Here is a 57,671-nt window from a genome sequence, read left to right as displayed (position 1 = left end):
CTTCCCCGTCCGCGCTCAACTGGGTCGGTTGTGCGCCCGGCACAAAGAGTTTGGTGCCGAGCGTCTCCTCCATTTCGATGACCGTCGCGCTCAACCGCTGCCGTGAAATGCCGAGGCCGCGCGCCGCCCGGGCGAAATGCAATTCCTCGGCAACCGCGACGAACCAGCGCAGACTCGTGACGTCGATGGACTCCAACCGGCTCATGCCTGCCAGGTTATTGCACCGGCCAGCAGCTTCGCCGCGCCCGCCCGATACCCTGGAGTGGTGAGCCCGGACAAGAACCCCCAGACCATGAAGCCGCTGACCGCGGCCGACAAACTCGGCATCTACCTCCCGGCAACCCCCGAGGAATTCCGGAACTCACCCGTCACCCGCGCCCAGCTCGAGGAATTGCGCACCAATCCGCCGCAGTGGCTGACCGAACTGCGCCAGAACGGCCCGTTCCCGCGTGACGTGGTGGCCCGCAAGCTGGGCATCTCCAACTCCGGTCTGGCCCGCAACAACGTCTCCGACTCCCTCACGGCCGAGGAGATCGCCGCGCTGCTCGCCGACCCGCCCGCCTGGCTCGAACAGGAACGCGCCAACCTGGTCGAGGTCCGCAAGGAAGCCGAACGCGTCAAGGAGAAGGAAGCCGCGCGCCGCGCCGCCTCCAACCGGCCCGCCAAGAACCGCTTCGGCAAGTAGCACGCCCGGGCCGGACCACCTCGGGTCCGGCCCTCGTTTCACTATGCTCGGATCATGGGACTGGACACCGAGATCAGCCGCGGCCGGTTGCCGCGCGGCATGCACGGGCTGGATCCCGCCGATGTCGTCCACTCCCAGCGCATGCGCATGTACTTCGGGGTGCTTGAGGCCGTCTCCGAACGCGGCTACACCGCCACCACGGTCGCGGATATCGTGGCTCGCGCCAATGTCTCCCGGCGCACCTTCTACCAGCAATTCAAGGGCCGCGACGACTGCTTCGCCGGAGCCTTCGACTCCGCGGTCGAACTCGTCCTGGGCTACCTCGACGAGAGCATTCGCGACACCCCGCACACCGACTGGCGCGCGCTCATCCACACCACCCTGCGCGAATACCTGCATCACCTCACGGCGAACGGGTTCTGCGCCCGCGCGCTACATATCGAGGCCCTGGTCGCCGGGCCGGTGGTGGCCGAACAGCGTCGGCACATGAAAACCCTGCTGGCACAGCGCATGCGGGGCGCCTTCCTGATCGGACGTGGAGTCGGGGATATCCCCGTGGCGATCCCCGACGAGGCGTTCGAAACGCTCATCGGGGCCATCGACGATCGCATCCGCGACTGCCTGCAGATCCAGGGGCCCGAGGCGCTGCCGACGCTGCTGCCGCATCTGCACCAGATCACGCTGGCGCTGTTCGGGACTCCCGCATGGGAGCCCGAAACTGTCCGCGGCACAGCGTGATCAATCGGCCACGCGGCTCCCGATCAATCCGCCAGGCGGCGCAGCACCCGATCCACCAGGTCCGGTGCGGCACCCAGATAGTTCTCCGGCCGCAACAGCTCGGTCAGCTCCGGTTTGGTGAGATGCAGTGCGATATCCGGGGATTCGGACAGCACATCGGCCAGCGCCCGGGTGGACGACTGCGCCTCGTAGGCGGCCGACTGCAGCGCCTTCTTCGCAATCGGCTTGCCCAGCAACGGCGCCAGGCGGATCGAGAGCCGCTCGGAGACGATCTGCCCCTCGGTGAGCGAGAGGTTCTCGGTCATCCGATCGGCATCCGCCATCAGCCCCGACGCCAACTCCACCGCCGTATGCGCGGCACCGCCGACCAGCAGCAGGCACTCCCGCAGCGGCTGCCACTCCGCGTGCCACGCCCCGGCCGGACGCTCGTCCTCGGCCAGCAGCGCGCCGAACAGGGTCGAGGCGAGTGCGGGCACCTGCAGGGCCGCCGCGCGAATCATGGTGCTCAGCACCGGGTTTCGCTTCTGCGGCATGGCGGAGGATTCGCCGCGGCCGACCGCGGCGGGCTCGAACAGCTCGGCGGTCTCGGTGCGGGCCTGGGAGATGACATCCACCGCCAGCTTGCCCAGCGTGCCGGAAGTCAGCGCCAGCGCCGACGCCAGATCCGCGATCGGGGTGCGCACCGTGTGCCAAGGCGTGGCGCGCACCGCGAGCCCGAGCTCCGCGGCGAACTCGCGGGTCAGGCGCTCCACGATCTCCCCGGCGGGCGCCCGGGACAGCTCCGAATCCGCGCAGCGCGCGCACTCGATGTAGGAGGCCAAGGTGCCTGCCGCACCGCCCAATTGGACCGGCAGCGTCTCCCGCACCCGGGTCAACCGCTCCCGGGCGTCCAGCAGGCCCTGAATCCAGACCGCGACCCGCGCCCCGAAGGTCGTCGGCACCGCGTGCATGGCCAGGGTGCGGCCCGCGATCGGGGTGCTGCGGTGCCGCCGCGCCAACTCGGCCAGCGCGGCCACGATGGTGTCGACATCGGCGATCACCACACCCAGCACCCGGGCGGCGATCACCATGGTCGCGGTATCCAGAATGTCCTGGCTGGTCGACCCGTAGTGCACATAGTTGGCGCTGACCGGATCCACATCCGCGACCGCGTCGTGCAGGCGCTCCACGAACGTCACCACCGGATTGGCCGCCCCACGCGAGGCCTGCGCGATCTCCCGCGCGTCGAACTCGTGCTCGCGCACCGCGATCGCCAGATGACCGGCCACCGAATCCGGCACCATGCCCAGCGTGGTCTGCGCGCGCACCAGCGCCTGCTCGACCTCCACCATGGCCTCGATCCAGGCGTCGTCACCGAGCAGGGACTCCACCGGCGTGCCCACCCCGACCGGGGCCAACAGCCCGCACTCCACCGTCATTTCGTGCCTTTCGCACTCGTCTTCGAGTTCGGAATGTCGCTGCACCCCCGCATGATTCGGCGCCGGTCCTTCGTAGCGATGGGCGGTGAGGAGTTCGCGGGCGATGGCGTCACCGTCGGCCAGGGTCACCGAGTTGACGCCGGGACGCGGGCCGGCCGCCGTCACCCAGCGCACCGCCTCGGTCGGAACGCCGAATACATAGCGGCGCTGATGGATTCGGCCGAGCGTGTCCACCGGATGGTGCGTGCCCTCCGCGATCGCCAGGCCGCCGGTGCGATAGCGGCTGCCGTCCGGCGAACCGATCACATAGCCGCGTACCTCCTCACGCCGCAACAGGTTGCGCAGCAAGGGATCCGCGGTGCGATGCAGGTCCGGTGCGGGCATCCAGGCATCGATGAGGGATCGTGCCGTCAGCACCGAATCACCGACCAGAGGTGAATCGGCGACGAAGCACTCGCGCCTGGTGTCCGCCCGGACCCGCATGCCGGGACCGGCGACTCGCACCACACCCGCGCGAATCAGTGCCGCCAGTTCCGAGATCCGGTGCGCGGGTGGGCCGATGGACAGGAAGGCGTTCATCGGCGTGTACCAGCGGTCCAGGTCGTCACGGTAGGAGGAGCCCGCGATGCCGCCGTGATCGACCACCAGCCGCACCTCGTTGCGCAGGTCGCGCAGGACGTCCAGGGCCGACTTCACCGGGCCGTGCAGGTTGCCCAGGCGGGCCTGGTGGACGTCGGCGTCGAGGTAGGCCAGCAGCCAGGCGTGGAAATCGTCGGGATCGGTGAAGCAGCGGCCCCCGGTCGGGTCGGCCAGGGCATTCCAGTCCCAGCGGTCCCGCGGCGGAATACCGAAGCGGTTCAACAGCTCTTGGGTGTCCTCGGGGGTCTGCGCGATCAGATAGCGATCCCGAAAGGAGGCCAGGCGATGCGGGCTCACCCGATCCGCGAGCAATCGGGTGTAGTAGACCGACTCGACCTCGCGCGCGATACAGGGCCAGACATCGCGGCGGAAGGAGACATCACCGAACTTCTTGGCGCGCCAGCGCAATCGGGCGATGCGGTCGGCGTTCAGCAGCAGCGGCTCGTAGCGGCCGTCGACACCCTTCTGATGCTCGCCGCGCGCATGATGCGGGACGCCGCGGCGGCACCCGGCGATGATCAACGGCTCGCGGCCCGAGGCGATGTACTCCAGACCGCAGTCGGATTCCTTGAACCGGCCGCCGCGGCCCGCGGTCAACATGGCCAGGTAGTCGAAGAAGGTGAGGCCCAGCCCGCGGATGATGACCGGCTCACGCTCCGGGATCAGGTCCGGATCGATGTCGGCGGCATTGCCGGGCGGAAAGTAGCTCAGGCCCAGGCGGTCCGCGTCCTGCGCCAGCGAGCCGGATGCGGCGGGCGCGACCTCGCCCAGGTGGCCCTGGGTGAGGACGACCGCGTGCAGGCCGCGCAGGCGCTCACCGGTGCTGAGATCCAATTCCTGCAATCCGCCGGGGCCGTCGCGCAAATCCAGGGCGGTTGCCACTATTTCGCGCACGCGCACCCATTCGGCGTACCTGTCGCGAGTGCGTTCGAATGCCCAGCGCAGGTAATGGCCGTAGTAGGCCCGGGGCGGATAGGTTTCGGGGGCGATCCGTAATGCCTGACGAAATGCCGGTGCGGGCAGGCCAGCGAAATTGCCTATTTTCGCCAGGAAGTTGGACCATTCGTAGAGACTGGGCCCGCGCTCCACCGGGCCCGCCATCTCGACGGTGTCGTCGGTGAATATGGTGACCTGCTCCGCGACCGTATTCATGAGCAGGTGCCGAGACTGGTCCGTCCGCCAGACCGCGCCGGTCCCTGGACGTTTCGAGTCGATGACCACCAACTCGACACCGGCGGAGAAACCTAGCTGCCTGGCATTGGCGCAAATCCGTTCGAAGACATTGAGACCTCGCGGCCCCATTCCAACTATGGCGATCCGCAAAACATTGTCGAGCATGCAAACTCACCGATCGCGCTCGATTAGCCGTGACCGAATCCGGACACTCCGCCGACATTAGACCCGGCAGGTCAAGCGCTCAAGAATGAGCGGTATGCTACGTCTGTTTGGCGAGATTTGTCGAAATATAGTTTGCTGGACCAAGATTCACAGCAAACCTCTTCGCGCGCCGGTCGAGCGCCTCGGCCACCACGGCCAGCAACAACGCCGACCCGGCCAGCCCCGCACCCACCCAATTCGGTGCCGTATAACCGAATCCCGCACACCATCGCATTACCCAAAGTCAGCTGCCTCGCCAGGGACTGAACAAGGCTTGCAGTACGGCCACCACTGGCTGTGATGGTGCGTCCACGTCCAGCACCCTACACGGGTGCAGGGGCGTGTGACTCCGCCCCGCTTCTCCACAACTCCCACGCGCGAGCGCGGATATTGCGGGAAGCATTGCGGTCGGCATGATCAACGAATCCGCACGACCTGCACAAGAATCGAGCCTGTGAGACGCGGTTCGCCTTGTCGATATGCCCGCACTTCGCGCACATGCGAGAGGTGTTGGCAGGATCGACGAAGACGACAGGCACACCGGCTCGCCGCGCCTTGTATCCGATGAACTGTCCAAGCTGAGCAAAGGCCCAGGAGTGCAGTGTGACCCGTTGGGGCTTCCTCAGCCGTACCCGCTGGCGAATACCGGCAAGGTCTTCCATGCCGATCCCGCGTCCGGTGCGTTCAGCCTCGGTCACGATGGCCTTCGAGATGATGTGGTTGATCTCGGCAACTTTCCGGGATTCTTTGCGTCGCTGCCGCTTCAGCACACGTTTGGTTGACTTCGTGCCCTTCTTCTGGAGCTTGCGACGTAACTCGGACTGCCGCTTGCGGTAGCGATTCAGCCTGCGTCCGGCATAGATCGTTCCGTCGGAAGTGGTGGCGATATTCACGATGCCGAGGTCCACACCGAGAAAGTCGGTCGGCGCCATCTGCGCGGCTTCGGGCACCTCACAGGTAGCGTGGAGGAACCACATGCCGTCACGATGCACAAGGTCGGTTTCGCCCTTGCGATGCTCAGCGAGGAGTTCGAGGGCCCGTTCTGAGCAGGCGAATTTCACTCCGCGCATTCGGCCTGAGGTGGTCCAGATACTCACCGTCCGATCGTCAAGCTGCCAGGAAAGGCAGCGGTCATCGAACGGCTGCGCCGCGTTCTCCCTGAAAGTGACGGCTTCGGATTCAGCCTTGTCGCGGCGTTTCGACCCCAGCTTGCCGAGGTTGCCCGCCCGAATATTCGCCTGCAGGGCGGTGTACGAGTCGGCGACCTTGCGGATCACATGCAGCGCGGGTTGCGCAGACAGTCCCCGGTCCTTCAGATCATGGTAAGCGAATTGTTGCAACAACTTACGAGAGGTTTCCCCCCGTTCATGGGCACGACCGGAGAGCCAGTTCGCAGCGTCGTTACAAGCGTGCAGAGTTTCCGAGAGTGCGGATGCCACCTCCGGTAGCGGCATGAGCTTGACCTGCACGACGAGCTTCATAGCCTCACAGGCATAACGAGTATGCCCGGCTACTTCGCTGTGAACGAAAGCCCAAGTATCAGTGGGCACCTCAGCGTCCGCGAGTACTCGCTGCTCGACGTCCTGTCCCGCCAACACGACGGCGACGGCGGCATGCTCCAGATGAAACAGGTGGCCGACGCGATCGTGCTCTCCCAATCCGCCACCACCCGCCTGGTGACCCGGATGGAACACCGCAACCTGCTGTCCCGCTACCTCTGCCCCAACGACCGCCGCGGCATCTACACCAAGGTCACCGACACCGGCCACGCCCTGCTCGAACAGGCACGCCCCACCAACGCCACCGCCCTCCGCGAGGCACTGACCCAGGCCGCGAAAAACCCCGAACTCGCACCCCTGGTCCACACCCTCGAAAACCTCCACGCCCCCGCCTGACCACCCTCGAATCGTTCCGGATCCCGTTGGCAGCCAGTAGGTTCGAAGAATGCCACTGGGACATCTCGGGATCAATGTCAGCGATCTGGTGGGCGCGCGGAAGTACTACGACGAGCTCATGCCGCTCCTGGACTACGAGCCGCTGCTCGCGGACGATACGCAATTCGCGTACTGGCCTGCGGCGCGCAAGATGGGGACGTATCTGTTCTTCTACCCGGCGGAATCGGGCGAGTACGCGCGGACGCGGCCGGGGCTGCAGCATCTCGCGTTCATGGTGCCCACCCGCGCGGCGGTCGATCGAGTGCACGCGTGGGCGGCGGGGCGCGGGGACGAGATCCTGCACGCGCCACGGGAATTCCCGCAGTATCCGCCGCCGTACTACGCGACGTTCTGCACCGGCTTCGACGGGCTCATGATCGAAGCCGTGTGCCACAAGGACGCGTGAGGCTCAGCAGTAGTAGCAGACGCCGTTCGCGGGGAGCTCGGTGAAACAGGAAGCGCAGGTGGCCTTGCGGGCCTCCGGGTCCGGCTTCGACGCGACGACCGGACCGGCCGCGGTGACGCGACGGGGAGCGCCGCCGTTGCGCGGGATCAGGGGCGGGATGCCGCCGTCCGAAGGGATCTCCGCGCCGTAGGCGGCGTAGCACTGCCAGCGGGCGTAGGCGGCATGCACCTCGAGGTCCGCGGGGATCGGCAGATGCGCCAATTCCAGCACGTACTTGTAGCTTTCGGTGACCTTGTGGTTCTGCTTGACGCAAAGCGCGGTCAGCGGCGGCTCGCCCGCATTGTGACTGCGCCGCGCCACCTTGCGCAGGATGGCGTCCATCCAGGTGCGGGTGGGAGCGTCGGTCCGGATGCCGGACATCTCCTGGATCTGCTCGGCGAGTTCATTGACGGTGACGAAATGCCCGTAGCCGGTGGCGGTTTCGGCCAGCACTTCGTGAGCGGCCAGTGCCCACGCGACCGAAGCGTCGCGGAAGGTCACCGCCTCGTGGTCGTTGGTCCGCCAAGCACCCGAAGTCATCGCAACATCCCTCATAGCGAAGACCAAATTAGCGCCCGCAGCCGCGACACGCCAATTCCCTTTGGCCATATCGCGTTTCAGTTTGGTCACACTCGCGCCGAGTGAGGTATCGACACTCTCGAGCTCTCAGGGGCTCCGCCCCCGAACCCCGGAAGATACGCGGGGGCAAGCCCCCGCACCCCCAGGAAAGGGGAAGTGTGGGGGCTGAGCCCCCACACCCCCGAACCCGACGGGGGCAAGCCCCCGAACCCCCAAAAGACTCTGGCCCGCTTCCCATTTGGGAAGCGGGCCAGAGTTCTATGACTTGATCAAGTCACGGAGCAGGCTTACTTGGCCTTCTCCAGGACCTCGACCAGACGCCACCGCTTGGTGGCGGACAGCGGACGGGTCTCCATCAGCTGCACGCGGTCGCCGACGCCGGCGATCTCGTTCTCGTCGTGGGCCTTCACCTTCGAGGTGGTGCGGATGATCTTGCCGTAAAGCTTGTGCTTCACGCGATCTTCCAGCTCGACCACGATGGTCTTGGTCATCTTGTCGGAGACGACGTAGCCGATGCGCACCTTGCGCGAGCCACGCTCCTCCTGCTTGGCCGGCGTCTTGGCCGGGCCCTTTACGTCGCTCATGCGGCGTCTCCCTTGCCTTCAGGACCGGAGGCCAGGCCGAGCTCGCGCTCGCGCATGACCGTGTAGATACGCGCGATCTCGTGGCGGACCACACGCAGGCGACGGTTGTTGGTCATCTGACCGGTCGCCATCTGGAAGCGCAGGTTGAACAGCTCTTCCTTGGATTCGCGCAGCTTGGCGACGAGCGCCTCGTTGTCGAGCTCGCGGAGCTCTGCGGCCGGGTTAGCGGTAGCCATCAGAACTGCTCCTCTCGGGTCACGATCCGGCACTTCATCGGGAGCTTGTGCATCGCGCGGCGCAGGGCCTCACGAGCGATCTCCTCGGTGGGGTACGAGATCTCGAACATGACCCGGCCGGGCTTGACGTTCGCGATCCACCACTCGGGCGAACCCTTACCGGAACCCATGCGGGTTTCGGCAGGCTTCTTGGTGATCGGGCGGTCCGGGTAGATGTTGATCCAGACCTTGCCGCCACGCTTGATGTGGCGGGTCATCGCGATACGAGCCGACTCGATCTGACGGTTGGTGACGTAGGCGGGCTCGAGAGCCTGGATGCCGTACTCACCGAACGTCACCGCGGTGCCGCCCTTCGCCATGCCGGAACGGCCGGGGTGGTGCTGCTTGCGGTGCTTGACCTTGCGGGGCATCAACATAGGTCAGCCCTCCTGGTTCTCTACCGGAGCCTCCGCGACTGCAGTCGCGGCACGCCCGGCCTCGGTGCTGGTCGCCGTGGTGCCCTGGGCACCGCTGCGACGGGGACGGCTCGGACGCTCGCGACGCGGGCGATCGTCACGATCGCGGTCGCCACGGCCGGACGGGGCCACAGCGGTGACCTCGCGCTTGCCGCCGACGATGTCGCCCTTGTAGATCCAGACCTTCACGCCGATGCGGCCGAAGGTGGTCTTCGCCTCGTACAGGCCGTAGTCGATGTCGGCGCGCAGCGTGTGCAGCGGCACGCGACCCTCACGGTAGAACTCCGAGCGCGACATTTCCGCGCCGCCGAGGCGGCCGGAGCACTGCACACGGATGCCCTTGACGTTCGGCGAACGCATGGCCGACTGAATGGCCTTACGCATCGCACGACGGAACGCCACACGGTTCGAAAGCTGCTCGGCCACACCCTGAGCAACCAGCTGCGCATCCGACTCGGGGTTCTTGACCTCGAGGATGTTCAGCTGAACCTGCTTCTTGGTGAGCTTCTCCAGCTCGGCGCGAATGCGGTCGGCCTCGGCGCCACGACGGCCGATCACGATGCCCGGACGCGCGGTGTGGATATCCACACGGACGCGATCACGGGTGCGCTCGATCTCGACCTTCGAGATGCCGGCCCGCTCCATGCCCGTGGCGAGGAGCTTGCGGATCGCGACGTCTTCCTTCACGTAGTCCGCGTACTGCTTGTCCGCGTACCAACGCGACTTCCAGTCGGTGGTGATACCGAGGCGGAAGCCATGGGGGTTGATTTTCTGTCCCATTTACTTTGCCCCTCCCTTCCGGCGGCTACGAGTGGCAGCGCCGGCGGTGGGCACGCTCTCGACCTCGATGGTGATGTGGCTGGTGCGCTTGCGGATCCGGAACGCACGGCCCTGGGCCCGCGGCTGGAAACGCTTCATGGTGGCGCCCTCGTCGACGAAAGCCGTCGAGATCACCAGGGTGGCCGGGTTGAGGCCGAGGTTGTTCTCGGCGTTGGCGGCCGCCGAAGCGACAACCTTCGCAACCGGCTCGCTCGCTGCCTGCGGAGCGAACTTGAGGATGTTCAGCGCGTCCTCGACACGACGGCCACGGACCATGTCCACGACGCGACGAGCCTTCATCGGCGTCACGCGGACGTGCTTGGCGGTCGCGCGCGCGGTCGGGTTCTGAGTTTCAGTGCTCATCGCCGCTTGCTCTTCCGATCTTCCTTGACGTGGCTCTTGAACGTGCGAGTCGGCGCGAATTCACCGAGCTTGTGTCCAACCATGTTCTCCGACACGAACACCGGCACGTGCTTGCGGCCATCGTGGACCGAGAACGTGTGACCGATGAAGTCGGGGATGATGGTGGAACGACGCGACCAGGTCTTGATGACCTGCTTCGTGCCCTTCTCGTTCTGAACGTCCACCTTCTTGAGGAGGTGTCCGTCGACGAACGGGCCCTTCTTCAGGCTACGTGGCATCTTTAACCTCCTCCTTAACGCTTCTTGCCGCGGCGGCGGACGATGAGCTTGTCACTGGGACGGTTGGGCTTGCGGGTGCGGCCCTCGGGCTTGCCCCACGGGGAGACCGGGTGGCGACCACCGGAGGTCTTACCCTCACCACCACCGTGCGGGTGGTCGACCGGGTTCATGACGACACCACGGACGGTCGGGCGAACGCCCTTCCACCGCATACGGCCGGCCTTGCCCCAGTTGATGTTCGACTGCTCGGCGTTGCCGACCTCGCCGATGGTGGCGCGGCAGCGCACATCGACGCGACGGATTTCACCCGACGGCATACGCAGGACGGCGTAGGCGCCTTCCTTACCCAGCAGCTGGATGCTCATGCCCGCGGCGCGAGCCAGCTTGGCGCCGCCACCCGGACGCAGCTCCACCGCGTGAATGGTGGTACCGGTCGGGATCGAGCGCAGCGGCAGGTTGTTGCCAGGCTTGATGTCGGCGCCGGGGCCGGACTCGATCTTCGTGCCCTGGGCAATGCCCTTGGGCGCGATGATGTAGCGCTTCTCGCCGTCCGCGAAGTGCAGCAGGGCGATGTTCGCGGTGCGGTTCGGGTCGTACTCGATGTGAGCGACCTTGGCCGGCACGCCGTCCTTGTCCAGGCGACGGAAGTCGATCAGACGGTAGGCACGCTTGTGGCCACCACCCTTGTGACGGGTGGTGATGCGACCCTGCGCGTTACGGCCACCGGTCTTGGTGAGCGGACGCAGCAGCGACTTCTCGGGGGTCGAGCGGGTGATCTCGGCAAAGTCCGAGACCGAGGCACCGCGGCGACCCGGGGTTGTCGGCTTGTACTTACGAATTGCCATGAGTTCTTCTGCCTTTCTGAAGTCCCCGCCGCTTACGCGACCGGGCCTCCGAAGATCTCGATGGGCTTGCTGTCGGCCGAGATGGTCACGAGCGCGCGCTTGGTGTCCTTGCGCTTGCCGTAACCGAAGCGGGTCCGCTTGCGCTTGCCCTGACGGTTGGCGGTGTTGACGCTCGTGACCTTGACACCGAAAACCTTCTCAACGGCAATCTTGATCTGCGTCTTGTTCGAATCCGGGTGCACCAGGAAGGTGTAGGTGCCGTCCTCGATCAGTCCGTAGGACTTCTCGGAGATCACCGGCGCGAGCAGAATGTCGCGGGGGTCGGCGATGGTGGTCACTTGCTCTCCTCCTGTGCAGCTTCGGCGGGGCCGTGCACGAAGGCGTTGAGCGCCTCGACCGAGAACACGATCTCGTCCGACTTCAGGACGTCGTAGGTGTTCAGCTGGTCCGGGGCGATCGGGTGCACGCCCGGCAGGTTCGCCACGCTCTTCCACGCGGTGACATCTTCCCGGCCGACGACGACCAGGATGTTCTTCCGCTCCGAGATCTCGGCGAGGAAGGACTTGGCCGACTTGGTCGACGGGGTCTGACCCGCGACCAGCTCGGTGATGACGTGGATGCGCTCGTTGCGAGCCCGGTCCGACAGAGCGCCACGCAGCGCGGCGACCTTCATCTTCTTGGGCAGACGCTGGGTGTAGTCACGCGGCTGCGGGCCGTGGACGGTGCCACCGCCGGCGAACTGCGGCGCACGGGTCGAACCCTGGCGCGCACGGCCGGTGCCCTTCTGGCGGTACGGCTTCTTGCCACCGCCGCGGACCATGCCGCGGGTCTTGGTGGCGTGCGTGCCCTGGCGAGCCGCGGCCTGCTGGGCCACGACGACCTGGTGCATCAGCGCGATGTTCGCGGTCACGTCGAAGATCTCCGCGGGGAGCTCGACGGTGCCCTCGGTCTTGCCGCCAGCGGCCTTGACCGTGAGCGTCAGGTTGGTCTTGGTCTCGGTGCTCATGCCCGGGCACCACCCTTCACTGCACTCTTGACGATCACGACGTGGCCACGACGGCCCGGGATCGCACCCTTGATCAGCAGCAGACCGTTCTCGGCATCCACCTTGTGGACCGTGAGGTTCTGCGTGGTGACGCGGTCGTTACCCATGCGGCCCGACATGCGCATGCCCTTGAAGACACGGCCCGGGGTGGAGCAACCACCGATGGAACCCGGACGACGGTGCACCGCCTGCGCACCGTGCGAGGCACCCTGGCCCTTGAAGCCGTGACGCTTCATGGTGCCGGCGAAGCCCTTGCCCTTGGAGGTGCCGGTCACGTCGACGTAGCTGCCCTCGGCGAAGGCCTCCGCGTTGATCTCCTGGCCGACCTCGAAGGCGGCGGCGTCGGCGACGCGCAGCTCGGCGATGTGGCGGCGAGGGGTGACACCGGCCTTGGAGAACTGGCCGGAGACCGGCTTGTTCACCTTGCGCGGGTCGATCGACCCGTAGGCGACCTGGATGGCGGCGTAGCCGTCACGCTCCACGGTGCGGATCTGGGTAACGACGTTCGGGCCCGCCTTGACGACGGTCACGGGAACGACGCGGTTCTTTTCGTCGAAGACCTGGGTCATGCCGAGCTTGGTGCCCAGGATGCCCGCGGCCGGACGAGTCTTGTTGTCAGTCATATTCGAAGTCCCCGTCACTGAATGTTGACGTCGACGCTGGCCGGCAGGTCGATGCGCATCAGGGCATCAACCGTCTTCGGCGTCGGGTCGAGGATGTCGATAAGCCGCTTGTGGGTACGCATCTCGAAGTGCTCGCGCGAGTCCTTGTACTTGTGCGGCGACCGGATGACGCAGTAGATGTTCTTCTCGGTGGGCAACGGCACCGGGCCGACGACACGGGCACCGGTACGGGTCACCGTCTCGACGATCTTGCGCGCAGACGCGTCGATCGCCTCATGGTCGTAGGCCTTGAGCCTGATGCGGATCTTCTGTCCCGCCACGCTGAGTGTCCTTTTCTCCGCTTACGTTGTGGCCCAGGGGCTTTCGCTCCCGTACCACCCTCATTTGCACTGCCCGAACACACGAAGACGCATCAGCCACCACACGACCGGCCCACCTGGGGCCCGATCCATCGCCGCTGTTCATCTGTCATGGTTCATCCGGTCCACGCGGTCGGGCGTGTCGCTCCGCCGCTCATTCCTCGGCCCGGACCAAAATCCTGTAAGCCTCGGAACATTGTTCCGGACGCACCCACGCCGTACTCCAGCGGGGTGCAAAATTGGGTCTTGCTCGCCCACCACCAGCGCCGATCCAACGGAAAAGACGCAACCCGGAGTGGGCAACCCGAACAGTATGCCTCGAGCCATGGGGGCAGTTCAAATCGCCCCCTCCCCCGGACGAAAACCCGATGGCGCTGGTCACACCGGGTCGAGAAAGTGAGACGGCGGGTCGCAGAGCGACCCGCCGTCAGTAGCTCCCTACCGGATCAGGGAAAGATCGGAGCCTGGGAGACGGGCGTGGGCAGCGCCTGTACGACGCGGAACAAGCAACCGTCATTGCGGGCCGGGTCGTAGATGCCGAAGGCGACGACGCCGTGCCGGATGGCGGCCTCGGTGACGATCTCGTCGATGTCGGCGTAGACGAATTGGCCGTCGTAGGGCAGGACCGAATCCTTGTCGAGGACGAAGTACTGCTGATCCCACGGCAGGACATTGTCGAGAATGCCCGGGATGGGGCTGTTGGCGAGGGCGGCCGTCTCGCTCTGGTTCAGAATGACGGCGACATAGATGCCCTTGCCCGGATCGATGATCGGCGTGATGGCCGAGGCCGAACCGGCTGTCGCCGCGGTACCGGAAGTGACCGCCGCGAGCGCGATGCCAACCGTGGCCACCGCAGTGCGAATACGCATGATTTCGAAAACTCCTGAATTTTCCCCGACCGCCGACCCGTGTGGCGTCGGCTCCCAGCCGCGCCCCCGGCGCGACCCGACAAGCTAACAACCAACCGCTCGGTTCCGCTCGACGAGCTGGGGCACTTACCGATTCGATGACCTATTCACGCGACGCGCGCGAATCCGGCGCACGAAGCGGTAGGCGATCCAGATCAAGAGCGCGAAAGCGGCGCAACCGATTCCGAAGTCCAGCGGCCAGCGCAGCGAGTCGGTGATCGCGATATCGGGGGTCGCGCGGACGGCCAACTCCGCGCCCGCCGGATAACTCTCGGTGACGCCGTGCAACAGACCCGAGCCATGCGCGCCGTCGCGGAGCTGCCAGGTGCCGTTGCAGTAGAAGGTGGAATTGCCGCGATAGGAGGTGCTCCAGCAGTCGCGAACCCGCGCGGTGACACGGTCCCCGGTGAAATAGACCACCACCTTGCCGAAGTACCCGGGGATCAGCAGGCTCACGGCGGCCAGCGCGAACACGCCGACCATCCGGAACCGGGTTCGATACGGCTCGGCGATCCGCCACGGCTGCCTGCCACGTTTCGCGTGCTTGGCCACGTTTCGAACTGTGCCATCCACATTCGGCGGGCATCGGCACCGCCGCACCCGCACAGAACTTACTTTCAAGTAAGATAGCCGCCATGGGTAAAGAAACCGCTACTTATCGCGGGTGGAAGAAGCTTCCCGACAACCGGATCGGGCACACGTTGTTCTCCCTCGGGATGGTGGCCCGGGTCCCCTATTTCGGGACCGTGCTGCCGAGCGTGGTGCGCCTGGAGCCGGGCCTGTGCGAGGTGACCGCCCCCAAGTGGTTCGGCATCCACAACCACCTCGGCACCTTCCACGCCATCGCCGCGTGCAATCTGGCCGAGGTAGCGATGGGCATGCTCTCCGAGGCCACCGTCCCGGATACCCACCGCTGGATCCCCAAGGCCATGAACGTCCAGTACCTGGCCAAGGCCAACTCGAGCCTGCGAGCCCTCGCCGAACTCCCCGAAGTCCCCGACTTCACCACCATCACCGAAGGCCAGAACCTGGTGGTCCCGGTCTCCATCTACGACAAGTCCGGCGTCGAGGTCGTCCACGCCGACATCACCACCTGGGTGACCCCCAAGTAGCAGCAACCAACAGACTGGTGAGTCACACGAACCGTGGAGTGACTCACCAGCGGACGCGTAGGGACCTCACAGCTACCGTCAATAGCGTTGCGGGCATGACATCTTCAACACACGCAAGTGATGGTTCCGAGCCTCTTTCTGGGCGGCGGCGGCCGGGGGTACTTCTTCGGACCGTTGCCGGGGTGACGGTGGCCTTGGCGGCGACGCTCGGGTTGGCGGCCTGCGGGTCGAGTGATCATTCGAGTCAGGGTGGGAATCAGCAGCAGGGGCCGGGGGATCACAAGGGCGCCGGTGGGGGCGGGAGAGGGGTCGGGGGGAAGATCACCAGTGAGGGGTCGGGGTCCTGGATGATCACGAAGCAGGACGGGAGTACGGAGACCGTCACCATTTCGCCGACGACGGAATTCGGGTCGAAGAAGCAGAGTGAGACGGCGGCTCAGTTCGCGGTCGGCGATCAGATCATGGTGCAGGGGCAGGAGTCCAACGGCAGTATCGCGGCCACTCGGATCATTCATGCGCGGGAGCGTGGGAATGGGACGCCGTCGGGTACGCCGGGCGCTACACCGCCGAGTTCGGGGAGTGCGGCGCCGTCGGCTACGCCGACCAAGTGAGTTCGGAATTAGCTTCGATAGTTATTTCGGTCGGCAAGTCTGTTGTCGCACAACGGACTTGCCGACATTGCTTACCTACCGGCATTACTGACCGACCGGCGTGCTCAGGAACATGACGACGGCGGCGATGCCGAGGCCGATGGGCAGGATCGCGAGCGCGATACGCAGCGCCCACGGGGACCAGTAGGCGGGGAGCCATTGCGCTACCGCCGCGATCACGCAGAACAGCATCAGGTTCGTCGCGATGTCGATGTGGTGGAAGGTGTTCGGGCAGGAGTCGCGGCCGTTGCAGGAATCCGTTGCGAAAGCGCTGAGCACCATCGCACCGAAGCAAATCACCAGCAACACCGCCGACAGGCCGGTGGAGACGGTGGCGGGCACCCACCACAGGCGCCGTGGGTCGCGGGGCGTGCCGGCGGGAATGTGCATGGGCCGCATGGGCGGTGGCATGGGAGCTCCGAATTGATTCATCGATGCCTCCTACCGGGTCGCCACCATCGATGGTTCCGACCGAGTGGCCTGCGGACTTTCCGGAATCCTACTGGCCGGGGTGCGAAGTCGGAGTCGGCCTGGCGCGGTGCGGGTCAGGCTGTTTGAATGCGGGTATGAGTGGCCGAGAGGTCGGCAGAGCGGCCGACGTGTGTGTGGTGGGGCTCGGTCCCACGGGGCGGGCTTTGGCGCATCGCGCGATGGCGGCGGGCCTGCGGGTGGTGGCGATCGATCCGCGGCCGACGCGGTTGTGGGCGCCCACGTATTCGTGCTGGGTGGATGAACTGCCGGAGTGGCTGGGGCACAACGCGATTGCCAGCCGCATCGACGCGCCGGTGGTGTGGACGACCGCCGAGCATCGGATTCCACGCCCCTACTGCGTGCTGTCCAAGCAGGGCCTGTTCGACGCGCTGCCGCTGGATGACGCGACGGTGGTCACCGGCCGCGCCCGCATCGTGGAGGCGCACCGGGTGGAGTTGGCCGATGGCACCGAGGTGCGGGCGGCGACCGTGTTCGACACCCGCGGCCAGGCCGCCCCGGCCGCCCGCCGGACCGCCAGCGCGCACGGCATTTTCGTGGACGAGGATATTGCCGCGCCGATGGTGCGCGAGGGCGAGGGCCTGCTGCTGGACTGGCGCGACGAGAACGGCGCGGGCCCGGACGAGCCGCCGTCGTTCCTGTATTCGGTGCCGCTCGGGGACGGCACGGTGATCTTCGAGGAGACCAGTCTCGGCCTGCGCGGCGGTATGCCCCAGCACGAGCTGCGGCGACGCACCCTGAATCGGCTGGCCGCGCACGGGATTCGGTTGCGCGGCGACGAACCCACCGAGGCCGCGCACTATCCGCTGGACGCACACCCGCCGCAGGCCGGGCGCGGCGAGGTGATCCCGTTCGGTTCGCGCGGCGGCATGATGCACCCGATCACCGGGTACTGCGTGGCGGATTCGCTGTCGCTGGTGGACACGGCGATCGATGCGGTGCAGCGCGGCACCGATCCGGTCGAGGCGCTGTGGCCGCGGCAGGCCCGGCTGGTGCATTGGATGCGCATGCGCGGCGTGTACGGACTGGGCCGTCTGACGACCGCCCAGTCCAAGGCCATGTTCGACGCCTTCTTCACCCGCCCGCCTCGCCAGCAGCGCGCCTTGCTGTCCGCGCACGCCGACTACACCGCGCTGGGTACCGCCCTGTTCATGACGGTCGCCACCACCTACCCGTTCCGCTGGCGCTACGACCTGGTCGGCTGGCGGAACCGGAATCGCTGGCTGGGTTGGGATTACGGGCAGCCGCGCTCGGAGGCGGATCTGCTGCTCCCCGAGGACTCGCGCTCCTGAGTCACACCCAGTTCTCGATCCAGTACTTCCAGATGACCGAGGCGTAGGCGGCCAGCGGCGGCACCTTGATGGCGGTGCCCGCCAGCGCGGCGGCGGTGTGGCGGGAGTCGAAGCGGCAGGCGAATTCGGTGTCCTCGATGACGTCCATCGGGATGCCGACCTGACGCAGCGCCCATCCCATGCCGGGCACCCGCAGCGTCACGTCGAGCGTCGGCTTGGGCATGACCTCGATCAGATGTGGCGCCCCGGCCTCGTCGGCGAAGAGGTTGAAGACCTCGGCCACGCTCTGCTCCCGCGGATCCACCAGGTGGTAGGTGGAGGGCCCGTCCCCGGGCCGGTGCGCGATGTGGTCGAGCGCGCGGGCCACGTAATCGACCGGCACCATATTGGTTTCGCCGAGTTTGGGCGCCACCACCGGCAGGATGCGTGGCAGCTGCGCGGCCATGCGCAGCAGCCGGAAGAAGTAGTAGGGCCCGTCGATGCGGTCGATCTCGCCGGTGCGGGAGTTGCCGATGACGATGGCGGGCCGGTAGATCCGCCACGGCACGGCGGTCTGCTCGCGCACGTCCTGTTCGGCCCGCAGCATGGCGCGCTGGTACGGCGTGGGCAGTAGCTGCCCGACGTCGGTCATGCCCTCGGTGAACAGGCCCTCCCAGGCCCCGGCCACGCGCGCGGTCGAAACGTGGTGCAGCCGTCCGGCTTCCAGCGCGCCCGCGAGTTCGGCCACCCGGCGGGTGCCGCCGCCCGCACCGTTCGCGTCGAATCCGGCCGCGAGGTGGAAGACGTGGTCGATCGAACCGCGCTGTGCGGCAATCCAGCTCGAGTCGATGCCGAGTCCGGGTGCCGCGAGGTCCCCGCGCACCGGGCGGACCCGGTCGCGGGCGTCCCATTCGCGGAGGCAGCGGTTGAACCGCAGCACGGAGTCCTCGCCCGGACGGACCAGCACGTGGACGTCCGCGCCACGTTTCAGGAGTTCCGGTACCAGAAATCGACCGATGAACCCGGTTGCCCCGGTAACCAGGTAAGCCATGGGGCAACCTTAACGTGACGCGGACCACACTCCGCCCGAGGCTCGGCAAAGGCCCCAAACATCGCACACCAGGCGAACTCTCGGGGCGTGTCGGAACCTACGCCGAGTCTGTCTACGCTCCGGTCTCCGCCGCCCGCCGGTAGCCGCGGATCGCCGGGTACGCGAACACCACGATCATGCCGACGACCCACGCCACCGTCTTCCACAGCGGCGTCGCGATCGGCCCGTCGAAGGACAGTCCACGCATGGCGTCGATGGCGGTGCTCATCGGCTGGTTCTCGACCGTCGCCTGCAGCCAGGTCGGGTAGGCGAAGACCGGCACGAATCCGGAGTTGAAGAACATCAGCAGGGTGTTGAACAGGCTGACGATCGACACCAGCAGGATGCCCTCGGTGAGCGTGGCCAGCGCCGTCACCAGCACCGCGAATCCGATGGCGAACAGCACCGGAATGGCCAGCATGGCAACCGCACCCGCGAACCCGTACCAGAACCGGAAGCCCAGCGCGATGCCGACGACCAGCACGAACAGCGACGTGATGATCACGCGCACCGCCTCGGCCAGCAGGCGTCCGGTGAGCCCGGCCGCGCGGTGGATGGGCATGGTGTGGAACCGCCCGAGCAGCCCGGTGGCCTTCTCGACCTTGAAGCCGAGGGCGCTGACGGTGGAGCCGGACATGGCCGCGACCAGCATGACCATCGGCGTGGTGCCGTAGATGCTGGGCGCGCCGGTGGCGCGGGAGATGGAGTCGCCCAGCACGATCCGGAACATGATCAGCGTGACCGCGGGGAAGACCAGGGTCTGGATGGTGGTGGAGGGGTCGCGCATCCAGCCCATGAGCAGCCGCTTGCACTGGATCAGGCTCTGTTCCACCCAGATCGAGAGGGTGCTCTCGGAGCGCGGTTTCACCGTGGGCAGCGGCTGATGCCCCACCCACGAATCCGCTTCTGTAGCCGTAATACTCATGATCGCCTCGTACTCGCCCAGACGGCCAGTGGCGTGAACACCACGAGCCCGCCGATCAACCACACCAACGGCACCCACAGCACCTGCCAGGTCACCCCGTGCGCGGCCATGTCACGCAGCGCGAAGGAGAACTGGGAGATGGGCTGATTGCGCACGAACGGCCGCACCCAGCGGGGGAAGCCGTCCTCGGGCACGAAGCCGCAGGACATCATGCCGAAGATCAGCGTGGGCAAGGTCAGTGCCTGGCTGAGGGATTCGGGGCTCTTGGTGAGCGATCCGAGTCCGTCGGCGCCGATGGCCAGCACGGTGCCGACCGCAATGGAGAACAGGCAGAACAGCACGGCCTGCCCGAATCCGGCGACGAACCGGAAGCCGATGAGGTAGCCCCAGCCGAGTGCCGCGATGAGCGAGACGACCGAGCGCACCAGGCCCGCGGACTGCCGCGACACCAGCGGCACCATCGCCCCGATGGGCATGGTCTGCATGCGGGTGTTGAGTCCGGTCATGGATTCGTACGCGGCCAGCTGCGCGTTCGACATCATGGTGAACGACATGGTCTGCAGCACGATGATCGGCATGACGAACTGCGCGTAGTTGATGCCGCTGAACGCCATGACGTATTTCAAGGGCAGGTAGAAGCCGAGGGTGAAGATCAGCGGCACGATCACCGCGACGATGAGCTCGCCCTTGGTCGCCATCACCCAGACGACCCGCCCGGTGAGCGCACGCCACTGGGCGAAGCTGTTGGGCCGGGCGGGCGGTACCCCGGCGAAGAGGTCGGCGGCATCGGCCGCGGTGGCGGTCATGCCTCGCCTTCCGGGTCGCTGTGCTCCTTGGTCCCGGAGTGTCCGGTGAGGGTGAGGAACACATCGTCGAGGGAGGGGCGACGCAGGCCGATGTCGGCGAGCCGCACCCCGGCGCTGTCGAGTCGCCGCAGCGCCTCCGACAGGGTGCCCGCGCCGTCGGGGGCCGGGATCGAAAGCCGGTCGCCGCCGTCCAACTCCGCGCGGACCGCGTCGGGCACCAGGTCGCCGAGCGCGTCGGCGGCGGTGACGAGCTGCTTGGGATCGAGCGGCACGACCTCGCAGTAGCTGCCGCCGGTCTTCTCCTTGAGCGCGTCGGCGGTGCCTTCGGCGATGACGGTGCCCTTGTCGATGACGATGATGTTGTCGCTGAGCACGTCGGCCTCTTCGAGGTACTGCGTGGTCAGCAGGACGGTGATGCCCTGGGTCTTGAGCGCGGTGACCAGGTCCCAGACGCCTTGGCGGGAGCGCGGATCCAGGCCGGTGGTGGGTTCGTCGAGGAATACCACCTCGGGCCGGACCACCAGCCCGCAGGCGATGTCGACGCGGCGGCGCATGCCGCCGGAGTAGTGGCGCACCGCGCGGCGGCCCGCGCCGGTGAGGTCGAATTCCTCGAGCAGGGCGTCGGCGCGCTGCCGGGCGGCCTTGCGGGGCAGACCCATGAGGCGGCCGAAGAGTTCGAGATTCTCGCGGCCGGACAGGTTCTCGTCGAGCGCCGCGTACTGGCCGGTCATCATGATGGATCGGCGGACGGCGGCCGGGTCGGCGCGGACGTCGTGTCCGGCGATGCGGGCGACGCCGGAGTCGGGGCGCAGCAGGGTGGACAGGATCTTGACCGTGGTGGTCTTGCCCGCCCCGTTGGGACCGAGGATGCCCAGCACCTGGCCGCGCGCGGCGGTGAAGCTGACGCCTTGGAGGGCGTGCACGTCGCCGAAGGATTTGCGGACGTCTTCGACGTAAACGGCCGGTTCGTCGGGTGCTACGGAATCCGGTCTGTCCAAGCTGGGCATCAACTCTCCACTATCGGCTGGTCGGGCTGAAACTATGTAGCCCCGGCGGCGGGTCCCCACATCCGAGAGGGGTAACCCTTCGGGATGATCCACACCGCCTGGCGTGATGTTACCGGCGCATCCGAAGTGGGGCCGTTTCTTTGCCGAAGCAGCCATCGGCAAACTGTGTGCTTGGTCACAAACTGCTGGGTCCCCGAATAGCTGCTGATCCAGGCGCAGACCGAACGGTATGCGGTGATTTCGCTACCTTGTCGCATCTGCGACTCGAACCATAGTCTGGCCTTGACGGGGAGAGACATTCACAGGCCACGAGAGGTTGACCATGGCCGAGTCGGCGCAGCCGGCAACAGGGCGCGCCGGTGCGAGCCGATCCAAGGTGCTGACGTCCTACGATCCGCGTACCGGGGAGGTCGTGGGCGAATACGCCAGCATGGGCGCGGGTGAGCTGACCCGCACCGTCCGCTCGGCGCGCAGCGCCGAACAATGGTGGGCGGCACTGGGATTCGACGCGCGCAAACGCTGGCTGCTGGATTGGAAGCGCGCCCTGGCCCGCGGCACCCGCGACCTGGTGGAGCTCATCTCGAGCGAGACCGGCAAGCCGCGCCTGGACGCCGCCATCGAGGTGACCCTGGCCGTCGAACACCTGGATTGGGTTGCGCGCCATGCCGAGCGGACCCTGGGCCGCACCACCCGGCTGCGCGCCTCGCTGCGTCGCGAACCCACCGGCACCGTCGGCTACCTGCCGCTGGGCGTGATCGGCGTGCTCGGCCCCTGGCACAATCCCGTTCTCACGCCGATGAATTCGATCGCGGGCGCGATGGCGGCCGGTAATGCCGTGGTGTTCAAACCCAGTGAGCTGACCCCGGGCGTGGGCGCCTGGCTGGCCGATACCTGGAACCAGTTGGCCCCGAATCAGCCTGTGCTGCAGGTCGTCACGGGTGACAGCGCCACCGCCGCCGCGCTGTGCCGGACCCGGCTGGACAAGCTGGCCTACGCCGGATCGGGTGCGGGGGCGCGCGAGATGGCCACGCTGGCCGCACAGTCGTCCACTCCTCTGATCGTCGAGCAGGGTGGACGCGGGGCCATGGTGGTGCAGGTCGACGCCAAGCTCGACACCGCCGCCGCGGCCGCGGTGTACGGCGCGATGGCCAATTCCGGTCAGCAGCCCGCCGGGGTGCGCTGCGTGTACGTGGCCGATTCGGTGTACGAGCCGTTCCTGGAACTGGTTGCGGGCCAGGCCAAACGGCTGCGGCCGGGCGCGGATCGCCGCGCCGCCTACGGTCCGATGATCCTGGAGTCGCAGATCGAGGTGGTGCGCAGGCAGGTGCGCGACGCCATCACCCGGGGCGGGCGGCCGGTGGTCGGTGGCCTGGAGTCCATTCGCGAGCCCTATATCGAGCCGATCGTGCTGACCGAGGTGCCGGAGGTGAGCATCGCGATCACCGGCGCGGCGGTCGGGCCGATGCTGATCGTGCAGCGGGTGGCGTCCATGGACGAGGCGGCCGAGCGGGTCAATGCCGCCGAACGGCCGTCCACGGTCGCGGTTTTCACGCGCGATGTGCGCAGTGTCCCCGAGTTCGCGGGCCGGCTGCGCAGCGAGCTGATCACCGTCAATTCGACCCCGGTCTACGGCGTGAACGGCCCCGGCCGCATCCGTGATCCGCAGTCGATGCGCGAATTCAGCCGGTCACAGACGATCACCGAGAAGCATCCGCCGGATCAGATCACCTCGGGCACCTTCGACAAGCACCCGCGCCGGTTACGCGTCGCCCGAGCCCTGTTCCGGCTGCGGCACCGGGTGTGAGGCGGGCACGCCCAGCAGGACCGCCCGCATCACCGCGCTGACCCGCGCCATGTTCTCCGGCCGCCCGTCGAAGCGGATGCGGCGGCCGACATCGGCGACCTGCGCGATGGCGGCGTGCACCCGGAAACGGGCCTCGATCTGATCGCCGTCGAGCAGGTTGGCCCATTCCAGCACGTTCTGCCGCTGCACCGACCGCAGCCGATGTTGTTCGGAGGCGGGCAGATTGGGGAATTCGGCGAAGTAGACCGGCAGGATCTCGGGCATGGCGAAGGTCATGCGGGCGAACCGGTCGGCGATGCGCACGGCCGCGTCGGCGCGGCTGGTGGCCTCTGCGAGGGCCTCGTTGTTGGCGATGGCGACCCGTTCGGCGGTGCGGTGTAGGGCCGCGGCCAACAGGTCGGCCTTGCTGGCGAAGTAGCGGTAGACGCTGGAGGCGTTGATGCCCGCGGCCGCGCCGATCTCCTCGATGCTGGCCTCGTGATAGCCCTGCCGGCCGAAGATGCGGATGGCCTCGGTGAGCAGCTGCTCCCGCTTGGAGATGACGGGCAGACCGCGCACGATCGGGTCGCCGGTGACGGGCCCGGGGGCGGGCGGCAGGTCGCAGCGCAGGATGTCCCAGCAGATCTCGATGATCAGGTTGATCAGCCGGGTGGTGGACAGCGCGGTGCGGTGCGCGGTGATGGAACCGATGGCGCTGAGCACCGCGGCGGACCGCAGCTGAATATCGGCCGGGTCGGCGTCGGGGTACAGCGGTTCGATCGCGGCGGCGAGGGTGTCGTGCAGTTCGGTGTAGATGATCCGGATGCGGTCGCGGTCGGCACGTTCCAGGTAGCGGCGTTCCCACCGGTACAGCCCGCCCTCGCGGCGCACGTCGATGGTGTATTCGGCAATGCCGCGGAACAATGCGGTGAGTCGCGGTTCCGGATCCAGCTCGGGATTGTCGGCGGCCTTGGCGGCATCCAGCAATTGCTGCGCGCCCATTTCCGCGGTCGCCACCAGCAGCGCGTATTTATTTCTGAAATGCCGGTAGAGGGCCGGGCCGGAGATGCCGACCTCGGCGGCGATCTCGTCCACGCCGACCGGGTGGTAGCCGCGTTCGGAGAAGGCTCGGGCCGCTACCCGTGCGATTTGGGCCTTGCGGTTCTTGGGCCGGCGACGCGGGCCGGACTCGGCCACGGTTGCCGCGGGTTCACTGTCCGGTCGCGCGGAAGCGAGGGCTGCCTCGCTGCGATCGGCGACCATACAGTTTCTCCTTCTCCGGGCCTCCGGCTGTTGACAGTGCCGGACGAACGACCTTAAGTTAACCACAATTCGCAAAGCTGAACACAGTCTGCGGCATTGCCGCCGCATATATATCTGGGAGCGCCCGATGAGCGATATCGCGACCACGACGGGTTACACCGCGATCCAGGACGGGCGGGTGCTGCGCATCACCATCACCAATCCCAAGCGCAAGAATGCGCTCAGCTACGACACCATGGTGGGCCTCGGCGACACCGTGCGGGCCGCCTCCGCCGACCCGGCCGTGCGGGTCATCGTACTGACGGGCGAGGGCGGCGATTTCTGCACCGGCGCGGACCTGGCGGCCGCGGACGCCTACACGGAACGCGGCATCACCAACGAGATGATCCTCGACGGGGCCAACGGGATGGTCAAAGCCATTGTCGAGGCCCCGATTCCGGTGATCGCCCGGGTCAAGGGCTCGGCCGCCGGCATCGGCGTGGCCATCGCGCTGGCCGCCGACCTGTCGTACCTGTCCGAGGACGCCTACCTGCTGCTGGCCTTCATCAATATCGGCCTGATGCCCGACGGTGGCGCGGCGGCGCTGGTGGCCGCGGCCGCCGGTCGGCCGCTGGCCGCGGAGATGGCCCTGCTGGGTGAGCGGCTCCCGGCGGCGAAGGCCCTGGAACACGGCCTGATCGCGGGCGTCTTCGCCGAGGAGGCGTTGGACGCCAAGGTGGAGGCCGCCGTCGACAAGCTCTCGCACGGCCCGCGCCGCGCCCTCGAGCTCACCAAGCGTGCCCTCGGGACGGCGGCGCTGACCTCGTTCGACGCGGTGCTGGACGCCGAGAAGTCCGGCCAGTGCGAGCTGCTGGACTCCCCGGATTTCGCCGAGGGCGCGGCCGCCATGCTGGGCAAGCGCAAGGCTGTTTTCAGCGAATAGCCAGGCGGGTCAGCCCTTTCCGGTGGCGGTGAGGTAGATCAGCACGACATTGAGCGCCGTGATGACCGCCGCCACCAGCCAGGCCAGCCAGGTCGTGACGCGGCGGTTCACGTTGTCGCCCATGAGGCCCGAGTCGCTGGTGAAACGCACCAGCGGAATCAGCGCGAACGGGATGCCGAAGGACAGCACCACCTGCGAAATGATCAGGGCGCGAGTCGGATCGACGCCGATGGCCAGCACCACCAGCGCCGGGATCAGCGTGATGACGCGGCGGATCACCAGCGGAATGTGACGGTGCAGCAGGCCCTGCATGATCATGGCCCCGGCGTAGGCCCCGACCGAGGTAGATGCCAGGCCGGAGGCGAGCAGCCCGACCGCGAGCAGCAGTCCGGCGGCCGGGCCGAGGACGTCGCGGATGGCGGCGTGCGCGCCTTCGATGGTGTCCACGCCCTCACGGCCGCGCAGCGTGCTGGCGGCGGTGAGCAGCATGGCCAGGTTCACCGCCCCGGCCAGCAGCATGGCCAGGCCGACGTCGTAGCGGGTGATGCGCAGCAACCGATCTCGGGGCGCGCCCGCCTCCGGATGCCCGTGCCGGTCGCGGGCCATGCCCGAGTGCAGATACACCACGTGCGGCATCACGGTCGCGCCGATCATGGCCGCCGCCAGCAGCACGCTGCCCGAGCCGTCGAATCGGGGCACCAAGCCGCCCACGGTTTCCGAGGCCGAGGGCGGCGAGATGAACAGCGAGGCAAGGAATCCGATGGCGATCACACCGAGCAGCCCGGTGATCACCCGTTCGAAGGGCTGCTGCCCGTGGTGGTTCTGGATCAGCAGCAGGCCCATCGACACGATGCCGGTGACCACGCCACCGGCCAGTAGCGGCAGCCCGAACAGCAGGTTGAGCGCGATGGCGCCGCCCACCACCTCGGCCAGATCGGTTGCCACGGCGACGGTTTCGGCCTGTGCCCAGTAGCCGATCCGGACCGGGCGACTCGACCGCTCCCGCACCATTTCCGGCAGCGACCGCCCGGTGACGAGTCCGAGTTTCGCGGACAGGAACTGGACCAGTCCGGCCATGATGTTGGCCATGACCACAACCCACACCAGCAGGTAGCCGTACTGCGCGCCGGCGCTGATATTCGACGCGACATTGCCGGGGTCGACGTAGGCGATGGCCGCGACGAAGGCGGGACCGAGTAGGACCGTGACCGATCGCGCTCGCTGGAACGGGCTGCGCTGATCGGTCACACTGGTACTCACAGAGAAAGTTTACGGGTTCCCTAACTTTTTGTTTAGTCCAGCCTGCCGACTTGTGACCATAGCCATAACGGCAAACAGCCCGGCACCTTGCGGTGCCGGGCTGTCGTATGCCGTCAGGGGTGGGCTAGATGCCCAGGCCCTGGGCCAGGACCGGCCACGAGTTGATGAACTCGTCGTTCCAGTAGCCCCACGAGTGGGTGCCGGTGGCCCGGAAGTTGTAGGTGGCCGGGATGTTCAGCGAGTTCAGCTTGTTGGCCAGGTTGTGGCTGCAGTAGTTGGTGCCCGCCTCGATCACGCCACCGACGATGATCTGGTTGGCCAGGCCGTACGCGCCCGGCAGGGTGTACGGACCGTTGAGGGTGTCCCACTGGCCCGGCAGGCCGCTGCCCGAGGAGATGTAAAGGTTGATGCCGCGCAGCTTTTCGGCATTGATGACCGGATCGTGCTCGGCCCATTCGGGCGAATCCGGCGGACCGTACATGTTGGAAAGCTTGCCGCCACCCCAGGTCTCGACGGTCAGGCGCATGAACTCCTGGCCCTGCGGGTCGGCCATCTGCGCGCAGCCGGAGTAGGCGGCGACGGACTTGTACAGGTCCGGCTTGGCCTCGGCGAGGGTGAGCACCGTGGTGCCGGAGGTGGAGATGCCGGAGATGGCGTTGACGCCGTTGGTGCCGAGCGCGGCGTCGATCAGCGGGGGCAGTTCCTCGCTGAAGAAGGTGGTCCACTTGTTGCGGCCGAGGACCGGATCGTCGTTGTCCCAGTCCTGGTAGTAGGACCATTTGCCGCCGATGGGCTGGACCACGTTGACGTTCTTGTCGCCGAGGAAGCCGTTGACGATATTGGTCTTCTTGACCCAGGAGGCGTCGTCCTGACCGCCGCCGGCGCCGTTGAGCAGGTACAGGGTCGGGCGCGGGACCGAGGCGTCGGCGGGCCGCTGCACATCGACCGGGTAGGTGGCGCCCATGGCCGCGGAGTAGACGTAGAGCCGGATGTTCCGGTCGTCCTTCATCTCGGCCTTGGTGATCTTCGAACCGTCCGCCGAGACCGGATCGGCCAGCAGCTTCTTGCCGTCGATGATCGGGTCAGCGGAGGCGGTGCCGCCGCCGACTCCGGTCATGAGACCGGTGAGAACCGCTGTGGCAGCGAGGAAGGCCGCGGCACGCACCCCGCGCCTTCCGTTCCGGACATGTCGACGAATCAATGTTTTGCACCTTCATCTCGTGTCGAATTCAGAGGTCGGCGACCCCGCGGCCTGGGTTTTCCAGTGGTACCGACCCCGACAGACCATACGGCCTCTTTCGTGGCGTATTACTGCATCGCCGCAACACCGCGCAATATTACGACTTGGTCGCGCGGCGGCCACATCCGACCGCCGCGCGTAATCGTTCCGTTACTGCTTTCCCAGCCTTCTCAGCGACCGTGTTCGGCAAGCCCGCCCAGGGCCTGCACCCAGCCCTCCACGAGCTGCTTGACCTGATCGAGACCGAGCACCGCGCCGACGAAGTCGAAGCGAGCGACCAGCCCGTCCTGACTGGTGTCGACGGTGACATCCAGGTACAGGTCGTCGGCTACCGGTTCCGGATAGACCCGCGCCGGGCGCAGATCGCGGTAGCGGAAGCCGATGCGGCCCACCGGCAGTGCCGCGATCTCGTCGGCCGTCTCCGGGTTCAGGTACCGCAGCAACCCGAAACCGACGCCCTGCGACGGGATCTCGCGGGCACTGTCACGCACCTGCTCGATGACCGCGCCCGCCGCCGCGCCACCGGCGCGCACCTCGGCGACGTCGACGCCCTCGAGTCGCAGCGGGAACGGGTAGGCGGTGCTGAACGCGCCGACCGTGCGCTGCCCGGCCGCATCGCCGCCGTCGCGACCGTCGGCGAGCAGCCGCACCACCGAACCCAATGTGTTGCGCAGGGTTTCGGCGGCCGGATCGTGCAGCGCGGTGGCCAGCGCGCCCAGCAGCACGTCGTCGATGCTCGCGCCGTAGCGTCGTGCCGCGCCATCCACGGCGGCCGCGCCCTCGCCGGTGATGGACACCGAGACTCGGCCGCGCCCACCGGATTCGGTGTCGCCGAGCACTTCGCTCGGGGACACACCCGCGGTGACGTCGGCGAGTGTCTTGCGCCACCAGGCCAATTCGTCGACGGTGTCGGCGTCGACGGCCCGCTGCGCGAGCGCGCGGGCGATGCCGAGCGGATGCGCGTCGGCGCTGTGCGGCGTCGAGTGTCCGCCGGACCAGGAGGCGGTGAGGTCCTCGATGACGGTGCGCCACGAGGTGTCGTCCACCACCAGGCCGTTGGCGACGACCACCAGCACGGCGGCGGGCCGGTCGGCCGGATCGCCGCCGGTGTCCACGTTCTCCATGAGCACGAACCGCATGTTGTACCCCTTGGCGGGATCCAATTCGGCGGAGGCGGCGTGGATGACGGCCTCGATGGGGTTGCCGACGGCTTCGACGTTCGGGTCGATCTGCCAGACCACGGCCGCCCCGCGCGGCTGTTGGGTGGGAATGTCGAGGGCCACCGCGTCGCCGTCGCGCCGCAGCCGGGCCCACAGGCCGGGGTGGCGGTCGAGCAGGGTGGCCACCGAGCGACGCACCCGGGTGCCGGAGATGCCCGCGGCGATATCGATGGTGATGGCGCGGACCCAGAGTCCGGACGGCTCCACCTCGAGCAGGCCGACCGCACCGGCCGGGAGCGGCGAGACGTCACCGACGGAGGTCAGTCGCGGTTCGATGTGGACGGGGCGGGCGGATACGGGTTGCGCCGCTTCCACCTTCGGCTCGTCCGCTGCCGCCTTCGGCTCGTCCTCGACCGGGGCCGCGACCACCGGCTCGGGTGTCGCCTCGGCCTCGATCTCGACGACGTCATCGGCTTCGTCAGCGTCGTCAACCTCGGCGGGCTTCAGACCGGCGGCCAGATCCTCGGGCCGGATGATCGGCAGCACCTGGGTGATGGCCCAGTCCGCCCCGGAGTCCCATTCGTCCGCTGCCGCAGCAGATTCGGCGGCCTCGGTTTCGATGGCCTCGGATTCGGCAACCTCGAGTTCGGCCGGAGCCTGCTCGCCGGCGTCGGCGCGGGCGAGCAGTTCGGCCAGTCGCGGCCCGATCTCCGCGAACGCCTCGGCACCCGTCATCTGCTGATGCCGCAGCGGCACAGCGTAATCGGAGACACCGGCCGCGAACGGCGACCATTCCGCGGCCGCTCCGGCCCGTTCGCCGTCGTCGTGCACGGTGGCCCGGAACAGTTCGATCCGCCCGTCGAACCGGTCGGGCCGGTATTCGGTGATCAACTGCACGGCCCCCATGGCGCCCCGGTAGATGCGACGCATCCGGTCCAGGGTGAGCACGGCGAGTTCCGGCGGCAACGCAGCGGTGAGGGCGGCGAGCGCGTCGTCGCCCAGGTCGCGCAGGTCGGCGGGGAAGGCGTCGGCGGGCACGCCGAGCTGCATGAATTCCGCACGCACCGTGGACCGGAAGTACTCGAGGTCGATTTCCGGGAAGGCGTCGAGCAGACCGAGCAGCTCGACCTGCTCCCCCGCCGCCCGCAGTTCGGTGGCCAGCGCGTGGGCGATCAGACCGCCCATGGAGTAGCCGATGATCCGGTACGGCCCGTGCGGCTGCACCGAACGCATGGCCTCGAGGTAGCGCCCGATCATCTCCCCGAAAGTGGCCGGGTCGTAGTCGTTCTCGGTGAGCGCGGGTGATTGCAGACCGAGGATCGGCTGATCCGCGGGCAGGTGCTCGGCGAGTCCGGCGAACGGCCAGGCCAGGCCGGACAGCGGCGGCGCGCAGAACAGCGGCGGCCGGGAGCCTTCGGCGCGGATCGACAGGATCGGCGCGAGGCTGGCCTCGATCTCGGAGTCGGCGTCGGTGCCGTCGGCGATGCGCGCGCTGAGCCCGGCCACGGTCGGGTCGGTGAAGAACCACGCGACCCGCACATTGGCCCCGTCGAGGCGCTGGTTCAGTTCGCTGACCACACGGGTGGCCAGCAGCGAGTTGCCGCCGAGGGAGAAGAAGTTGTCCGCCACGCCGACCCGGTCGACACCGAGTACCTCGGCCACGACCCCGGCCACCGTCTGCTCCAGAGGTGTTCTCGGAGCCTGGAATTCGCGGCGGGTGAGCACCGGCTCGGGCAGGGCCCGGCGATCCAGCTTGCCCGCGGGGGTCAGCGGGATGGCATCGAGGACCGTAATGGCCGTCGGCACCATGTATTCCGGCAGTCGGCTCGCGACATGCGCGGTGAGCACCGAAGTGTCGATCGTCTGTCCCTGCGCGGCCCGCACGTAGGACGCCAGGATGGTGGCTCCGGCGGCGGTGCGGTGGCCGATGGTGACCGCGAAGTCCACGCTCTCGTGCGCGCCGAGCACGGCGTCGATCTCGCCGAGTTCGATACGGAAGCCGCGGATCTTGACCTGGAAGTCGGAGCGGCCCACGTATTCGATGAGTCCGTCCGCGGTCCAGCGCACCACGTCACCGGTGCGGTACATGCGCACGCCGGTGGCAAACGGGTTGGCCACGAAGCGATCCGCGGTCAGGCCCGGCCGCGCGTGGTAGCCGCGCGCCAGCTGGATGCCCGACAGGTACAGCTCGCCCGACGCGCCCACCGGCACCGGCCGCAACCGGTTGTCGAGGACGAGGGCCTGCGTACCCGCGATCGGGCCGCCGATGGTCACCGGATCGCCCGGCAGCAGCGGCTTTCCGATGGTCGTGACGACGGTGGTCTCGGTCGGACCGTAGACATTGTGGAAGCGGCGCACGGTGCCGTCCGCGTCGCCCAGCGGCACCGCCCACTTGTCGGCCAGGTCGACGGGCATGGCCTCGCCACCGGTGGCGAGCACGCGCAGCGTGTCGAGGCCCGTGGGATCGAAGGTGGACAGGGCGGCGGTGGTGATGAACGCGTGGCTGACCTGCTCGCGGCGGATCAGCTCGGCGAGCTCCTCGCCGCCGTAGGTGCCCGGCGGCACCACCACGAGCGCGCCGCCCGCGCCGATGGCGAGCAGGAATTCCAGCATCGACGCGTCGAACGACGGCGACGCGAAATGCAGTGCGCGCGTGCTGGAGTCGAGCCCGTACCATTCGACCTGGGCGGCGGAGAAGGTGGCCAGACCGGCGTGGGCGACCACGACGCCCTTGGGCACGCCGGTCGAGCCGGAGGTGTAGATGACGTAGGCCGCGTGATCGGGTCGCAGCGGGTGGCGGCGATCGGCGTCGGTGATCGGCGCGTCCGAGCGCCGGTCGACCTCGACCACGAACCGGTGCTCGTCGAGCGCGATCCACTCGATGTCGGCCGAGAGTTCGCGCAGCGCGACGATATCCGCGCTCAGCGCGAGGCCCAGTCGCGCACCGGAATCGGTGATCATGTGGCCGATCCGCTCGGCCGGGTAGTCGGGATCGATCGGCACGAAGGCGGCGCCGGTCTTGGTGACACCCCAGGTGGCCAGCACCGATTCGATGGACCGCCGCAGCGCCACGGCCACCCGGACTTCCGGTCCGGCACCGTGGTTGATCAGGGCGCGCGCCAGCTTCGAGGAGGCCGCATCCAGATCGGTGTAGCTGAAGGCGCGCCCGCGCAGCACGACCGCGGGGCCGGTCGGGTTGGCCCGGACCGCCGCGCGCAGCAGTTCCGGCAGGGTGCCGGGCCGCTGCGCCGGGCCGCCGGTGCGAGCGGTGAGATCCGCGAATTCGGTGGGCGACAGCAGTTCCAGATCGCCGACCGCATGCCGCGGCCGGGCCGCGATATCGGTGAGCAGGCGCAGGAAGCGCTGCCCGAACACCTCCACCGTGGCCGCGTCGAACAGGTCGCGGGCGAAGGTGAGGATGCCGGTCGCACCGGCGTCGCCGCCGCCGACGACGGTCAACTGCAGATCGAATTTCGCGGTGTCGACCTCGAAATCGACCGCGCCGACCCGCAATCCGGGCAGTTCGAACCCGGCATCGGGCAGATTCTCGAACGACAACGCCACCTGGAACAGCGGATTGCGCGCGGTGGAGCGCTCGGGGTTGAGCAGTTCGACCAGTCGCTCGAACGGGACGTCGGCGTGTGCGAAGGCCGCCAGGTCGGCGTCCTTGACCTCGGCGAGGAGCTCGTCGAAGGTCTGCTGCCCGGCCACGCGGGTGCGCAGCACCAGCGTGTTGACGAACATGCCGATCACGTCATCGAGTTCGGCCTCACCACGACCCGCGATCGGCGTACCGATCGCAATGTCGTCGGTACCCGAGAGCCGCGACAGGAACACCGCGAGTGCGGTGTGCATCACCATGAACAGCGTCGCATTGCGTTCCCGCGCAAGGGTTTGCAGCGCCTGCTGCAGCTCGGCACCGATCTCGAAGGAAACCGTGCCGCCACGCAACGACGCCACCGGCGGGCGCGGACGGTCCGACGGCAGGTTCAGCTCGTCCGGCAGCCCGGCCAGCGTGGTCCGCCAGAAGTCGGCCTGCGCGGAGATCAGGCTCTCCGGATCTTCTTCGGAGCCCAGCACTTCGCGCTGCCACAGCGTGTAATCCGCGTACTGCACCGGCAGCGGAGCCCACGCCGGAGCGTCGCCATTGATGCGTGCCGCATACGCCAGCATGATGTCGCGGGTGAACGGGCCCATCGACCAGCCGTCGGCGCTGATGTGGTGCGCCACGAAGACGAGCACATGCTCGGCATCGGCACCCTCGACGCGGAAGAGCTTGGCCCGCAACGGAACCTCGCGTGCCACGTCGAATCCGGTGGCGAGGATGCCCGCGATGCGGTGGGGCAGCGAGCCCGCGGTGACCAGGCTCGGCGTGAGGTCGGGCACCACCTGGGCGGCGGGCCGGATCACCTGCCGCGCTTCACCGTCGAGCTGCGGGTAGACCGTCCGCAGCGACTCGTGGCGACCGATGGTGTCGGCCACGGCCTGTTGCAGCGCAGCCACATTCAGCTCGCCGGTCAGTCGGACGGCGGCCGGGATGTTGTAGGCCGCCGACGTGGTGTCGAACTGGTTGAGGAACCACATGCGCTGCTGGGCCAGCGACAGCGGAATGTGCTCCGGTCGCGGTCCGGCGGTCAGCGCCTTGCGGCCCAGGCCCGCGTGCTGCTCCACCTTGATGGCGAGAGCGGCGACGGTGGGCGCCTCGAAGAGGATCCGGACGGGCACGCGAGTGTCGAGGGCCGCGCCCAGGCGGGCCGCGACCTGCGTTGCCACCAGCGAGTTTCCACCCAAGGCGAAGAAGTCGTCGTCCGCGCCGACCCGCTCGGCGCCGAGCACGTCGGTGAACACGCCCGCCACGATCTCCTCGATCGGGGTGGACGGGGCCCGGTAGGCGGTGGCCTCGAATTCGGGGTCCGGCAGGGCTTTACGGTCCAGCTTGCCGTTCACATTGAGCGGCAAGGCCTCCAGCACCACGAACGCCGACGGCACCATGTACGACGGCAGCGCGGCGGCCAGCGCCGACTTCACCTGCGCCACATCGATATCCGAGTCGGCGGGCACCAGGTAGGCGACCAGCCGGTCGCCCGTGCGGGCATCCGACTTGGCCAGCACCGCGACCTGCGCGACCGGCGGCAACGCCAGCAGCGCGGCCTCGATCTCACCGAGCTCGATACGGAAGCCACGGATCTTCACCTGGAAGTCGGTGCGTCCCCGGTACTCCAGCTCTCCGGCGGCATTCCAGGCCACCAGGTCACCGGTGCGGTACATCCGCTCGCCGTGCCCGAACGGGTTGGCCACGAAGCGATCCGCGGTCAGGTCCGGTCGTGCGAAGTAGCCGCGGGCCAGCTGCGCACCGGCCAGGTACAGCTCGCCGGACACGCCCACCGGCACCGGCCGCAGCCGGGCGTCGAGGACGTAGACGCGGCTGTTCCATTCCGGCGCGCCGATCGGCACGGACCCCTGGTCCGCGTCGGTGACCGCGTGGCTGGTGATGGACACCGCCGCCTCGGTCGGCCCGTAGAGGTTGAACAGCGCGGTGTCCGGGTTCTCGGTGCGGAAGCGCTGGGCCACGGCCGCGGGCAGCGCCTCACCGATGGCCAGCACGCGGCGCAGCGAATCCGTCAGCACCCCACCGGATTCGGTCATCAGCGCGTCCAGCATGGACGGCACCACGTGCAGCGTGGTGACGCCCTCGCGGTCCATGAGCTGGTTGAGGTAGGCCGGGTCGCGGTGCCCGTCGGCCGAGGCGATCACCAGGCGTCCGCCGGAGACGGCGGCCGACCAGAATTCCCACACCGACAGGTCGAAGGTGGCGGCGGTCTTGAGCAGCACCGCGTCCCGCGCGCCGAGCCCGAATTCCGTGGCCTTCCAGCGCAACTGGTTGACGACCGCCTGGTGCGGCACCGCCACACCCTTCGGCCGGCCGGTCGATCCGGAGGTGAAGATGACGTAGGCGGTATTGCCCGGCCGCAGCGGCGCCAGCCGCTCGGCATTGGTGACCCCGTGTCCGGCAAAGGATTCCAGCCGCAGATCGGCCAGGTTCATGACCGGCGCGAGCATGGAGTCGAAACCGGATTCGGAGTTGGTGAGCACGCACAGCGGCGCGGCGGTCTTGAGGATGTACCCGGTCCGCTCGTCCGGCTGATCCGGATCCACCGGCACGTACACGCCACCGGCGACCGACACCGCGTACATGGCGACGACCAGATCCACCGAGCGTCGCAGCGCCAGCGCCACCCGGGTCTCGGGGCCGACGCCGCGCGAAATCAGGTAGCGCGCCAGGCGATTGACCCGCAGCCCGAGTTCACCGTAGGTGATGCGGGTGCCGTCGGGTGCGACCAGTGCGGCGTTCTCGGGTGCGGCGGTCACGCCCGCGTTGAGCAGCGAGGCCAGCGTGGCGGCCGCGTCCACCCGATGCGCGGTGGCATTGCGCCCCAGGACGATGTCGGCCCGCTCCTGCGCGGACATCAGATCGATGTCCCCGGCCCGGACGGAGGCGTCCGCCACGACGGCGGCGAGCAGGCGCTGCAGGCGGTCCAGCAGCCCCGCGACGGTCGCGGCGTCGTAGAGGTCGGAGGCGTAGGTGATGAAGCCGCCGATCCCGGTGGGCGTCCCGGCCTCGTCGTAGGCGTCGGACACGATCAGGTGCAGATCGAACTGCGACACTTCGACATCCGCGCGCAGCCCGGCAATGCGCAGCCCCGGCAGTTCGAGGCTCTCCTGCGCCATGTTCTGGAACGACAGGCCGACCTGGAACAGCGGGTGGTGCGCGGTCGAGCGCGGCGGGCTGAGCACCTCGACGAGCCGCTCGAACGGAATGTCGGCGTGCGAGAACGCCTGCAGATCGGTTTCGCGCTGCCGCGCCAGCAGGTCGGCGAAGGTGTCGTCGCCGTCCACGTGCGTGTGGAACACGACCTGGTTGACGAACATGCCGATCAGATCGTCGAGTTCGCGTTCGCCACGGCCGGCCATCGGGGTGCCGATGGCGATGTCGGCGGTGCCGGACAGTCGCGACAGCAGCAGCGCGAACGCGGTGTGCACCACCATGAACAGGGTGGCGTTGTGCTCGCGCGCCAGGCGGGTCAGGCCGGCGTGGATGTCGGCGTCGATGACCACGTTGACGCGCGATCCGGCCAGCGAGGCGACCGCGGGGCGCGGCCGGTCGGTGGGCAGTTCGAGCAGGTCGGGCAGGCCGTCGAGAGCCTTGCGCCAGTAGGCGATCTGCTGGGCGGCAACGGATTCCGGATCGGATTCGTCACCCAGCACAGCCCGCTGCCACAGCGCGAAGTCGGCGTACTGCACGGCCAGCGGGGCCCAACCGGGCTCCGCGCCCGCGACACGGGACGCGTAGGCGGTCATGATGTCGCGCGAGAGCGGAGCCATGGACGAGCCGTCGGCGGCGATGTGGTGCGCGACCACGGCCAGCACATACTCCGAACCGGCTGCAGCGTCGGCGATTTCGAGCAGTCGCACCCGGATCGGCACCTGCCGGGTGACATCGAACGGGGTCACGGCGAGTTCGTAGACGGAGGCGGCGACCTCGGCCTCGGTGACCCGCACCGACTCCAGGCGCGCGGCGGCGGTGTCCTCGCCCACCGGCAGCACCACCTGCACCGGGCCCTCGGGAGTCTCCGGGTACACGGTGCGCAGCACCTCGTGGCGCGACACCACATCGTCGAGTGCGAGGGTCAGCGCGGCCACGTCGAGATGGCCGGTGATGCGCAGCGCGAACGGCAGGTTGTAGGCCGCCGAGCCCGCCCCGATGGTGCCGTCGCCCTGGTCCTCGAAGCGGTTGAGGAACCACATGCGCTGCTGCGCAGGCGACAACGGCAGCTGTTCCGGTCGTTCGATGCTGCCCAGCAGCTGAGCACGCCCACTGCGGGCCAGCGATTCGATGGCGCTCGCCAGCGCGGTGACGGTCGGCGTCTCGAACAGCGCGCGCACCGGCACCCGGTCCCCGATGGCGACCCCGAGTCGGGCCACCACTTGCGTCGCCACCAGCGAGTTGCCGCCGAGCGCGAAGAAGTCGTCGTCCGCGCCGACCCGGGCCACCCCGAGCACCTCGGCGAACACCCCGGCCACGATCTCCTCGACCGCCGTTGCGGGAGCCCGGAATTCGCGTCCGATGAAGGTGGGCGCGGGCAGCGCCTTGCGATCCAGCTTGCCGGAGGCGTTCAACGGGAAGGCGTCGAGCGCCACGATGGTGGCCGGAATCATGTACGCGGGCAGGTGATTCGCGAGCGCGGGCAGCAGTTCGGCCGCGTCGATGGCCTGTCCCGGCTTCGGCACCGCGTAGGCGACCAGCTGATCACCGAGATCCGAGGGCATCACCAGGGCGACGGCCGCCGAGACGACCGGCTGGGCCAGCAGCGCGGTCTCGATCTCGCCGAGCTCGATGCGCTGGCCACGGAACTTCACCTGGAAGTCGGTGCGCCCGATGTAGTCCAGCCGCGCCGGACGATCCGCTTCGGCGTCGCGCCACACCACCAGGTCACCGGTGCGGTACATCCGCTCACCGGCACCGAAGGGGTTGGCCACGAAGCGATCCGAGGTCAGATCCGGCCGTCGCACGTAGCCGCGCGCCAGCTGGTCACCGGCCAGGTACAGCTCACCGGCGACGCCCGCGGGCACCGCCCGCAGCAGCGCGTCCAGCACGTAGACGCGAGTGTTCCACTGTGGCAACCCGATCGGCACGGTCGGCTTCTCGTCGCCGCGCGCCTGCCAGTAGGTCACCGACACCGCGGCCTCGGTCGGCCCGTACAGGTTGTGCACCTTCGCACCACTCACCGCGGCGAAGGCGGCCACGGTCTCCGGCGGCAGCGCCTCACCGATGACGAACACATCGCGCAGGCTGTCGAGGGCTCCGGGCGCGGTATGCGCGGCGAACACGGTCAGCATGGACGGCACGAAGTCGGTGACCGTGACCCCGTGGCGCGCAATGGATTCGGCCACGTACTGCGGATCGCGATGCCCGTCGTGGGTCGCGACCACGAGCTTGGCGCCGGTCCGCAACGGCATGAAGTAGCCCCACAGCGACACGTCGAAGGTGGTCGCGGTCTTCTGCAGGTAGACGTCGCCCGGACCCATCGGGTACTCGTCCAGCATCCAGGTGGTCTGGTTGTGGATCGCCGCGTGCGAGACGGCGACGCCCTTGGGCCGACCGGTGGACCCGGAGGTGAAGATGACGTAGGCGGGATGCTCGGGCAGCACCCGGCCGAGCAGTTCGCCCGGATTCAAAGGCGCGCCGTTGAACACGCTGTTGTCGAGCACGTCCAGGTAGACCACGCCGGTGTCGTCCGGAACCGGGATCGCGTCGGCGATGGTGGTCAAAACGCAGGCGGGTTGCGCGGTTTCGAGGATGTGGGCGATGCGGTCGGCCGGATGATCCGGGTCCAGCGGCACGTACGCGCCACCCGCGGTGAGCACCGCGTACATGCCGATCACGAGTTCGGGCGAGCGCCGCAGCGACAGGCCGACCAGCGCCTCCGGGCCGACCCCGTAGGCGATGAGCAGGCGCGCGAGCTTGTTGACCCGCTGATCGAATTCGCGGTAGGTGAGCTCGGTGCCCTCGAAGTGCAGGGCGACGGCGTCCGGATGCGCGGCCACGGCCCGGCGGTAGCCGTCGAGCAGCAGCTCCGGCGCGACCGGATGCCGGGTGTCGTTCCAGCCCAGCAGGATTCGCTCGCGCTCGGCGGCGGAGAGCAGGTCGAACTCGCCCAGACGGGTCTGCGGATCGGCGGCGATGCCGGACAGCAACCGCACCAGCCGATCACCGAATCCGGCGACCGTCTCCTCGTCGAAAAGGTCGGTGGCATAGGTGAATACGGCCGTCATGCCGGCCGCGACACCGTCCGTGACCCGCGGGATCACCGACAGCTGCAGATCGAATTTCGCTACCGCGCCGTCGAGTTCGACGGCCTCGGCGCGCAGACCGGGCAGTTCCAGGCGCGGGGTCTCGATATTGTGGAAGAACAACGCCACCTGGAACAGCGGGTGATGCGCCTGCGAGCGGACCGGGTCGAGAACCTCCACCAGGCGTTCGAACGGCAGTTCGGCATGCGAGAAGGCCGCCAGATCGGTCTCTTTCGCGGTATCGAGCAGCTCGGCGAAGGTGGCGGTGGGGTCGATGCGGGTGCGCAGTACCAGCGTGTTGACGAACATGCCGATCAGGTCGTCGAGTTCGCGCTCACCGCGGCCCGCGACCGGGGTGCCGATCACGACGTCCTCGGTGCCGGACAGGCGCCCGAGCAGGGTGGCGAGCGCGCTGTGCATCACCATGAACGGCGAGGCGCCGCTGCGCTGGGCGAGCTCGTCGAGGCGCCCGTGCAGGGCGGCGTCGATCTCGAACTTGTGCACCGCGCCGCGCCCGCTGGCGATCGAGGGCCGCGGCCGGTCGGCGGGCAGTTCGAGGCGATCCGGGATGCCCGCCAAGGCCTCTCGCCAGTAGGCGATCTGGCTCGCGGCCAGCGAATCGGCCTGCTGTTCGTCGCCGAGCAGCGCCCGCTGCCACAGCGTGTAGTCGGCGTACTGCACCGCGAGCGGCTCCCACGCCACCGCCGCGCCACCGTGGTGTGCGAAGTAGGCGGTCAGCAGGTCCCGCATGAACGGTCCCACCGACGCCCCGTCGGCGGCGATGTGGTGCACGACCACCGCAATGACATAGTCACCGGCCCCGATCTCGGCCAGTTCGATGCGCAGCGGCACCTCGGCGGCCACATCGAAGCCGCGCCCGGCCAGCTCCAGCAGCCAGGCGGGCACCCGGTCCGGCGCGACGGCCTGCGGCGTCAAGGACGGAATCGCCTGCGCCGCAGGCAGAATCACCTGGTACCCGGTGCCGTCCACAGCCGGGTACACGGTGCGCAGCGTCTCGTGCCGCTCGACCAGATCAGCGATGGCGGCCCGTAGAGCGGGAATATCGAGCGCGTCGGTGCCCGGATCGGTCGAGTGCAGCCGGATCGCGAAGGGAATGTTGTTGGCGGCCGAGCCCGGATCGAACTGGTTGAGGAACCACATGCGCTGCTGCGCCAGCGACAGCGGAATGCGGTCGGGGCGCGGCTGTGTGGCAAGCGCGGGCCGTCCCCCGGCACCCACCAGGGGTTCCAGCTGTGCGGCCAGCGCGGCCACGGTGGACGCGGTGAAGATGACCCGGGCCGGAACGCGCGCGGAGATCTCCGCGCCCAGCCGGGCCGCGACCCGGGTGGCGATCAGCGAGTTGCCGCCCAGTTCGAAGAAGTCGTCATCCGCGCCGATCGGATCGGCCGGTTCCAGCAGATCGGCAAAGACACCCGCGACCAAATCCTCGAGCCGCCCCTGCGGCGCGCGGAATTCCTTGGTGCGCAAGTGCGGTGCGGGCAGCGCCGCCCGATCCAGCTTGCCGACCGGCGTCAGCGGAATGACGTCCAGCACCGTGATGGTGGTGGGCACCATGTGCGCGGGCAGGCTCTGTTCGGCGTACGCGGTCAGCTCGTCCACGTCCACGCTCGCGCCGGGCGCGGCATGCACGTATCCGGCCAGAATCGTTGCGCCGGTGTCGAGTTTGTGGCCGACGGTGACCGCGAAGTCCACGCTGGCATGCGAGCCGAGCACCGCGTCGATCTCGCCGAGTTCGATGCGGAAACCACGAATCTTGACCTGGAAGTCGTTGCGCCCCAGGTATTCCACCTCGCCCGAGGGCAGGCGGCGCACCACGTCACCGGTGCGGTAGATCCGGGAACCGCTGGGGTCCAAGGGATTCGCGACGAAACGGGCCGCCGTCAGCGCGGGCCGCGCGTGGTAGCCGCGCGCCACCTGCGCGCCGCTGATGTAGAGCTCACCCACGACGCCGTCGAGCACGGGCACGAGCCGCTCGTCGAGCACGTATTCGGTGATGCCGCGCACGGGTGCGCCGATGGTGACCAGTTCACCCGGCACCAGCGGTGCGCTGATATTGGTCATGATGGTGGTCTCGGTGGGCCCGTACCCGTTGTAGAACTCGCGGTCGGAGCCCCCGGCGAGCGGAAGTACCCAGCGCCGCACCAGATCCGGCGGGCAGGCCTCACCACCGGCGACCACGACCCGCAGGTCGTCGAGCCCGGCCGGATCGACCGAGGCCAGCGCGGCGGGCGTGATGAAGGCATGGGTGACCCGCTCGCGGCGCAGCAGCGCCGCCAGTTCGTCGCCGCCGAGCACATCGGGCGAGGCGACCACCAGCGCACCCGCGCCACCGAGCGCGAGCAGCAGTTCCAGCACCGAGGCGTCGAACGACGGCGACGCGAAATGCAGTGCTCGCGAATCGGTTCCGGTGCGATAGCGCTCCCGCTGCTCGTCGCAGAACCCGGACAGTCCCGCCTGCGTGACGACGACACCCTTGGGCTTGCCGGTCGAGCCGGAGGTGTAGATGACATAGGCCGGATGTTCGGCGCGCAGCGGCCGCACCCGATCGGTGGAGGTGACGGCCTCCTCCGGGTACTCCGCGGCCTCGAGCACGAGGTCCGGGGCGTCGAGGGTCAGCCATTCGACATCGTCGGCCAGGTCCGCGCGCACCTTGGCGACGGTCAGCCCGAGCACGGCCCGCGAGTCGGTGACCATATGGGTCACCCGGTCCTGCGGATAGTTCGGATCGACGGGGACATATCCGGCGCCGGTCTTGGCGACGGCCCACACCGCGACCACCGAGTCCAGCGAACGGGGAATGCCGATGGCCACCAGATCTTCGGGCCCGATCCCCCGGTCGATGAGCAGCCGGGCCAGGCGCGTGGACCGGGCGTCGAGTTCGGCGTAGGTCAGGGTGCCCAGCGTGGCGCTCGCGTCGGCGTAGACGACGGCGAGGCCGCTCGGGTTGGCCTCGGCCGCGGCAGCCATGAGCTGCGGCAGGGTGGTGACGCGTGGCCGACGGGTGCGGGTGGGTCGCTGGCGAACCGGGCGGGTCATGCCTGCGCTCCCGCGTACGTCGTCTTGCCCTGTTCCCCGGCCGCCCGAACCATGAACCGCTGCCTCATCCCTTGCCGTCGTACCTGCGCGCATGCTGAAGCACACATCCTGATCCATCGATCAGGGATGCGCCAACCGTTACCTTCAGTCAGGGAACGGTCGCGCAAGATACGGTATCTGCCCGCACGTCAGCGGGCTCGAGGGGATCGGCGTCTAGTCGATATTCCCCCCTATCTCACAGTCCACCTTGTCGTCGGCGAAATGCAACCGGACGAGCAGTCCGGGATGCCGGTCGCGCAGGAGCTGGACGGCCGAGTTCACCTGGGCGGGCGGGGTGCCCTCGGCGATATCGAGTCCGATGGTGCGCACCGAGATGCCCAGCGGCTCGAGATCGAACAGGTCGAATTCCGGCTCCGCGGCCGTGGTCACCGGCTGGTCCAGCCGTTGGAGGGTCTCGGTGAGGAGCGCGCCGATGCCGGTGAGCGCGTCCGGTTCGGTCATGCGTTCGTGGGTGACCGGGATGAGGTGGTCCACGATGTCGCCGCCGACGAAGGGCGCCCAGTCGGCCGCGGTGCGTCCGGCCTCCGCGTGTTCCGGGTCGTCGGCCCGGAAGAACAGCAGATCGCCCAGGTAGTGGTCGGGCTCGAACTCCCGATCCAGCGCCACCGAGCGGATGACCGCGTCGGACATGCGGCGCACCAGCTCGCGGGGCACGTCGCCGAAGTCCCGGGCGAGGGTGTCCTGCAGCAGGTCCACCGCCACCTCGGTCAATTCGAGCTGATCGTCCACCTCGGCCAGCGCGTCCGGGAGTCCGAGGCCCGCGAAGGTTTCCTGCAGCGCACCACGGAGTCCGAGCTCGGCGCGCGCGGGGTGCGGGTAGGCGTCGAGCATGGCCAGCAGTTCGACCGATTCGCCCTGTTCCTGCAGGATCGCCGCCATGGTGTGGGCGAGCTTGGCGCCGAGCGACCAGCCCAGCAGGCGATAGGGCCCCTCGGGCTGGACCCTGCGCAGCTCGGTGACATAGCGTCGCGCGATCTCGGCGATCGAGGCCGGTGCGAAGTCCGCTTCGGTCAGCGCGGGCGACTGGATCCCGAAGATCGGTTGTTCGGGCGGCAGCACCCGGGTCAATCCCGAATAGCACCAGGCCAATCCGGCCATCGGGTGGATACAGAACAGTGGCCTGGACGCGCCGGTGGCGCGGATGGGCAGGACGACGCCGAGCGCGCCGGTCGGGTCCTGCTCGGCCACGGGTGCGAGATCGCGGTGCCCGTCGAGGTGGCGGGCGAGGCCGGTGACGGTGGCGTCGCCGAAGAAGTCGGCGACGGTCAGGCGCGCGCCCGTCTGCTCCCGGAGTCGGCTGACGACCCCGGTCGCCAGCAGCGAGGTGCCACCCACGGCGAAGAAATCGTCCGCCGCGCCGATTCGTTCCACGCCCAGCACTTCCGCGAAGGCCGCGGCCACCAGGACTTCCGAGGGTGTCGAGGGCGCCCGGTAGGCGCGGGGCCGCAATTCGGGTGCGGGCAGGGCGGCGCGATCGAGTTTGCCGACCGGGGTGAGCGGCAGTTCGTCGAGCACCACGATCGCCGTCGGCACCATGTACGAAGGCAGTCGAGCGGCGACGTGCTCGGTCAGCCGGGCGGTGTCGATCGTATGTCCCGGTACGGCAAGCACATAGGAGACGAGCACGGTCTGCCCGGCGGCGATCTCCCGGCCGAGCGTCACGGCGTGGTCGACGTCGTCGTGGGCGGCGAGAACGGCGTCGATCTCGCCGAGTTCGATGCGGAAGCCGCGAATCTTGACCTGGAAGTCGGAGCGGCCGACGTACTCGACCTCGCCGTCCGGGGTCCAGCGCACCACGTCGCCCGTGCGGTACATGCGCTCGCCGTCCGCAAACGGGTTGGCCACGAACCGATCCGACGTCAGCGCCGCCCGGCCGTGATAGCCGCGCGCCAGCTGGGTGCCCGCGACGTACAGCTCACCCGCGATCCCGACCGGCACCGGCTGCAGCCGATCGTCGAGGATGAGTGACCGCACACCCCGGATCGGGCCGCCGATGGTGACCGGGCGGCCCGCCGCCAGGGCGTCGCTGAGGTTGGTCATGATGGTGGCCTCGGTCGGGCCGTAGGCATTGTGGAACGCACGAATCGTGCCGTCCGCCAATGGGATCGCCCACTTCTGGACGAGATCCGCCGAGAGCGCTTCGCCGCCGGCGATCAACACGCGGAGGCTGTCGAGCCCACGCGGGTCGAGGGTGGACAGCACGGCCGGAGTGATCAGCGCGTGCGTGACCCGCTCGCGGCGAATCAGCTCAGCGAGTTCTTCGCCGCCGTAAATGCTCGGCGGCACGACAACCAGGGTGCCTGCCCTGACTACGGCGAGCAGGAACTCGAGGATCGACGCGTCGAACGAGGGCGAGGCGAAATGCAGTGCCCGCGAGGAGGAGTCGAGCCGGTAGCGTTCGGCCTGCTCGGTGGCGAAATTGATCAGACCGGTGTGAGTGACCACGACGCCCTTGGGGACGCCCGTGGAGCCGGAGGTGTAGATGACGTACGCCGGGTGCTCGGGACGCGACGGACGGACCCGGTCTCGATCGCCGATCACAGTGTCCGCGAGCGCATTCAGGTCCAGTTCGTCGAGGACGAGCCACTCCACCGAGTCCGGCAGAGCACCGCGCACCGACGCCACGGTCAAGCCGACCGGCGAACCGGAATCGGTGACCATGTGCGCGATGCGGTCGGCCGGATAGTTCGGGTCGACGGGCAGGAAGGCCGCGCCCGTCTTCGTCACGGCCCATTCGGCGAAGTAGGAGTCGTCCGAGCGCGGTACCGCGACGGCGACCACATTCTCGGCACCGATACCGCGCTCGATCAGCAAGCGCGCCAGGCGGTTCGACCGCGAATCCAGCTCGCGGTAGGACAGCCTGCGCCCCTCGAACACCACCGCGGGCGCGTCCGGGTCGACCGCGACCGCGTCGGCGATCAGCTCCGGCAGGGTTCGCGCCGGAAGGGCGGGCAGGCCGAAGCGGCTCACCAGGTCCGAGCGTTCGCCCGGCTCCAGAATGTCGATCGCGCCGACACCGATCTCCGGGTCCCCCACGATCGCTTCCAGCACCCGCAGGAAGCGCTGCGCGAACACCTCCACGGTGGCCTCGTCGAAGAGATCCCGCGCGAAGGTGAACATCGCGACCGCACCGGATTCGGCGGACCCCGCGACGGTCAACTCCAGGTCGAACTTCGCGATGCCGACCTCGAAATCGACCGCACCGACCCGCAATCCGGGCAACTCGAATCCGGCGTCGGGCAGGTTGGTGAACGACAGCGATACCTGGAACAGCGGGTTGCGGGCGGTGGAGCGCTCCGGGTTGAGCAGCTCGACAAGCCGCTCGAACGGCAGGTCGGCATGCGCGAACGCACCCAGGTCGGTGTCTTTGACCTCCGCCAGCAGTTCCATGAACGACTGCCCCGTCACCCGGGTGCGCAGCACCAGCGTATTGACGAACATGCCGATCACGTCATCGAGTTCGGCCTCACCACGACCCGCGATAGGCGTACCGATCGCGATGTCCTCGGCACCCGACAACCGGGACAGGAACACCGCGAGCGCCGCGTGCACGACCATGAACGACGTCGTATTGCGTTGCCGGGCCAGGTCTTCCAGTCCGCGATAGAGCTCGGCGTCGATGCCGAAGCTCACCGTGCCGCCGCGCAGGGATGCCACCGCCGGACGCGGCCGATCCCACGGCAGGTTCAGCTCGTCCGGCAATCCCGTGAGCGTGTCGCGGCAGTAGTCGGCCTGCCTCGTGAGCAGGCTCGCGGGGTCGTTCTCGTTCCCGAGGACTTCGCGCTGCCAGAGCGCGAAGTCCGCGTACTGCACCGCAAGTGGCGACCAGCCGGGTACGGTCCCGGACACCCGTGCCGCATAGGCGGTCATCACATCGCGGGTGAGCGGACCCATAGACCAGCCGTCACCGCTGATGTGGTGCACCACGAAAGCCAGGACGTATTCGGCGATTTCACCGCCGTCGACCCGGAACAGTCCGGCCCGGACCGGCACCTCCGCGGTCACGTCGAATCCGGCGCCGAGGAATGCGGCGATCCGCTCGTGTAGCGACTCCGCACCGACCACGATCGGTGTCAGGTCCGGAACAGCCTGTCCGACAGGCAGAATCAGCTGCGTGGGCTCGCCGTTGACCTGCGGGTAGATCGTGCGCAGGATCTCGTGGCGGCCGATCAGATCCGCGACGGCGTCTTGCAGGGCGGCCACCTCCAGCTCGCCGGTGAGCCGCACCGCGATCGGCATGTTGTAGGCCGCCGAAACGGGATCGAACTGGTTGAGGAACCACATCCGCTGCTGCGCCAGCGACAGCGGGATCGGCACCGGACGCTCCCGCCCGGTCAGGGCCGGGCGGCCACCGGAGCCCGCCCGCAGTTCGGCGCGGGCCGCGAGGGCGGCGACCGTCGGCGCTTCGAACAGCACCCGCACGGGCACCCGGGTATCGAGCGCCGCACCGAGCCGGGCCACCACCTGGGTGGCGAGCAGCGAATTGCCGCCGAGCGCGAAGAAGTCGTCGAAGGCGCCCGCCCGCTCCACCCCGAGGACCTCGGCGATGGTGTCGGCGACGAGCTGTTCCACAGCCGTTCTCGGGGCCTGGAATTCGGTGCGGAGCAGCACCGGCTCGGGCAGCGCCCGCCGATCCACCTTGCCGACCGGGGTCAGCGGGATCGCGTCGAGGACCGTAATCGCGGTGGGCACCATGTATTCCGGCAGCCGCCCCGCGACATGCTCGCTCAGCGCCGCCACATCGATGCCGCCCCCGGCCACCGGCACCACGTAGGCGGCCAGGATGGTGGACCCGGTCTCGGTGCGATGCCCGACGGTGACCGCGAAGTCGACGCTCTCGTGCGCGGAGAGCGCGGCATCGATCTCGCCGAGTTCGATGCGGAAACCGCGCACCTTGAGCTGGAAGTCGGAGCGACCGACGTACTCGATCCGGCCTTCGGGGCTCCAGCGCACCACGTCACCGGTGCGGTACATCCGCTCGCCGGCGGTGAACGGGTTCGCGACGAACCGCTCGGCGCTCAAGCCCGGTCGCGCATGGTAGCCGCGTGCCAGCTGGATACCCGACAGGTACAGCTCACCCGCGACACCCACCGGTACCGGGTGCAAGCGGTCGTCCAGGATCAAGTTCCGCATGCCGCGCACGGGACCGCCGATGCTGACCGGATCACCCGGCAGCAGCGGCTCACCGATATTGGTGACGATGGTGGTCTCGGTGGGTCCGTAGACGTCGTGGAAAGCGCGGATCGCACCGTCACCGAGCGGCACCGCCCATTTGGCGATCAGTTCGGCCGGGACGGCTTCGCCACCGACCGCCAGCACCCGCAGCGAGTCCAGACCGTCGGGCGCGAAGGTGGCCAGCGCGGCCGTAGTGATGAACGCGTGCGTGACCCGCTCGCGGCGCATGACCTCGGCGAGTTCCTCGCCGCCATAGACGCCCGGCGGGACCACGACCAGCGCGCCGCCACCACCGAGGGCCATCAGGAATTCCATCATCGATCCGTCGAAGGACGGCGATGCAAAATTCATTACGCGCGTTGATGAGTCGAGCCGGTAGCGGTCAACCTGTTCGGCGGTGAAGTTGGCCAGACCGGCGTGGGTGACCACGACGCCCTTGGGCACACCGGTCGAGCCGGAGGTGTAGACGACATATGCCGGATGTTCCGGACGCAGCGGGCGCACCCGCTCGGAATCGGCGATCGCGTTGTCCGCGAACGCATTCAGGTCGAGTTCGTCGAGCAGCAGCCACTCGACCGAGTCCGGCAGGTCCGCGCGCACCGAGGGCATGGCCAGTCCGATGGGCGAGCCGGAGTCCGTGATCATGTGCGCGATACGGTCGGCCGGGTAGTTCGGGTCGACCGGCAGGAAGGCCGCACCGGTCTTGGATACCGCCCACTCGACCCAGTACGACTCGGCCGAGCGCGGCACGGCGACGGCGACCAGGTCTTCCGTTCCGATGCCACGCGCGATGAGCAAGCGCGCCAGGCGATTCGACCGCGAGTCGAGCTCACCGTAGGACAGACTCTGCCCGTCGAACACCACCGCGGGTGCATCGGGATCGATGGCCACGGCGTCGGCGATCAGCTCCGGGTAGGTGCGCGCCGCCATGGCCGCGCCACCGTTGCGGTCGGTGAGGCTCTCGAACTCCTTGGGCGACACCAGTTCCAGGTCGCCGACCGGGTACCCCGGCCGCGCGACGATGTCGCCGAGCAGTTGCAGGAAGCGTCCGGCGAGGAGTTCCACGGTTGATTCGTCGAACAGGTCCCGCGCGAAGGTGAAGAACCCGGTCGTACCGGCCTCGGACGCACCGGCGATGGTCAACTGCAGGTCGAACTTCGCGATGTCCACGGCGAAATCGACCGCACCGACCCGCAATCCGGGCAGTTCGAACCCGGCATCGGGCAGGTTCTCGAACGACAACGCCACCTGGAACAGCGGATTGCGCGCGGTCGAACGCTCCGGATTCAGGATCTCCACCAGCCGCTCGAACGGCATGTCCGCATGCGCGAACGCGGCCAGATCGGTGTCCCGCACCTCGGTCAGCAGGTCGTCGAACGACTGCTGGGCGGTGATGCGGGTGCGCAGCACCAGCGTATTGACGAACATGCCGATCAGGTCATCGAGTTCGGCTTCACCGCGACCCGCGATAGGCGTACCGATCGCCAGATCGTCGGTGCCCGCGAGCCGGGACAGGAACACCGCGAGCGCGGTGTGCATCACCATGAACAGGGTCGCATTGCGTTCCCGCGCAAGGGTTTGCAGTGCCTGCTGCAACTCCGCACCGATCTCGAACGACACCGTGCCACCGCGCAACGAGGCAACCGGCGGACGCGGCCGATCCGAAGGCAGGTTCAGTTCGTCCGGCAATCCCTCCAGCGCGGTCCGCCAGAAGTCGGCTTGCGCTGCGATGAGGCTGGTGGGATCGTCCTCGCGACCCAGCACGGCGCGCTGCCAGAGCGCGAAATCGGCGTACTGCACCGGAAGCGGTGACCAGCCCGGCGCGTTGCCGGACACGCGTGCCGCGTACGCGGTCATCACGTCCCGGGTGAGCGGGCCCAGGGACCAGCCGTCGCCACCGATGTGATGCATCACGAAAGCCAGTACGTACTCGGTGCTTTCATCGCCGTCGAGCTGGAACAGCCTGGCCTGCAACGGCACTTCGGTCGTGACGTCGAAACCCGTGCCGAGGAATTCGGCGATCCGGTCGAGCAAGGACTCCTCGCCGACCAGCACCGGGGCCAGGCCCGGAACCGCCTGTCCGGCAGGCAGGATCAGCTGTGTGGGCTCGCCGTTCACCTGCGGGTAGATCGTCCGCAGGATCTCGTGACGGCCGACCAGATCGGCCACCGCCGCTTGCAGGGCAACCACATCCAGCTCGCCGGAGAGCCGGATTGCGACTGGAATGTTGTAGGCCGCCGACGCCGGATCGAACTGGTTGAGGAACCACATCCGCTGTTGCGCCAGCGACAGCGGAATGTGTTCCGGACGCGGTCCGGCGGTGAGCGCCTGGCGATCTCCCGCACCGGCGAGCTGCTCGGCCCGGGCCGCCAGCCCCGCGACCGTCGACGCCTCGAAGATCGCACGCACCGGCACCCGCGCGTCCAACTCTGCGCCGAGGCGCGCGGCGACCTGGGTGGCGAGCAGCGAGTTGCCGCCCAGCGCGAAGAAGTCGTCGTGCACGCCGACCCGCTCGAGCCCGAGCACCTCCGCCACCACCGTGGCGACCGTGTGCTCCACAGTCGTTCTCGGGGCGACGAATTCACGACTCGTGAACACCGGCCGCGGCAGCGCCCGGCGGTCCAGCTTGCCGACCGGGGTCAGCGGAATCATGTCGAGGACCGTGATCACCGACGGCACCATGTATTCCGGCAGCAGACCCGCGACATGCTCGGTGAGGACCGCGGTGTCGATCTCGCCGCCGGTCACGGGCAGCACATACGACACCAGCGCGGTAGTGCCCGCGGCGGTCTCGTGGCCCATGGTCACCGCGAAGTCGACACTCTCGTGCGCGGAGAGCGCGGCATCGATCTCGCCGAGCTCGATGCGGAAACCGCGCACCTTGAGCTGGAAATCGGAACGACCGACATATTCGATCCGGCCTTCGGGGCTCCAGCGCACCACGTCGCCCGTGCGATACATGCGCTCGCCCGCCGCGAACGGGCTGGCGACGAAGCGCTCGGCGCTCAAGCCCGGTCGCGCGTGATAGCCGCGCGCCAGCTGAATGCCCGACAGGTACAGCTCACCCGCCACGCCCACCGGCACCGGGTGCAGGCGGTCGTCCAGGATCAGGTTCCGCATGCCCCGAACCGGGCCGCCGATGGTGACCGGATCACCGGGCACGAGCGGCTCACCGATATTGGTGACGATGGTTGTCTCGGTGGGTCCGTAGACATCGTGGAAGGCACGAATCGTGCCGTCCGCCAACGGCACCGCCCACCGGGCGATCAGCTCCGCTGGGACGGCCTCGCCACCGACCGCCAGCACCCGCAGGGAGTCCAGGCCGTCGGGCGCGAAGGTGGCCAGCGCGGCGGTGGTGATGAACGCGTGCGTGACCCGCTCGCGGCGCAGGACGTCGGCCAACTCCTCGCCGCCGTAGACGCCCGGCGGGACCACGACCAGCGCGCCGCCGCCACCGAGGGCCATCAAGAATTCCATCATCGATCCGTCGAAGGACGGCGACGCGAAATTCAGTACGCGCGAGGAGGAATCGAGGCGATACCGGTCAACCTGCTCAGCAGCGAAGTTCGCCAGACCGGCGTGGGTGACCACGACGCCCTTGGGCACACCGGTCGAACCGGAGGTGTAGACGACATACGCCGGGTGCTCCGGACGCAATGAACGCACCCGCTCGGAATCGGCAATCGCTGTGTCCGCGAACGCATTCAACTCCAGCTCGTCGAGCAGCAGCCACTCCACCGAATCCGGCAGGCCCGCACGCACCGCTGCCACCGTCAGACCGATGGGCGAACCCGAATCCGTCAGCATGTGGGCGATACGGTCCGCCGGATAGGTGGGATCCACCGGCAGGAACGCCGCACCGGTCTTGGATACCGCCCACTCGACCCAGTACGAATCGGCCGAGCGCGGCACGGCGACGGCCACCAGATCCTCGGTCCCGACGCCACGCTCGATCAGCAAGCGAGCCACACGGTTCGACCGCGCATCCAGCTCGCCATAGGACAGACTCCGCCCCTCGAACACCACCGCGGGCGCGGCGGGGTCGACGGCAGCGGCGTCGGCGATCAGCTCCGGATAGGTGCGCGCCGTCATGGCCGCACCACCGTTGCGATCGGCGAGGTCCTCGAGCTCCGTGGCCGACAGCAATTCCAGGTCGCCGACCGGATGACCCGGCCGCGCGACGAGATCGCCGAGCAGCAGCAGGAAACGCCGCGCGAAGACCGCCACGGTCGCCTCGTCGAAGAGATCCCGGGCGAAGGTGAAGATCCCGGTCGCACCGGCGGCGGCGGAGCCCACCACCCGCAACTCCAGATCGAACTTCGCGGTGTCGACCTCGAAATCGACCGCGCCAACCCGCAATCCGGGCAACTCGAACCCGGCATCGGGCAGATTCTCGAACGACAACGCCACCTGGAACAGCGGATTGCGCGCGGTGGAACGCTCCGGATTCAGCAGCTCGACCAACCGCTCGAACGGCATGTCCGCATGCGCGAACGCTCCCAGATCCGAATCCTTGACCTCGGCCAGCAGCTCCGCGAACGACTGCTGCCCCGACACCCGGGTGCGCAGTACCAGGGTGTTGACGAACATGCCGATCACGTCATCGAGTTCGGCCTCACCACGACCCGCGATCGGCGTACCGATGGCGATGTCGTCGGTACCCGACAGCCGCGACAGGAACACCGCGAGCGCGGTATGCATCACCATGAACAGCGTCGCATTACGTTCCCGCGCAAGGGCTTGCAGCGCCTGCTGCAACTCCGCACCGATCTCGAACGACACCGTGCCGCCACGCAGCGACGCCACCGGCGGGCGCGGACGATCCGACGGCAGATTCAGTTCATCCGGCGATCCCGCCAGCGTGGTCCGCCAGAAGTCGGCCTGCGCCGAGATCACGCTGTCCGGATCGTCCTCGGAGCCGAGGGTCTCGCGCTGCCACAGCGTGTAATCGGCGTACTGCACGGGCAGCGGAGCCCACGCGGGGGCCTCGCCCTGTACGCGCGCGGCGTAGGCGAGCATGACGTCCCGGGTGAACGGACCCATCGACCAGCCGTCGGCGCCGATGTGGTGGACCACGAACACCAGGACGTATTCGTCCGCGGCAGCCTCGACCCGGAACAGCCCGGCCCGCAGCGGAACCTCACGCGCGACATCGAAGCCCTGGGACAGCACCTCCGCAATGCGCTGCGGCAGCGATTCGGCGGTGATCGGCTCCGGGGTGAGGTCGGGCACCACCTGCGCGGCAGGCACGATCACCTGGCAGGCCGCGCCATCGACCTGCGGATAGACCGTCCGCAGCGATTCATGCCGCCCGATGGTGTCGGCCACGGCCTGTTGCAGCGCAGCCACATTCAGGTCGCCGGTCAACCGCACGGCGGCCGGAATGTTGTACGCCGCCGAGGTCGGATCGAACTGATTGAGGAACCACATCCGCTGCTGCGCCAGCGACAACGGCACCCGGTCGGGCCGCGGCCCGGCCGTCAATGCCTTGCGCCCACGCCCGGCCTGCTGCTCCACCCGAACGGCGAGCGCGGCGACCGTCGGCGCCTCGAACAGCACCCGTACCGGCACCCGGGTATCCAACGCCGCACCCAGACGGGCCGCGACCTGCGTTGCCACCAGTGAGTTTCCACCGAGGGCGAAGAAGTCGTCCTCCGCACCGACGCGCTCGGAGCCGAGGACGTCGGCGAAGATGCCCGCCACGATCTCCTCGATCGGAGTCGACGGCGCACGGAACGCGGTGGCCTCGAACTCGGGCTCAGGCAACGCCTTCCGATCCAGCTTGCCGTTCGCGTTCAACGGCAGTGCGTCCAGCACCACGAAGGCCGATGGCACCATGTACGACGGCAGCGACTGCGTCAGCGCCGACTTCACCTGCGGCACATCGATACCCGCGCCGCTCGGCACCAGATAACCGACGAGGCGGTCACCGGTGCGCGGGTCGGAGTTCATGACCACGACGGCCTGCGCGACCGAATCGTGCCCGGTCAGCGCCGACTCGATCTCACCGAGCTCGATCCGCAGACCACGCAGCTTCACCTGGAAATCGGTGCGGCCCAGGTAGGTTAGCGAGCCGTCGGCATTCCAGCGCACCAGGTCACCGGTGCGGTACATGCGCTCACCGAACCCGAGCGGGTTGGCGACGAACCGATCGGCGGTCAGATCGGCTCGACCGAAATACCCACGCGCGAGCTGACTACCCGACAGATAGAGCTCACCCGCAACACCCGGCGCGACCGGGTGCAAACGCGAATCCAGCACGTAAGCCTGGGCATTCCACACCGGACGACCGATGGGCACCGCACCTCGCACGTCGTCGGCGACCGGCGCATAGGTGGCGTGAACAGTGAATTCCGTGGGGCCGTAGAGATTGTGCAGCTCGGCAGCACTCACCTTGCGGAACGAGCGAACCACATCGGAGGTGAACGCCTCACCGGCGATCAGCAGCGCCCGCAGTGAAGTCAGCTGCGCCGCGTCGACGCTGGTGGCGAAGACGCTGAGCATCGACGGCACGAATGAGGTGATCGTGACACCCTCGGCGGCAATGACTTCCGCAAGGTAGCCCGGATCCCGATGCCCGTCCGGGGTGGCGACGACCATGCGGCCACCGACGGCCAGCGGACCGAACAACTCCCACACCGACACGTCGAACGTCTGCGGCGTCTTCAGAAGCACCACATCAGCGGCCGACAACGCGTATTCCGCAGTGATCCAAGCAATCTGGTTCACGGCGGCGGCGTGAGAAACCGCCACACCCTTCGGACGACCGGTGGAACCGGAGGTGAAGATGACGTACGCAGCATTCGAAGACCGCAGCGGCGCAACCCGATCCGCGTCGGTCACCACGGAATCGGAGTAGCTGCTGACATCGAGGGTGTCGATGACCAGCACCGGCGTGGCGTCGTACTCGAACCCGTCCCGCGAGGTGGTCAACACAGTCACGGGTTGCGCCGTCTCCAGCACGTAATCGATGCGATCGGCAGGCTGGTCGAGATCCAGCGGCACGTACGCGCCACCGGCGGCCAGCACCGCATACATCGCCACCACCAGATCCGCAGACCGGCGAATACCCAAGGCCACCAACGTGTCCGGGCCAACTCCCGAAGCAATCAGGTGCCGAGCCAGACGGTGAACGCGAGCCGCGAACTCGCCATAGGACAGAGCTGTCCCCTCGAAGCCGATCGCAACTGCTTCGGGCGTCAGAACCGCCTGCGCCTCGAATCGCGTGAGCAGGTTCGCGGCCTGATCCACCTGATGCGCGGTCATAGTGCGCGTACCCAGCACCTCGGCCAACTCGGCCGGATCGAGCAGGTCGATATCCCCTACCGGCAGGGCCGGATTCGTCACCACGGCCGCGAGCAGCCGGTTCAACCGGTCCACGAACCCGGTGACCGTCTCGGCGTCGAACAGTTCGCTCGCGTAGGTCAGATAGCCGCCGATACCCACCGGGACACCGGCTTCGTCGTAGCCGTCGGACACGATCAGATGCAGGTCGAACTGCGACACATCCACATCCGACTCGACGGGCGCGATGGTGAGCCCGGGCAGCTCGAGCACCGAGCGGGCCATGTTCTGGAAGGACAGCCCCACCTGGAACAGCGGATGATGCGCCGTGGTGCGGGGCGGTTCGAGCACCTCCACCAGGCGTTCGAACGGAACGTCGCTGTGCGAGAACGCCTGGAGGTCGGTCTCGCGCTGCCGCGCCAGCAGTTCGGTGAACGATTCGCCGCCGTCCACCCGGGTCCGGAAGACGATGGTATTGACGAACATGCCGATCAGATCGTCGAGTTCGCGCTCTCCGCGCCCGGCGACCGGGGTGCCGATGGCAATGTCGGCGGTCCCGGACAGGCGTGCCAGCAGCGCCGCGAAGGCCGCGTGCACGACCATGAACACGGTGGCCTGGTGTTCGCGGGCGAGGCGCACGACTCCGGCGTGGATGTCGGGGTCGATCCGCACCGGCACCCGGGCGCCGATCGAGGAGGCCACGGCCGGGCGGGGCCGATCGACGGGTAGCTCCAGCAGGTCGGGCAGTCCGGCCAGTTCGCCGCGCCAGTACGCGAGTTGCTGGGCGGCAATCGATTCCGGATCGGATTCGGCGCCCAGCACCTCGCGCTGCCACACCGCGTAGTCCGCGTACTGCACCCGCAGCGGCGTCCAGCCGGGCTCCGCGCCGGCGACGCGGGCGGTGTAGGCGGTCATGATGTCGCGCACCAGCGGGGCCATGGACGAGGCGTCGGCGGCAATGTGGTGCGCGACCACGGCCAGCACGAAGCTCGGCTCGGCAGCCGGTTCCGCGATCTCGAACAGCCGCACCCGGATGGGCACCTCGCCGGTTACGTCGAACGGTGTGATGGCCAGTTCGTAGACGGCACCGGCGATCTCGGACTCGGCCAGCCGAGTCGCGACCAGCCGTGGGAGCCCCTCGCTACCGATGGCGAGCACAACCTGGACCGGCCCGTCCGCAGTCTCCGGGTACACGGTGCGCAGCACCTCGTGCCGCGCCACCACATCGTCGAGCGCGACACGCAGCGCCGCCACCTCGAGGCCGCCGGTCAATCGCAGTGCGAACGGCAGGTTGTAGGCCGCCGATCCGGCAGTGACGGTCCCGTCACCGAGATCCTCGAAACGATTGAGGAACCACATGCGCTGCTGTGCGGGCGACAACGGCAACCGCTCGGGCCGCTCGATGCTGCCCAGATCCCGGGTACGGCCCAGGCGGATCCGCGACTCCACGGCCGCGGCCAGCGCGGTGACGGTCGGGGATTCGAACAGGGCCCGCACCGGCACCCGATCCCCCAGCGCCGCACCGAGCCTGGCCACCACCGCCGTGGCGATCAGCGAATTGCCACCCAGCGCGAAAAAGTCATCATCCGCGCCGACCCGGTCGACCCCGAGCACTTCGGCGAAGACACCCGCCACGATCTCCTCGACGGGCGTGGCCGGAGCCCGGAACTCCCGACCGGCGAAGGTGGGCGAGGGCAGCGCCTTGCGATCCAGCTTGCCGCTGGCATTGAGTGGGAAGGCGTCGAGCACGACGACGGCGGACGGAATCATGTACCGGGGCAGCAGTTCCCCGAGCGCCGCCAGCAACTCCGGCACCTCGATCACCCGACCGGGCAACGGCACCACGTGCGCGACCAGCTGGTCACCCAGCTCGGACGCCATCACCGACACAGCCGCCGCACTCACGACATCCTGTGCCAACAGCGCGGTCTCGATCTCACCCAGCTCGATGCGCTGACCACGGAACTTCACCTGGAAGTCGGTGCGCCCGATGTAGTCCAACCGGGCCGGGCGATCCGTAGCCGCGTCCCGCCACACCACCAGGTCACCGGTGCGGTACATGCGCTCACCGGTGCCGAAGGGGTTGGCCACGAACCGATCCGACGTCAGATCCGGACGGCGCACGTACCCGCGGGCCAGCTGCGCGCCCGCCAGATACAGCTCTCCGGCCACACCCGCCGGAACCGGCCGCAACCGCGAATCCAGCACGTACACCTGGGTATTCCACTGCGGTGCACCGATCGGCACGGAGGCGCGCTCATCACCGCGGGCCTGCCAAGAGGTCACCGATACCGCGGCTTCCGTCGGCCCGTACAGGTTGTGCACCATCGCACCACACATCGCCGCGAAGGCCGACACGGTCTCCGGCGGCAATGCCTCACCGATCACGAACACATCGCGCAGGCTGTCGAGTGCCCCGGGCGCAGTATGCGCAGCGAACACGGTCAGCATCGACGGCACGAAGTCGGTAACCGTGACACCCTGCCGCGCAATCGTTTCCGCGACATACGCCGGATCACGATGCCCATCGTGAGTGGCGACCACCAGCTTCGCGCCGGTCCGCAGCGGCATGAAATACCCCCACAACGACACATCGAAGGTCGTCGCGGTCTTCTGCAGGTAAACGTCCCCGGAATCCATCGGATACTCGGCCAGCATCCAACTGATCTGGTTGTGAATGGCCCGATGCGACACCGCGACGCCCTTGGGCCGACCGGTGGAGCCGGAGGTGAAGATGACGTAGGCCGGATGCTCCGGCAGCAGCGGACGCAGCAGTTCCGCGTCCGATACCGGTTCGGCGGAGAACGCGCTCTGATCCACATCGTCCAGCCGCACCACCACGGTCCGCTCCGGCACCGGCACGGCGTCGGCGGCGGTGGTCAGTACGCAGGCCGGACGCGCGGTCTCGAGAATGTGGGCGATGCGCTCGGCCGGA

At 68.3% G+C, this 57,671-nt stretch carries 36 protein-coding genes (1 of these 36 running past the window's edge); 9 read left to right on the top strand and 27 right to left on the bottom strand.

Annotated features, from left to right (window positions below; all coding sequences use genetic code 11):
* A protein-coding gene (locus tag ACYVN4_RS40420; RefSeq protein ID WP_460728739.1) for a LysR family transcriptional regulator crosses the window boundary here: on the bottom strand, nucleotides 1-205 show its 5' portion. The gene continues 737 nt to the left of window position 1, outside the view; the window shows 205 of its 942 coding nt (coding positions 1-205); it begins with the start codon at nucleotides 203-205; its stop codon lies beyond the left edge, outside the window.
* A gap of 60 nt (nucleotides 206-265) precedes the next feature.
* Between ACYVN4_RS40420 and ACYVN4_RS40415 the strand changes: the two genes are divergently transcribed.
* On the top strand, nucleotides 266-685 hold the full coding sequence (locus ACYVN4_RS40415) for a DUF5997 family protein (protein WP_460728737.1): 420 nt from the start codon (nucleotides 266-268) through the stop codon (nucleotides 683-685).
* Nucleotides 686-739: 54 nt separating this feature from the next.
* Nucleotides 740-1,423: a TetR/AcrR family transcriptional regulator gene (locus ACYVN4_RS40410; protein ID WP_460728735.1), complete on the top strand. Its 684-nt coding sequence runs from the start codon at nucleotides 740-742 to the stop codon at nucleotides 1,421-1,423.
* Nucleotides 1,424-1,446: 23 nt separating this feature from the next.
* On the opposite strand, the gene ACYVN4_RS40405 is transcribed toward ACYVN4_RS40410, so the two are convergent.
* The gene (locus tag ACYVN4_RS40405) at nucleotides 1,447-4,782 is read right to left on the bottom strand and encodes an FAD/NAD(P)-binding protein (protein ID WP_460728980.1); all 3,336 of its coding nucleotides are present in this window, start codon (nucleotides 4,780-4,782) and stop codon (nucleotides 1,447-1,449) included.
* A gap of 398 nt (nucleotides 4,783-5,180) precedes the next feature.
* Entirely contained in the window at nucleotides 5,181-6,338 is a 1,158-nt protein-coding gene (locus ACYVN4_RS40400; protein ID WP_460728733.1) for an RNA-guided endonuclease InsQ/TnpB family protein, read from the bottom strand.
* A 39-nt stretch (nucleotides 6,339-6,377) separates the two neighbouring features.
* Here ACYVN4_RS40400 and ACYVN4_RS40395 point away from each other — a divergent pair, with 39 nt between their 5' ends.
* Both ACYVN4_RS40395 and ACYVN4_RS40390 read left to right on the top strand, forming a co-directional pair.
* On the top strand, nucleotides 6,378-6,752 hold the full coding sequence (locus ACYVN4_RS40395; RefSeq protein WP_460728732.1) for a MarR family winged helix-turn-helix transcriptional regulator: 375 nt from the start codon (nucleotides 6,378-6,380) through the stop codon (nucleotides 6,750-6,752).
* A 49-nt stretch (nucleotides 6,753-6,801) separates the two neighbouring features.
* Entirely contained in the window at nucleotides 6,802-7,197 is a 396-nt protein-coding gene (locus ACYVN4_RS40390; protein WP_460728730.1) for a VOC family protein, read from the top strand.
* Between the two features lie 3 nt (nucleotides 7,198-7,200).
* On the opposite strand, the gene ACYVN4_RS40385 is transcribed toward ACYVN4_RS40390, so the two are convergent.
* The 14 genes from ACYVN4_RS40385 to ACYVN4_RS40320 form a co-directional block, all read right to left on the bottom strand.
* The gene (locus tag ACYVN4_RS40385) at nucleotides 7,201-7,776 is read right to left on the bottom strand and encodes a hypothetical protein (protein WP_460728728.1); all 576 of its coding nucleotides are present in this window, start codon (nucleotides 7,774-7,776) and stop codon (nucleotides 7,201-7,203) included.
* Nucleotides 7,777-8,102: 326 nt separating this feature from the next.
* Nucleotides 8,103-8,399 carry a 30S ribosomal protein S17 gene (gene rpsQ / locus ACYVN4_RS40380; RefSeq protein ID WP_033091024.1) on the bottom strand — a complete coding sequence of 99 codons (297 nt, stop codon included), beginning with the start codon at nucleotides 8,397-8,399 and terminating at the stop codon, nucleotides 8,103-8,105.
* Nucleotides 8,396-8,635, bottom strand: coding sequence for a 50S ribosomal protein L29 (gene rpmC, locus ACYVN4_RS40375; protein ID WP_157388623.1), 240 nt, complete (start codon nucleotides 8,633-8,635; stop codon nucleotides 8,396-8,398). The genes rpsQ and rpmC overlap by 4 nt, the downstream gene beginning before the upstream one ends.
* Nucleotides 8,635-9,051 (bottom strand): 50S ribosomal protein L16, encoded by a 417-nt coding sequence (rplP, locus tag ACYVN4_RS40370; RefSeq protein ID WP_379353986.1) that lies wholly within the window; start codon nucleotides 9,049-9,051, stop codon nucleotides 8,635-8,637. The genes rpmC and rplP overlap by 1 nt, the downstream gene beginning before the upstream one ends.
* 3 nt (nucleotides 9,052-9,054) lie before the next feature.
* The gene (rpsC, locus tag ACYVN4_RS40365; RefSeq protein ID WP_379353988.1) at nucleotides 9,055-9,870 is read right to left on the bottom strand and encodes a 30S ribosomal protein S3; all 816 of its coding nucleotides are present in this window, start codon (nucleotides 9,868-9,870) and stop codon (nucleotides 9,055-9,057) included.
* Nucleotides 9,871-10,272: a 50S ribosomal protein L22 gene (gene rplV / locus ACYVN4_RS40360; protein ID WP_379353990.1), complete on the bottom strand. Its 402-nt coding sequence runs from the start codon at nucleotides 10,270-10,272 to the stop codon at nucleotides 9,871-9,873.
* Nucleotides 10,269-10,550, bottom strand: coding sequence for a 30S ribosomal protein S19 (rpsS, locus tag ACYVN4_RS40355; RefSeq protein WP_040804204.1), 282 nt, complete (start codon nucleotides 10,548-10,550; stop codon nucleotides 10,269-10,271). The genes rplV and rpsS overlap by 4 nt, the downstream gene beginning before the upstream one ends.
* A gap of 14 nt (nucleotides 10,551-10,564) precedes the next feature.
* Complete coding sequence (gene rplB / locus ACYVN4_RS40350) at nucleotides 10,565-11,395, bottom strand: 50S ribosomal protein L2 (protein ID WP_379353992.1); 831 nt, start codon at nucleotides 11,393-11,395, stop codon at nucleotides 10,565-10,567.
* A gap of 32 nt (nucleotides 11,396-11,427) precedes the next feature.
* A complete protein-coding gene (rplW, locus tag ACYVN4_RS40345; RefSeq protein WP_033091018.1) occupies nucleotides 11,428-11,733 on the bottom strand; it encodes a 50S ribosomal protein L23 in 306 nt (101 codons plus the stop codon).
* On the bottom strand, nucleotides 11,730-12,401 hold the full coding sequence (rplD, locus tag ACYVN4_RS40340; protein WP_379353994.1) for a 50S ribosomal protein L4: 672 nt from the start codon (nucleotides 12,399-12,401) through the stop codon (nucleotides 11,730-11,732). Before rplD ends, rplW begins: the two co-directional genes overlap by 4 nt.
* Complete coding sequence (gene rplC, locus ACYVN4_RS40335) at nucleotides 12,398-13,063, bottom strand: 50S ribosomal protein L3 (protein ID WP_379353996.1); 666 nt, start codon at nucleotides 13,061-13,063, stop codon at nucleotides 12,398-12,400. Before rplC ends, rplD begins: the two co-directional genes overlap by 4 nt.
* 14 nt (nucleotides 13,064-13,077) lie before the next feature.
* Nucleotides 13,078-13,383, bottom strand: a complete 306-nt coding sequence (rpsJ, locus tag ACYVN4_RS40330) for a 30S ribosomal protein S10 (RefSeq protein WP_040804197.1) — start codon at nucleotides 13,381-13,383, stop codon at nucleotides 13,078-13,080.
* Between the two features lie 485 nt (nucleotides 13,384-13,868).
* On the bottom strand, nucleotides 13,869-14,291 hold the full coding sequence (locus tag ACYVN4_RS40325; protein ID WP_460728723.1) for a hypothetical protein: 423 nt from the start codon (nucleotides 14,289-14,291) through the stop codon (nucleotides 13,869-13,871).
* Between the two features lie 126 nt (nucleotides 14,292-14,417).
* Nucleotides 14,418-14,882 (bottom strand): hypothetical protein, encoded by a 465-nt coding sequence (locus tag ACYVN4_RS40320; RefSeq protein WP_460728721.1) that lies wholly within the window; start codon nucleotides 14,880-14,882, stop codon nucleotides 14,418-14,420.
* A gap of 83 nt (nucleotides 14,883-14,965) precedes the next feature.
* Here ACYVN4_RS40320 and ACYVN4_RS40315 point away from each other — a divergent pair, with 83 nt between their 5' ends.
* Both ACYVN4_RS40315 and ACYVN4_RS40310 read left to right on the top strand, forming a co-directional pair.
* Complete coding sequence (locus ACYVN4_RS40315; protein ID WP_460728719.1) at nucleotides 14,966-15,442, top strand: hotdog fold domain-containing protein; 477 nt, start codon at nucleotides 14,966-14,968, stop codon at nucleotides 15,440-15,442.
* A 95-nt stretch (nucleotides 15,443-15,537) separates the two neighbouring features.
* The gene (locus tag ACYVN4_RS40310) at nucleotides 15,538-16,053 is read left to right on the top strand and encodes a DUF5666 domain-containing protein (RefSeq protein WP_460728717.1); all 516 of its coding nucleotides are present in this window, start codon (nucleotides 15,538-15,540) and stop codon (nucleotides 16,051-16,053) included.
* Nucleotides 16,054-16,137: 84 nt separating this feature from the next.
* Here the strand turns inward: ACYVN4_RS40310 and ACYVN4_RS40305 are convergent, their stop codons facing one another.
* On the bottom strand, nucleotides 16,138-16,524 hold the full coding sequence (locus ACYVN4_RS40305; RefSeq protein WP_460728715.1) for a hypothetical protein: 387 nt from the start codon (nucleotides 16,522-16,524) through the stop codon (nucleotides 16,138-16,140).
* Between the two features lie 134 nt (nucleotides 16,525-16,658).
* Here ACYVN4_RS40305 and ACYVN4_RS40300 point away from each other — a divergent pair, with 134 nt between their 5' ends.
* Complete coding sequence (locus tag ACYVN4_RS40300; protein ID WP_460728713.1) at nucleotides 16,659-17,873, top strand: lycopene cyclase family protein; 1,215 nt, start codon at nucleotides 16,659-16,661, stop codon at nucleotides 17,871-17,873.
* Between the two features lies 1 nt (nucleotide 17,874).
* On the opposite strand, the gene ACYVN4_RS40295 is transcribed toward ACYVN4_RS40300, so the two are convergent.
* From ACYVN4_RS40295 to ACYVN4_RS40280, 4 genes are all read right to left on the bottom strand, one after another.
* The gene (locus ACYVN4_RS40295) at nucleotides 17,875-18,903 is read right to left on the bottom strand and encodes an SDR family oxidoreductase (protein WP_460728711.1); all 1,029 of its coding nucleotides are present in this window, start codon (nucleotides 18,901-18,903) and stop codon (nucleotides 17,875-17,877) included.
* Nucleotides 18,904-19,015: 112 nt separating this feature from the next.
* Nucleotides 19,016-19,867 (bottom strand): ABC transporter permease, encoded by an 852-nt coding sequence (locus ACYVN4_RS40290; RefSeq protein WP_460728709.1) that lies wholly within the window; start codon nucleotides 19,865-19,867, stop codon nucleotides 19,016-19,018.
* The gene (locus ACYVN4_RS40285) at nucleotides 19,864-20,673 is read right to left on the bottom strand and encodes an ABC transporter permease (protein ID WP_460728707.1); all 810 of its coding nucleotides are present in this window, start codon (nucleotides 20,671-20,673) and stop codon (nucleotides 19,864-19,866) included. Before ACYVN4_RS40285 ends, ACYVN4_RS40290 begins: the two co-directional genes overlap by 4 nt.
* Entirely contained in the window at nucleotides 20,670-21,680 is a 1,011-nt protein-coding gene (locus ACYVN4_RS40280) for an ATP-binding cassette domain-containing protein (protein ID WP_460728705.1), read from the bottom strand. Before ACYVN4_RS40280 ends, ACYVN4_RS40285 begins: the two co-directional genes overlap by 4 nt.
* Before the next feature lie 322 nt (nucleotides 21,681-22,002).
* On the opposite strand from ACYVN4_RS40280, the gene ACYVN4_RS40275 reads away from it, so the two are divergent.
* A complete protein-coding gene (locus tag ACYVN4_RS40275; protein ID WP_460728703.1) occupies nucleotides 22,003-23,484 on the top strand; it encodes an aldehyde dehydrogenase family protein in 1,482 nt (493 codons plus the stop codon).
* Here the strand turns inward: ACYVN4_RS40275 and ACYVN4_RS40270 are convergent.
* A complete protein-coding gene (locus ACYVN4_RS40270; RefSeq protein ID WP_460728701.1) occupies nucleotides 23,440-24,726 on the bottom strand; it encodes a TetR/AcrR family transcriptional regulator in 1,287 nt (428 codons plus the stop codon). The two genes, ACYVN4_RS40275 and ACYVN4_RS40270, sit on opposite strands and share 45 nt — an antisense overlap.
* A gap of 127 nt (nucleotides 24,727-24,853) precedes the next feature.
* Here ACYVN4_RS40270 and ACYVN4_RS40265 point away from each other — a divergent pair, with 127 nt between their 5' ends.
* Nucleotides 24,854-25,648 (top strand): enoyl-CoA hydratase-related protein, encoded by a 795-nt coding sequence (locus ACYVN4_RS40265; protein WP_460728699.1) that lies wholly within the window; start codon nucleotides 24,854-24,856, stop codon nucleotides 25,646-25,648.
* Between the two features lie 9 nt (nucleotides 25,649-25,657).
* On the opposite strand, the gene ACYVN4_RS40260 is transcribed toward ACYVN4_RS40265, so the two are convergent.
* The 4 genes from ACYVN4_RS40260 to ACYVN4_RS40245 all read right to left on the bottom strand — a co-directional run.
* On the bottom strand, nucleotides 25,658-26,908 hold the full coding sequence (locus ACYVN4_RS40260; RefSeq protein ID WP_460728697.1) for an Nramp family divalent metal transporter: 1,251 nt from the start codon (nucleotides 26,906-26,908) through the stop codon (nucleotides 25,658-25,660).
* A 124-nt stretch (nucleotides 26,909-27,032) separates the two neighbouring features.
* A complete protein-coding gene (locus ACYVN4_RS40255) occupies nucleotides 27,033-28,025 on the bottom strand; it encodes an alpha/beta hydrolase (RefSeq protein WP_460728978.1) in 993 nt (330 codons plus the stop codon).
* A 293-nt stretch (nucleotides 28,026-28,318) separates the two neighbouring features.
* Complete coding sequence (locus ACYVN4_RS40250) at nucleotides 28,319-42,310, bottom strand: amino acid adenylation domain-containing protein (protein WP_460728695.1); 13,992 nt, start codon at nucleotides 42,308-42,310, stop codon at nucleotides 28,319-28,321.
* A 120-nt stretch (nucleotides 42,311-42,430) separates the two neighbouring features.
* A partial coding sequence (locus tag ACYVN4_RS40245; protein ID WP_460728693.1) for an amino acid adenylation domain-containing protein occupies nucleotides 42,431-57,671 on the bottom strand: 15,241 nt, incomplete at its 5' end.

Source organism: Nocardia heshunensis, from assembly GCF_054782115.1.
This window is presented reverse-complemented; position numbering and strand designations above follow the sequence as displayed.

Bases quoted from the DNA above. Each gene is read 5' to 3' on its own strand.
- ACYVN4_RS40390 (WP_460728730.1), top strand. From the start codon at position 6,802: ATGCCACTGGGACATCTCGGGATCAATGTCAGCGATCTGGTGGGCGCG.
- ACYVN4_RS40305 (WP_460728715.1), bottom strand. From the start codon at position 16,524: ATGAATCAATTCGGAGCTCCCATGCCACCGCCCATGCGGCCCATGCAC.
- ACYVN4_RS40250 (WP_460728695.1), bottom strand. From the start codon at position 42,310: ATGCGCGCAGGTACGACGGCAAGGGATGAGGCAGCGGTTCATGGTTCG.
- ACYVN4_RS40300 (WP_460728713.1), top strand. From the start codon at position 16,659: ATGAGTGGCCGAGAGGTCGGCAGAGCGGCCGACGTGTGTGTGGTGGGG.
- rplV (WP_379353990.1), bottom strand. From the start codon at position 10,272: ATGAGCACTGAAACTCAGAACCCGACCGCGCGCGCGACCGCCAAGCAC.
- rplP (WP_379353986.1), bottom strand. From the start codon at position 9,051: ATGTTGATGCCCCGCAAGGTCAAGCACCGCAAGCAGCACCACCCCGGC.
- ACYVN4_RS40265 (WP_460728699.1), top strand. From the start codon at position 24,854: ATGAGCGATATCGCGACCACGACGGGTTACACCGCGATCCAGGACGGG.
- ACYVN4_RS40385 (WP_460728728.1), bottom strand. From the start codon at position 7,776: ATGACTTCGGGTGCTTGGCGGACCAACGACCACGAGGCGGTGACCTTC.
- ACYVN4_RS40315 (WP_460728719.1), top strand. From the start codon at position 14,966: ATGGGTAAAGAAACCGCTACTTATCGCGGGTGGAAGAAGCTTCCCGAC.
- rplD (WP_379353994.1), bottom strand. From the start codon at position 12,401: ATGAGCACCGAGACCAAGACCAACCTGACGCTCACGGTCAAGGCCGCT.
- ACYVN4_RS40400 (WP_460728733.1), bottom strand. From the start codon at position 6,338: ATGAAGCTCGTCGTGCAGGTCAAGCTCATGCCGCTACCGGAGGTGGCA.
- rplB (WP_379353992.1), bottom strand. From the start codon at position 11,395: ATGGCAATTCGTAAGTACAAGCCGACAACCCCGGGTCGCCGCGGTGCC.
- ACYVN4_RS40285 (WP_460728707.1), bottom strand. From the start codon at position 20,673: ATGACCGCCACCGCGGCCGATGCCGCCGACCTCTTCGCCGGGGTACCG.
- rpsC (WP_379353988.1), bottom strand. From the start codon at position 9,870: ATGGGACAGAAAATCAACCCCCATGGCTTCCGCCTCGGTATCACCACC.
- ACYVN4_RS40280 (WP_460728705.1), bottom strand. From the start codon at position 21,680: ATGCCCAGCTTGGACAGACCGGATTCCGTAGCACCCGACGAACCGGCC.
- ACYVN4_RS40295 (WP_460728711.1), bottom strand. From the start codon at position 18,903: ATGGCTTACCTGGTTACCGGGGCAACCGGGTTCATCGGTCGATTTCTG.
- rpmC (WP_157388623.1), bottom strand. From the start codon at position 8,635: ATGGCTACCGCTAACCCGGCCGCAGAGCTCCGCGAGCTCGACAACGAG.
- ACYVN4_RS40405 (WP_460728980.1), bottom strand. From the start codon at position 4,782: ATGGGGCCGCGAGGTCTCAATGTCTTCGAACGGATTTGCGCCAATGCC.
- ACYVN4_RS40310 (WP_460728717.1), top strand. From the start codon at position 15,538: ATGACATCTTCAACACACGCAAGTGATGGTTCCGAGCCTCTTTCTGGG.
- ACYVN4_RS40255 (WP_460728978.1), bottom strand. From the start codon at position 28,025: ATGACCGGAGTCGGCGGCGGCACCGCCTCCGCTGACCCGATCATCGAC.
- rpsS (WP_040804204.1), bottom strand. From the start codon at position 10,550: ATGCCACGTAGCCTGAAGAAGGGCCCGTTCGTCGACGGACACCTCCTC.
- ACYVN4_RS40275 (WP_460728703.1), top strand. From the start codon at position 22,003: ATGGCCGAGTCGGCGCAGCCGGCAACAGGGCGCGCCGGTGCGAGCCGA.
- rplC (WP_379353996.1), bottom strand. From the start codon at position 13,063: ATGACTGACAACAAGACTCGTCCGGCCGCGGGCATCCTGGGCACCAAG.
- ACYVN4_RS40410 (WP_460728735.1), top strand. From the start codon at position 740: ATGGGACTGGACACCGAGATCAGCCGCGGCCGGTTGCCGCGCGGCATG.
- ACYVN4_RS40290 (WP_460728709.1), bottom strand. From the start codon at position 19,867: ATGAGTATTACGGCTACAGAAGCGGATTCGTGGGTGGGGCATCAGCCG.
- ACYVN4_RS40270 (WP_460728701.1), bottom strand. From the start codon at position 24,726: ATGGTCGCCGATCGCAGCGAGGCAGCCCTCGCTTCCGCGCGACCGGAC.
- rpsQ (WP_033091024.1), bottom strand. From the start codon at position 8,399: ATGAGCGACGTAAAGGGCCCGGCCAAGACGCCGGCCAAGCAGGAGGAG.
- ACYVN4_RS40325 (WP_460728723.1), bottom strand. From the start codon at position 14,291: ATGCGTATTCGCACTGCGGTGGCCACGGTTGGCATCGCGCTCGCGGCG.